We start from the raw sequence: 46,559 nt of genomic DNA, 5'->3' as shown, positions 1-46,559 counted from the left end.
AAGTATTTTTTTAAACTCTTTATTTATTTTGGTTGTGTTATGCCTGGTTTCTTTCCCTCATTTTTCCGGGGTTGGGGGGGCCCCACCTGGTGGGTGGGGGGCCACCGCCATGCGCAAATACCCTATCCGCGAACTACGTCAACAACATCGAGTGCACTTCGGGCACCGCGACCATACAGCAACGTAATTGCAATGAGACCCGCAGCACCCATTAGGGCCGTGATCGCCGGGTCCGGTATGTCGAAAAAGGCAACCGCTATAGCAGCCCCTGCAATTACCACCGCTGCCACTATGAGGCGAAAAGGCTCCCAGTCCCTGACAGGGTCAATACCTTCGATCTCCTCACTGGAGAGCAGCGCCCCGTACAGCCCTTTAGCGTAACGCTCGGCTATCTCTATTGAGAACTCTGCCAGCTTACGCGAAGCATCAATAGGGTTGCGATCTAGATCCTCTTCAACCTTGCCAAGCGCCGCAATGACAACACGTTGATGATTTCGCAAACGACGAGCCCTAGCCGACATGATAGGCACGTATACACTTTGATGCTGATGCGCTATTTGGCGCTTCAAGGATCCAACATCCCCAACCAGGCGGTTAACATTCTGAGGACGTTTCCTGAAACCCTCACGACGCATTCTATTCGCCGATATCACGACCACCGCAACCCTCCCCACGAGCACGGTCTGACGAGCAACAGCAGCCTTACTGCGCCTACTAGCGGTACCCAGTGACATTACACGCGAGACAAACGCGTAGGGGAACACGACCATCATGGCAGATATCAGATAGAGGGCATAGATGTAACACAGGAACAGGAAAACAATTAAGGCGAAGGCGAACGCGGGAACCTTGGAGAGTGATTCACCGAAACGGCTTAAACCAATCTCACCCGAGTTCACCTTTGGGTCAATTATGCTCTTTATCGCAGTAATATACCAAACCCAAATTTGCGCATACAGTCCAATCGCTGCCACGATAATTGCCACGTGGAAGAATCGAATGGGGATTTTATAGTTCTTCGCCCATGACCATCGCCTCAGAGCGATACAAACCCTTGCCGAAGTATGGGGCAGACCTAGACCTCGCAGGGCTACATGGAAATCGCGCAATACCTTGCGGTTTTCGCCGGTCGGCACAAACAACTCAAAGCGCAATGACCTACCCCCTATGCTTCAATCGCACGATATTAAAGACTCATCTTTTAGTTACGATCGAAGCGAACAACGCTGACAGCACGGTAAGGACTGCCGTCATTATTGCCACTACAATTTGAAGTTGAAAATAGACCCTATTTCGAAGCTCTGGGTCACGCGAGCGTTCCGCCTCACTTCGCGCCCTACGCTTGAGAATCCACGGAATAGTGAAGCTCACTCCACTAAATAGGAACGCGAAAATACTGACCAAAATCAATTCATTCATCAACATCACCCGCCTTCCCCTTGCATCGCCAAGCCATCCCGATCATGATCGTGACCACTCCTGCACCATAAAGCATCAACGAGACCGCCATGGTGGTACTAGAGTCGAATCCGACAAAAGGAATCGATTCCTTAGGACTAGCAGTGACGTTGACCGTGTGAGCGGATGTGAAATTTGCTGTAGTCACAGCAAAAGCAGCGACACAGAGAAAGACCTGAAGAAAGTAGAGAGCGAAAAAGAATTCTGCTACGTTTCCTTTTCTACCCTTTCCAGCCTTAAGTGCGGTTGGCATTTCGGCAGCCAAGAGCGCAGCAGTAACGATGAAGAAGTCACCGCGCTCCCCAATCGAATCCCAGTCACCACCGCGCGGCAAAGTAAAGAGTGTCAGCAGGATCGGCGCCGAGGAGATCACAAGATTGAAGCAGAGCCAGGAAAAAGCACTGACCAGAAATGTTTTGTTTAATCCACAAGCGCTAAGCATTTTAGGTATTTGCCGCTTTACCCAGCCTGTCACGCCACCCCTCGCCCACAAGTTCGATTCGTCCCCAAAGTCAGTAATTATTGAACCATCACTCAGCCAAGGCCATGAGGGTTTTGCTCTAAACACTCGGGCCCACCGGGTAAGAACCACGAGCGAGAGGCGTCGAACCTTAGTCTGCAGACGGGGAACCTAGGGCTCATCGCCCTCCGGAATTGGGGCATCCGTCTCGTTCGTCATCGTGTGCGACAGTTCAGAGGGGTTCGGCCAGAACGACGGTGACCAGCTCGCGAGCGTCGTAGGTGCTTCTGAGGCCCTCGCGGGCTAGAGGGGGCATCCGCCCGGCTCGCCTCTGTGCTGAGCCCTCCCCCCTGGGCCTGACCGTTGTTCTGGTCTTTGTCCAGTACACCGACGACCGCCCTCGTTCACCGTCGTACGCGTACCCCGCCCGACCTGCCCCGCGTACCCCCACGGACGCCCCTGGACGGCCACGCGGACAGTTGGAAAGCGTGTTGGGGGCAACCCCTCACGAGTTCGAATCTCGTATCCTCCGCCAGTGCCTCACCGGGCACTAACGTTGAAGGGCCCCACCGCTTGCGGTGGGGCCCTTCGCGTCGTCCGTCTCAGTTTCCGTCTCAGTCGGACTTTCCGTCGGCTTCGGAACCCTCGGAAACTCCGGGCAGCACCCAGAGCGCGTCTCCGACTTGCTGAGCGACCTTGCGGAGCATGGTCCCCGTCACATGCATGTACCGGGCGCGCATCCGGGCCGCTCCCCCGGGCTCCCATCCCATGATCGAGTCGATCACGACGTCCGGGACGCCGAGGATCAGGAGAACGGTCGCCGCGGTGTGGCGAGCGTCATGAAGACGGCCGTCCCGTACGCCCGCGTCCCGGAGAAGCCGCTTCCAGACGTGGAAGTCCGTGTTCGGACTCAGCAGCCCGCCAACAGGCGAGGCGAAGACGTACCCCTTGCCCTCCCAGTCGGCGCCGGCCGCGGCCCGCTCCCGTTCCTGGGCCTCCTGATGCTGCCGAAGAATCTTGATCAGCGGATCGGGCAGGCCGATGGTGCGCCGTCCGGCTCGCGACTTCGTGGACTTGTGCTCACGGCGGGTCTGCTCCCGCTTGGGGCAGTACCCCGCCTTACGACCACACGGATCGGCAGCACCGCAGCCGTGCGCGTACTTGGGGCGCAGACGGTTCTTACGGATACGGACGTACCCGGCGGTGAGGTCGACATCTTCCCAATGAAGCCCAAGCGCTTCGCCCTGCCGAAGGCCGAGCGCCAAGGCGACGACCCAACGGGCACTGTTGCGGAGCTTGGCCGCTTCGACGAGGAGGCTCTGTACCTCCTCGATCGTGTAGGGCTCGATGTCCTCCTCTTCGAGGCGAGGCGCCTTGGCGATCTCGGCCGCGTTGGTGACGACGTGCCCCCGCCGTACGGCTTCACCGAGGGCGACCCGGATCGTCCGATGAACATGGTGCGCAGTGCCGGCGGAGCTCCCGGCGGTCTGCATCTTCCGGTAGAAGCGTTCGAGGTGCTCCGGCTCCAGGCGGTCGAGCTTGTGAGCACCCAAGCCGGGGACGAGGTGAACGCGTACGTCTACCTCGTATCCGTCGTACGTGTTCTCCGAGACGTACGGCTTGGCGATGTTCTCGACCCAGTGCTCAAGCCAGGCTCGGACCGTCCAGGTCTGTCCCGGCTTCCTGAGTTTCTTGTCATCGCGCGCCCGCTCCATCTCGCGGACAGCCTTGGTCACTTCGGCTTTTGTCTTCCGCTCGACGTGACGGCGGTCAGGCTTGCCGTCATCGCGGACGCCGACCGTCACCCGGCCGTGCCATTTGCCATCCTTGCCGAGGTAGATGGACGAGGCCCCGTTGGGCTGACGAGTGCGCTTCTGCTCTCCCATGTCCGCCTCCTCAGGCCGCTTCGCTCGAACGGTGGCGCAGCTTGGCCACGTAGACGGGCAGGGCGTCGGTCGGTACCCGGCGCAGACGGCCGACCGTCACCGACTCGATCTCTCCGGTCAGGACGAGCCGGAAGCACGTCGTACGGCCGATACGGAGCCGCCGAGCCGCTTCTTCGACGGTCAGCAACACCAAGGAGGGATCGGCCGTCTCCAGGAAGGTGACAGTTTCGGTGGTGCTGGACTCAGCCACGGGTGGGTTCTCCTTCTGTTCCGGGCGCGGGTGTGAGGGTTTCGGCTAGCCACGCTTCGGTGTTGGTAAGGCCGGTTCCGGCGTAGACCCAGTGCGAGAGGACGAGGGCCGTCTCAACCACCTCCGAATTTTCGGAAGTGGCCAGGTCGCCAGTGGCCAATGCGGCTTGCGCTGCGCGCCATTCGGCGCGTGCCGTGCGCAGTGCGCCGAGGGTGGTGGAGTACCGGCGTGACTTGGTGGAGAAGTGGCCGCGGAAGCCGAGCATGTGGGCCCAGGCTCGAAGCCGGAGTTCTTCGAGGTCCCTACGCGCGCCGAGGGTCCAGGCGGTACGCACCAGGCGTCGGGCGTGGTCGCTGATGTCGAGTTGGGCCAGTTCGGCGAGGAACTTCAGCGGGCGGTCGAGAGCTCCCGTGGCGGTCTCGGCGCCCTTGGTGGCGTACTTGGCGATGTACGCGGCGACGGCCCGGTCGGTCAGTTCCTCGCGGCCGTTGAAGTCGGCGCCGCGGATGATGCGTACGTCGAGCTGGCGGCCAAAGGTGAAGACGTGAGCGCGGCCGTCGATGACCGGACCGTCCACGCGGGCGGCGGTGGCGGCGGCCCGTAGGGCGTCGGCCAGCAGTTCGGCGGTTGCCCAGGCCGGAGGCGGGGTGTTGCCGCCCTCTGGACCGTCGATGCGGATGACGGCGTGGAAGTGGACGGCCCCGCGCTTTTGGTACTCGGCGACCTTGGCGAAGGACACCCGGGCGTGTTCGCGGAACTCCCGCTGTGAGAGTCCGGCCCTCTTGGCGGCCTCGCGCCGCAGGTAGGTCGAGAAGCGGCGCCACAGCGGACCGGCGTGCGCGTTCCAGAGCACGGCCGCTTCGTAGTCGTAGGTGTCAGGGTCGAGCGGGGTGCCGAGTACGTCGTCGTCCTGGTCGTGGAGGACGCCGCACCGGCAGCGGCGGACCGAACCGGCCGGGCCGGTGGGGCGGTTGTGGACGGGTCCGAAGCCCGGGGCGGTGAAGGTGGCGAAGACGCGCGGGTGTGCGGCGACCTGTTCGGCGACGCCTTTGCCGCCGCGCAGGCCGGAGGTGATCAGGTGGAAGGTGTCGCGCCGGTAGACCTCCGAGCAGGCGGCGCAGCGGGTCGTGCGGCGGTTGTTGCAGCGGACCAGGAGGTGACCGGCGGGCAGGCTGGTGGAGTCGAGGCGGTGGAGGAGGTTGCCGATCTCGCCGGTTCGGGTGTTGACGTCGTACTCGGCGCGGTGGCCGTCGAGGCGGATCGGTTGGGTGCAGCCGCCGAGGCCGGAGAGCTGACGCAGGAGCGCGGGCATGGTGCCGAGGGAGGCCAGCTCGCCGAGTTCGGCCAGCGGGGGCGGGGTGGGGCGGGTGATGATGGCTTCTCCTTCTGGCTTCGGTCAGGAGGGGTAGGGCCCCCGGGGCGGCGGATGCTTGGCGGTGTCGGTCCGCCCCGGGGGTCTGGTGTCGTTGGCTGGTCTGGTTGGCCGGTGTCAGCGGCGGCGCTGGTCGCGGAGCATCGAGCGCAGGACCACGGCGGCGACGGCCACAGAGATGGCTGTGACGGCGACGGCGGCCAGGAGCGCGGTCAGCACGACGCCACCGACGAGAACGGCCGCGACCGCTCCGGCGCTGACGGATATCTGCGGAGCCGGACGGCGCACGGGAGCCGGACCGGTCGGCGCGTACGTGTGTGCGGGCGGCGGTGTCGGGCTGTCGGGGTACTTGGGCAGGAACACGGCGAAGTTCTCCTTGCCTACTCGTCTAGTTATGTGAGCCATTGATGACATCCACGCCGGAGCGCGTGCCGGATTCGATGGCCGGAGCCATGAAGGTGTCGGAGAGCCAGAAGCCGAAGAGGGCGATCAGGACGACGATCCAGATGCGGACGCCGAGGAACTTGACCGCTCCCCAGGCGAAGAAGCCGAGGACGGCGACGAGCGGCAGGCTGACGGTCACGGGTACGGAGTCCTTTCAGCGGACGGGGCAGCGGTGAGTGCGGGCGGCGAGTTCGGCGGCGGCCCGGCTGTCGTAGTCGACGGAGAAGCCGCAGCGCGGGGCGGTGCACGCGGCGGTGTCCTTCTCATGGCCCCGGCCGTCGTAGAAGGTGCCGACCTGGACGGGGCCGATGCGGGTGACGGAGCGGAAGCGGCGATTGGCGGTCACGCGGATCTCCTTTCAGGGCTGGTCAGACTTGTCAGATCTGGGCGGCGATGGCTTCGGCCATGGGTGCGGGGACGCCGAGGCGAGCGCGCAGCGTCGGGGTGTCGATGGCCCCTCCGGTACGGGTCCGATGCTCGGCAGCGACCTTGCGGGCGTGCTCGACCAGGGCGGCCGGGACAGATACCGCAGGAGCAGGGGCAGGTGGAGTGAGTGCGGCCGTCGGCACGGGCGCCGGATCTGTGGCCGGTAGCGCGGGCGGTTCGGGGGCGGCTTCGGCGTGCTCCTCCTGGTCCACGTCGTCCTCAGCGGTCTCCCCCGCGCCCCCTACCGTTTTCGGCACCGAGTGTGCGAGGAGCGTTCCGCCGAGGAAGGCGACCGCGGGCCAGCCCGCGACGAGGATGCGCAGCCAGGCCGGCACTTGGTCGAGGTCGAGCAGTCCGGCGGTGGCGATGTTCGCTCCGAGGGAGGCGGCCAGGGCGATGACGAACCAGCACCACCCGGACGCTTTTGCCTCGCCGGTCCGCAATTGGCGCCAAGCGGCGACGAGCAGCAGGTCGACCGAGACGGGATACGCCCACGCCTTCCACCCGTCCTGACCGGCCGCAAGGGCGATGTCGTGCAGGTGGGCGAAGGACAGCGCGGCGGCGATGACCGCTTGGACGAGTACCGCGTCGACGCGGGCCAGTAGGGCGCGCATGCTGGGGCTCCTTCCTGTTCGAGGCATGGGAGGGGTAGGGACGTGGCGCGAGGCGGTCACGCCGACCGGGGTGGAGCGGGGTGCGGCTAGCGGCTCAGCCGGAAACGGCGCACGGCTGCACGACTCGGTGCAGGTGCCTTGACCGTCCGCACCGGCACAGCGGGCCGTAAGGGCTTGAGCGCGGGCAGGTCGGGGACCAGGTGGGCCGACTCGTGGCAGATCTCGGCGGCGTCGCCGAGGGAGAGATACGGAGTGCGGATGCGGGACCAGCCGCCGGATGTGTCACCGGCCACGGCGAGGCCGGGCAGTTCCGGGGCGATGGCACAGGCGGCGGAGACCGCTTCGGGGGCGATGTCGCCAAGCGCCATCTTGGCGGAGGCTTCGTCGTTGACGCGGTGACAGACCCGGCTGGAGAGCTGGGCCCGCAGCATGGTCGCGCCCTTTCCCAGCTCGGCGCCGAAGCGCTGCCCGCAGACCTCCAGATAGATCCCGGCGGCACGGCCGAGCTGGGCGAGGCGGATGAGCTGGGTGACCATCTCGTCCCGTCGGTCCTCGTCCTTCCGCGTGGCGACGAGGAAGAGTTCCGCGACCTCGTCCACGAACAGCACGACGGGTACGGGCCGTTCGTGCTCGGGCAAGCCCCAGATGTCAGAGGTGATCTCCTCATCCGGCGTGCCCGACGCAATGCCCTGCCGAGCCTTGATCAGGTCGTAACGGTCCTCCATCTCATTGATGAGCACGGGCAGCAGTTGGGCAGCCTGCGCGGGATCGGTGGCCAGGGCCGAGAGCCGGGCGGCGAAGGGCGCCAGCTCCACACCGCGCTTGCAGTCGATGCCGACCAGGGCGACGGGCTGTCGGGCGAGTCCGGCGACGAGGTGGCGCAGGTACATGGACTTGCCCGACAGCGTGGCGCCGAGGGTCAGTTGGTGGGGAACGGTCCGGTAGTCGCGTACGAAGGGCGTGGCGTCCTCGCGCAGAGCCACCGGTATCTTCAGCGTCCCGGCCGGGGACTTGCGCGGCATGCGGACCTTGCGCAGCACGTCGAAGCCGACGAGCCGTAGTTCGACGACACCAGGTTTGACCGTCGTGACGTACACGGCGTGGACGCCCCAGGCGTGCCGGAGTCGTTCGGCCGAGGCGGCGACGTCGGCGGGTTCCTGTCCCGGGGCGAGCCGCAGACGGAGCCGCAGCCCGGTCGAGGTGGGCCGGATGATGCCGCGACGCGGCGGAACGGGCCGGACCTCGCGCCGGGTGGTGGCCTTGACCGCCAGGACCCGCAGCCGAGAGGGGGCGACGGTCAGGCCGCAGGCTTCCATGACCGAGCTGTACGAGCTGAGCAGGCGGGCCGTGGAAAGCGGCAGGCCGACCGTGGACCAGTAGACGCCGGGGTGTTGGGCCCGGGCGTAGGCGGCCCCACCGCCGAGTGCGGCGACGGGACCACCCACCTCCAGAAGCGTTGCCAGATCGGTCATCAGGCCGAGGCCCCCATGGCAGCGGGGAAGGCGGCCGGAGTGACGGCGGCGGCGCGGTAGGCGATGCCGTGACGCTGCTGCCCGTTGAACACGCTCTCCCACGGCCGGGCCACCAGGCCGGGCAGCGAGATCGGAGCACCGAGCGCCAGCCCCTCGGAAACTCCGCTCTCCGGGATGGTGACCTTGATCAGTGCCGACTCCCCCTCCTCGATGTAGACGACGCCGATCGTCATCAGTGCCTCGCCGCTGTTGACGTCCTTGGCGATCTCGCCGGTCTGTCGGTCGCGAACCTTGGGTTCGGGTGCCTCGGTCAGCAGGATCGTCGCGGCCGAGGTCTCCACACGGATGGTGCGCAAGGTTTCTTCCTATCTACTCGTCTAGATGAGTGGCAGTCTGCGAACCCGGTGGATCCGGGAACGTCGGCCACTCTGGCACACAACTTGCCCACTCGTCTATACGAGTATGCGTGTCGGTGTGTACGAGTCCGAAGAAATGGCCTCGCGCACCGCCGCTTACGTCGCCGGAAGCTGGTACGACAGCACGTATGCGTCCGCTGCCATGACGGTGTCGCAGACCTCCACGGGCCGCTTCTCGGTGTCGTACGCGGTACGGATCAGGTGGATCACCGGCACACCGGACGCGAGATGCAGCGTCTTGACCTCGGACGGCGAGGGCATCCGGGCCCGGATCTCTTCCTCGAAGTGGTCGAGGTGGTGGCCGAGTTCTTCGAGCCGGGCGTAGATGCCGCCGGGGCCGGGATTGGGTTCGGCGATCTGCGTGCCGCGGGCGATGTCGAGGGGGAGGTAGGAGGTGGCGAACTCGACCGGGCGGCCGTCGAGCAGATACCGGCGCCGCCGAGCGAGCACACGCCGTACAGACCCGAGCCGGGCGGAGATGTCCTGCGTGGCCTTCTCTTCCTTGACCTCCAGGCTGTCCACCTTCGGGTGACTGCCGGCGGCGTCCGCTTCCACGATGAACGCGGACTTCCCCTGCTCGCGGTGGCGCCGGGCGAACCGGTCAGAGGCGAGCCGTCGCACAGGTGGTCGCGGCCGAACGAACACGCCCTTCCCGTGCTCGGCATGCACCAGGCCCTCACCCTGGAGCACCGAGAAGGAGTTCCGAACGGTCATCCGGGATACGCCGTAGTGCTCGACAAGCTCAGCTTCCGAAGGCAGCTTCTCCCCTTCCTTGAAGCGCCCACGGTCGATGGCCTCGCGCAGCTGGTCGGCAATCTGCCGGAACACCGCACGATCGCTCGTGGGATCCAGGCCACCGAGCAGGGACGGAAGAGAGGTCACGAGTACTCCTTTAGGTATCTAGACGAGTGGGCGAGTGTTGTTGCTACGGTTGAGAGCCTAGCCATCTGAGAGGGCCGAGGAACGTGACCACTGACCGTCCGCACTCCGTGAGCGTTGCCGGAGTCATCGTCGACGACCAGGGCCGCGCCCTCTTGATCAAGCGCCGCGACAACGGCCACTGGGAGCCCCCAGGTGGCATCGTCGAACGAGAGGAAACCCTCCCCGAAGCGCTTCAGCGGGAAGTCCTCGAAGAAACCGGCATCAAGATCGCACTCCCCGCGACCCTCACCGGCGTCTACAAGAACATGACGGGCCTGATCGTCTCCCTGGTCTTCCGCTGCGAGGCCGCCGACGGCACGCCCACCACCGGGGACGAGACCCGCGCACTGCGGTGGGCCAGTCGCGAAGAAGTCACCGACCTTGCCGACGAGGCATACGCGATCCGTGTCCTGGACGCTCTGGACGCGTTGTCTCCACCGGCCGTCCGCGCACACGACGGCGTGAAACTCGTCTAGCCCGAACCCGCTGCACATGGCGGCCTACCAGCATAAAGGAACTTGTATGCACGAGTATACGAGCACCGCGCGGGTCTGGGGACTCACTTGCCCAGGTTTCCCGGAAGAGGTCAGCAGGGCCCGCCGCTGGACGAGAGACATCCTGCGTGGCTCACCCCTGGCCGACGACGCCGAACTGATCGTGAGCGAACTGAGCGCGAACGCGATCCTGCACACCGCCAGCGGCCGGCACTCGGGCAGCTTCCATCTGGCACTGGCCATCTCCCCGCAGATGGTCGCCCTGTCGGTCACGGACGACGGAGGCACCGGCCGGGCCCCGAAGGTTGAGCACCAGGACCAGGAGGCGGAACACGGCCGGGGACTGAGCATGGTCAGCGCGATCGCCCACCGGGTCGTGGTCCACGACAGCGACGGCGGCCACACGGTCACCGCGGAACTCTTCACAGGGGTCCACCAAGGAGGCCACCCATGCTGAAGAACGAACCGCAGTGGGGCTACTGGTGCGAGTGCTGGACGGAAGACCTCACGGAGGAAGGAACGCCGGAGCTCCGAGCATCCTTCGACGCGCACTCGGCACCGCAGGCAGACAGGTGGGTAGCGGTGGCACTTCGCACGATCTCACCGGCACTCGACGCCGACGCTTCCGACGAGGCTTGGGGGTGGCTGTACGAAGGACGCGTAGAGACCCGACGAGCCCTCTTACACATGCAGCCGTGCACAGTCTCAGTGACGCACGCCCGCACCCGCATCACCTGGACCATCCGCCCCGTCCTCTTCCTGCCACTCGCACACCGACAAGGCATCGAACTTCCCGCCTGCGCATACGACTTCAAGCCCCAGCAGCCCGACTGAGTTACAACTTTCTCTACTGGTTCAAGTCCGGCTGCGCTCCGCTCCGCCGGGCGCGCTTTCCGGCTCCACTGCCCTCCGCGCTCCTGCCTTCGGCCCGCGCTGCGGGCGCTGCGCCGACGCGCGCCCACGGGTGAATAGCCCGTCTGATGAGTGGCGAGCGCTGCACAGCGCGGTCTCGGTCAAAGCAGTGCCTCCGGCGGGGGCGCTCCGACTCCGGGATGGATGGGGCGCCGCTTGCGGGTACCGGCCGAGTGGGGCGTGCGTGGGGGAGCTCCCATCCCGTCCACCGCCGACCCAGGCAGAGCCGAGCAGACGCGGCCCAGGGGCGTCAAGGTCGTTCGTACAGTGGCGCGCTCCACCTTGACGCCCCTGAACCACGCCTGCTCCACGGTGTGTGGGTCGACGGCGGACGGGATGGGAGCAGGGGAGAGTGGTGGGTTGAGATGGCAACCGACGTGCGCCTACTGCCGTTGGCTTGCATGCCGATCTCCCACGAAGGACGTCGTGAGTTCGTAGCGCATAGCTTGTACCAAGCGTCCACGCTGCTCATAGGCTGCTTGGAGTTGATCCTCTCCCTCAAAAGCAGCGGAGGCGGCGGCGTAAAGAGCGCTACGGAGGTCATCCAGAACTGACAACACAGGGGAACCCGCGAGCACTGTCATCTCAGCGTTTCCCTTGGCAAACGCAGCTGAAGCATCCAAGTGAGCGGAAGCCAACGGTGAGGCTCGGCGCGCTTCCTCGGTTGTGCGAATCGGATGCTCCGGGTTCGACCTGACCCCGCCATGGTCACGCGCATCCTTCAGTACAGCGGCCCAGTCATCGATGATCACGAGGAAGCGGATATAGAGGGAGCGTCGTTCCTGCCACAGGAGTGCTTCACGCTCGTTGAAAGTGGCAGCCGACGAATCGACCATCGTCAGAGTCTCGTGTCTCCGCAGGTCAGCCTCTTGCCAAGCGCGTTGTTCTCGCGCTTGGCGTCTCTGCAAAAGGTAGCCGACCAATGCGCCCATGAGAGTGCCTGCCACTGCAATAGCAGCTATGCCGTACTGCTCCACCATTCTCCCCCGAAGCGAAGTTGCTCACCGGAAACCATGATGCAGGCAGCCCAGCAGCAATGCGGGCCTCTTGTAGCCCCTCCTCTGTAAGCCTAGCGACCAGCCCGGACCGGCCTCAGCTGGTGACCGCAGTTGCTCGCGCGTACACCACGCCCATTGAGGCTTTGCCAATCCTTTTCGCTCTGGCTACTTGGATTTCGGCTTAAGGGAGCCGGACTCGACGGCGAGAAATCCATCCTTTAGGCCCTTCATGTAAACGAAGGGACGCATTAGCGGATTTCTGAACCTGTAACGCGTTTTCCGCCCATCCCCTCGAACTTCAAGAATCCAGGACGGCTCGTCTGAAAATTTCTTCAAATGGTGCAGGAAGTGTTGTGTTTCGCGGGTCTTTCCCGCAATCTCGCTCAGAGGGTCTCTGACATCCGCAGGAGCGAAGAATCCAAGCTCATCCACTTTTGCCATCGCGCAAGCGAGGATAGTTGCAGAGAACTGCGCGTCGGTGCGAGCTGATGAAACTGCCTCAGTGTACGAGGAGCGAATGCTTTGTTGGGCTTCTTCCAGGGCGTGTTTCAGTGCCAGCGCCAGGACATCTATGTCGGCATTTTCGATGCCTCTAACCAAGGCAATCTCGCCCACCGATCCTGCCAACAAGTGCGCATAGTTGGGGAAACCTTGCGCGAGCTGGACGATGGTCGACTGGACTTGGGGGTCTAGGGTGATCTTAACGCCAGCGCGTTCGTAAAGTGCGGCGAAGCCGCCGACGATAATTTCCCGCAGTTCATCCTGCGACATTCTGGGCATAGCGATCTGACGCAGTGCCCGCTCAACGCTACGGTGACCTGTGATCAGACCGTCAACGTCATCTGCTACGCCGACAATTAGTAGCGTGCAAGGAATCAGGTCATCCGACAGCGTTTTGATGAGATCAGCGAAAAGAGTGGGAGAGCCGAGATCGCCAATTCGATCGAACTCGTCCAAGACGACCAGCAAAGGGACTCGACTGGAAATAAGGTGCAAGGCTCGGGAAATTACATCAGGCGTAATTTCCTCGATGTCGAGTACGGACTTCGCTCGCTCAACCGTCGGGCTAAGCTCCTCGGCGTATTCAGGCTCCAAGAGGTCTAGCTCGGAAACTAGCCGCGGGGGAAGCTTTCGCCATACGCTTGCGAAATCGTCATCTGCGCTGCAAGGAATTCTGACTGCAAGGCTGGGGCCCACGGATGCTAGGCGGAAAGAGTCTCGGGCCATATAAGCCAGGGATGTCTTACCGATGCCCCTCTCTCCGTAAACGACAGCATGCTGACCCAACTCTTGTACCGCCCCGATCACCTTTACCAGCTCCCGCGTGCGACCCCGAAAGAGTTCACGGTCATCGATAGGGGAAGCTGGGCGGAAGATCTTCTTGAGGGCAGCTAGTTTGACTGCCAGTACTGGATCACCTGGCGTGGCCATGTCGTACCCCTCGCTAGTCGGGCTTCGGTGGGTGGATCTTATGTGTGACGAGGTAACTTCTTCAACTGTATGCAGGACTTCTTCTACTGATCCCACCCGGACTCTAGTTGAGCGGGGGTATAGATCTTCAACTAGTCGCGCTACTTCGTCAACTCTAAGGTCGTGGGGGTGGCGTCTCTCATTCCCGGAGGGATAACTTCAACTAATTTTGATACTTCTTCAACTGTGACCACCCCTCTGTGTGGCCGTCCTACTTGGGGCCGTGGGCCTTCAACTGGCCGCGGCACTTCTTCAACTGTGGGGTTGCGTGACGCTCTACCTTGTTGCACCTGCGTGGATCTTCAACTAAGCATCGGACTTCTTCTACTGTGCCCCCCGTAGTGGCTGAACTCCTTGGTCAATGCGGGTCGCTCCCAAGCTGCTTGCCTGATCTACGAGACATCGCACCTGCTGCAGGCTGACCATGAGTCGCTCGATTCTTGGGCCATCCCTGGGCCGTCCGCCCCCCCCCGGAGGTCCCTCATCGGTGACCGGCAGTGACCGTAGAGCTACAGTCGCCACTGCCGGACTCCCAGGTCACAGCCTCCAGCCCGGCAGGTTGCCGCCCAAGAGTGGGCGTCAAGCAATGGGTGTCGCTTGCCGTCCGGTGCGGCGGTACAGCAGCGAAGTACCGCAACCACAGCAACCGCCCATGGGCGCCAGGCCCTCTCAGGGACCTCACGAGGGCTTCTATGACCCCAGGTGACCGATCTCTGTAGAACTACGGATCAGAAGGGCACCACGGGAGGGAGGCGGTCCGGTCTCGCAGCGGACGCCTCCCTTCGGCGGTGGTCCCTCCTAATGGGACGCCAGCACCATGGCCGTCACCGTCCGGCCTTCCAATCCGCGTCAAGGATGGCTGCGTGTACAGCAGCAACGATCACCGAGATGACCAGGACGCCACCCACCCAGTTCTTCGGGTTGCCGAGCACCGACCCCAGGATGGCCGAGCCGTAAATGACCGCTGCGTAGATGGCTGGCACGATCATGCTGACGACACGCTTCTTGGCCGCAATGAAGAACAACGGCGGCGCCAAAAGACCGGCCGACAGCACAACCACGGCAATCCAGATCACCTTGTGCCATGTGTTCGCGTACATGCGGGCTCGGATGGGCGCGTTGACATACGGGTTACTCATGATCCCCCCTTACTCAAACAGGAACCCAGTGTGACCCAGCCCACTCTGGAGCACGAGTATCCCGCAAGGGTGTTAGGGCCAGCCGTTCGTCACCGTCTCAGTTCCCGTCTCATTCAGCGCCGTTCACGGACGTTCAGACAGGACCGGAAGCGGTAACCGCCCAGATGACCAACCTCCCATGAACGCAGGTGAACGGCCCCGTCCGAGCCGCTCAAGACCGCCACCACAGTTGGAAAGCGTGTTGGGGGCAACCCCTCACGAGTTCGAATCTCGTATCCTCCGCCAGTGCCTCACCGGGCACGATGTCGAAGGGCCCCACCGTTCGCGGTGGGGCCCTTCTTCGTTGTTCTCGGGCCTCGTTGTTCTTGTTTTCGCAGTGAGCCCGGGTGTTCGGCGGGTTCAGGCAGGCCGTGTCGCGATCGTTCCCTGTGCCACCGCGCACAGCGTCTGTGTTCCCTCCGCGTCCACCGTCGACAGGTCGCAGCGGGAGACGACTCGGGTGCGGCCGGCTCGTACGACGTGGGCGTGGGCCCGTAGGAGGGTGCCGTCGGCCGGGCGCAGGTAGTCGATCGTGAAGCCCGAGGTGAGTACGTGCGCTCCGGCGGCGCTGCCCGCGGCGAAGGTCAGCGCGTTGTCGGCCGCGTAGCCGAGTACGCCGCCGTGCACGAAGCCGTTCTGCTGGCGCAGGTCGTCGCGGATGTCCAGTTCCAGCACCGCCTCGCCCTTGCCGAAGGCCACCAGGCGGGCGCCCAGCAGGGTGCTGAAAGGCTGCGCCGCCAGGGCCTCCTGGGCTGCGGCCAGGTCCAAAGAGTCCTTCACACCTGCACCTGCCTCGTTTCGCCGACTCTCACTTCACTAGTGAAGTGAGAGTCCCGTACGGCCGTCCCGTCTGTCAACATCGGGCCATGTCCGAACCCGAAGGTGCATGCGAACCCGAGGCCGATCAGCGGTTGTTCTTTCTTCTGCAGCGGGCCGCTCATCGGCTGCGTACCGTCGCGGACCGGCGCTGTGTGGCCGCCGCCGGGGTCACCACCGCTCAGCTCGGTGCGTTGTTCGCCGTGCGGGACCAGTCGGGCGGGACCCAGCGGGAGCTCGCCCGCACTCTGGGGCTGCGCGAGTCCGCCGTCACCGCGCTCGTCGCGCGGCTCACCGCGGCCGGGTTCGTCGTCCGGCGGGCCCATCCGCGCGAGCACCGGGCCGTAACCCTGGAGCTCACCGACGAGGGCCGCGCCGCCCTGCGCGCCGCCCAGCCGGAGATTGACCGTTTCAACGGTGAGCTGCGTGCCCTTCTCGGCGACCAGGGTTTCGCGCGGACCTCCGCCGCCCTGCACCTCCTCGCCCACTGGGATTCCCCGTGAGGAGAGGGAGGTAGGAGGGAGCGGGAACCGCTCATGCCGTCCGGGCGCCCGCGTCCGCCAGTCGGTCGCGCAGGCGGGCCGTGTCCTGGCCCGGCGGGAGGCCGTACGTCCGCCGGTACTCGCGGTTGAACTGGGTCGCGGACACGTAACCGACCTTCTCCGCGACCAGCGCCGCCGTGGTGTCGCCGGCGAGGAGGAGCCGGCGGGCCTCCTGGAGGCGCAGGTGCTTCTGGAAGCGCAGGGGGCTCATCCCCGTCGCCGCCTTGAAGTTGCGGTGCAGGCTGGCGGTGCTCATGTGCGCCGTCGCCGCGATCTCCTCGATGGCGAGCGGCTCGGCGAACCGTGCGCAGATCCACCGGGCCGCCGTACGGACCCTGGCCGCGGACGAGTCGACCAGGGTGTAGTGCCGCAGGGTCGGGCCGAGTGCGGTGCCGAGCAGCCGGTAGAGGATCTCCATCTCGAAACGGCCCGCCAGGGCGCGGATGTCCCCCGGGGTGTCGAGCAGCCGTACCCAGCGGGTGACCGCGTCGGTGATCTCGGGAGTCATCGGTGCCGTGACCGGGCCGGCCGGCCCCGGGCCGGAAAGAGCGGGCTGGTCCGTGCCGTCCGGTTCCAGTTCCAGCAGGAGTTCGGCGAGCCGGGCGCCGTCCAGGCGCATGACCGCAGAGCGGTACGGCACCTCCTCGAACGTGGCCGTGACCGGCAGGACCAGCGAGTTGAGGAACACCTGACCACGGCCCGCCGTCCAGCTCCGCTCGCCCGCCACGCTGTTCTTGGAGCCCTGGACGACGAAGCAGATCATCGGCTCGTAGAGCAGGTCGAGCGGCGCCTCCGCCTCGTCGAGTGTCACCAGTCGCTGGCGTGGCACCGCGGTGTCGGCCCACATGTCACTGCCGTGCCGGGTGATGGCCGCGGCGAGTTCGTCCAGCATGTGCGCTCCTTGTCTGTGTGTGTCCGGAAGCCGGTGGCTCTGAGAGGATCAGGCAATCTTATGCGGCCGACGCCCCATGCCTCGCAGCGTGCGCGCTCCTAGCGTTGACGGCATGACACAGCAAGGCGACGAACAGCAGAACCAGCAGAACCAGGGCCCGCAGGACAAGAGCGGTGCGCTGTCCGTGCGCGCTCTCGGCGGGCAGGGGCTGACCGTCGGCGCGATCGGTCTCGGCACCATGGGCATGACCATGGCGTACGGCGCCGGCGACGAACCCGGCGGCATCGCGACCATCCGCCGGGCGTACGAACTCGGCGTCACCCTCTTCGACACCGCCGAGCTGTACGGCATGGGCACCGGGAGCAACGAGCAGCTGCTCGGCCGTGCCCTGCGCGGCATCCGCGACGACGTCGTGATCGCCACCAAGTTCGGCTTCGACATGGACGCGCCGCAGAACAGCGAGGGATACGCCCTCAACAGCCGTCCCGAGCACATCCGCGAGGTCACCGAGAACAGCCTCCGCCATCTCGGCACCGACCACATCGACGTGCTGTACCAGCACCGCGTCGACCCGGACGTACCCATCGAGGACGTGGCGGGCACGATCGGCGAACTGATCGCCGAAGGCAAGGTGCGTTACCTCGGGCTGAGCGAGGCCGGGCCCGACATCCTCCGGCGCGCCCACGCCGTCCACCCGGTGTCCGTGCTGCAGACCGAGTACTCCGTGTTCGAGCGGGCCGTGGAGGCCGACGTGCTGCCGGTCGTGCGCGAGCTCGGCATCGGATTCGTACCGTATTCGCCGCTCGGGCGGGGGTTCCTGACCGGCACCGTGAAGCCCGCCGACGAGTATCCCGCCGACGACATGCGCAGCTGGGACGACCGCTGGCAGCCCGGCAACTACGAGCGGAACCTGACCGCCATCGGCGAACTGACCGCCCTCGCGGCGGCCAAGGGGATCTCCGTGACGCAGCTGGCCCTCGCCTGGCTGCTGGCCCAGGGCGACGACGTCGTCCCGATCCCGGGCACCCGCAGCCCGGAGCGCCTCGCCGAGAACGTGGCCGCCGCGGACGTGACGCTCACCCCGCAGGACCTGGCCCGCGTCCAGGAGATCCTGCCCAAGGGGGCCGCCGGGTCCCGGTACCCCGAAGCGATCATGCCGGCCTGGTAGCGACGCCCTGGATACATCGGATAACCCGTATACCTCGGACAACCCCGGACGGCCCGGACGGCCCGGACGGCCCGGACGGCCCGGACGGCCCGGCAGCCGTATCCGCAGGTCGGCGCAGCCGTATCCGCAGGTCGGCGCATCGGTCTCCGCAGGTCAGCGGGCGATCTTCACCTGCCGGGTCTCCGACACCTGGTCGATGTCCGACGTACGGATGGTGACCTTCATCGTCCAGGTGCCGGCCAGGGGCAGGTTGAGGGAGCGGGTCCCCCAGTAGCCGCCCTGGTCGGTGAGCCGGGCGTCGATGGGGCCGATCTTCTGGGCCTTGAGGGTGAAGGAGAGCTTGATCTCGGGGACGGTGGCGATACCTCCGTCGGGGCCGATGATGACCGCCTCGACCGTGTTCTCGCCGACGCGGCCCGGCTCCAGGACGATCTGGACCTTGCCGTGGCCGCCCGGGGTGCCGACGTCGAAGGGGATCAGGGTGGTGGACGCGGTCGGGCCGTTCCCGGCGGCGTTCGCGGTGGACTCGGCCGCGGCGGCCGTCTCCAGTTCGGCACGGCCGGGCTGGGTGCCGGTCAGTACCGTCGTGATCACCAGCACCGCCACCCCCACGACGACCTCGGCGAGAACCGAGCGGCGCAGGGCGCGGTGACCTGCACCGCCCTCCGCCCCGGACGTCGACGACGAGGATGAGGACGACGAAGACGAAGACGTCTGCGATGAGGGCGAGGGGTCGTCGGCCACCGGGCCCGATGTCGAGCCCGCCGTCGGATCGGACGCCGGGCCGGACGCGGCCCCGGACACAGACACAGACACGGGCCCAGACACGGCCATCTCCGGCACCCGCGTCTTCGACGACGGTCGGGCCGCCTCCGTCAGCCGGGCCGTCCAGCGGCGCGAGAAGGCCGCCGCGGCCAGCAGCGCCACCACCGCGCAGACCTTCGCGACCAGGATCCGGCCGTACGAGGTGCCGAACACCGCGTCGAAGGAGCCGAGTCCGCGCCAGGACTGGTAGACGCCGGTCAGCACCAGGACCGTGACCGAGGCGAACGCCAGCCGCGAGAAGCGGTGCACGGACGCGGCCGGGAGCGGAATCTCCGAACGGTGCAGCGCGGTGAGCAGGGCGCCGAGACCGCCGAGCCAGACCGCCATCGCCAGCAGATGCAGCATGGTGGACGTCATCGCCAGGGGCACCTGGATGCCCGCGGACGCGTGCTCGGCGACGGCCCATGTGCCCGCGAGGGACAGCGCCAGGAACCCGCCGACCACCAGAACGGCCGGCGCCGGCGCCGATGCGAGTCCCGCGGACCCGAACCCCGCCCCAGACCCAGACCCCGACCCGGACCGCCGCAGTGCCGCCTCCGTCCGTACGAGGAAGACCGCCACGCCCGCCAGCAGCACGAGCCGGGCGAGCAGTGCCCAGCCGGGCCTGCTCGTCAGGGTGTTCTCGATGAGGGCCGGGTCCAGGAGGGTCGACGGGCCGGTGCCGCGTTCGTACGGGCCGCGCAGGAGGACGAGGACGACCGTGGTGCCGAGGAGGGTCCACCAGCCGCCGCGCACGAGCCCGCGGAGCGGCTGAGTGCTCGGCGGGCGGCAGGCCAGGACGAAGACGGCCACGCCGATGAGCAGGGCGACGGCGGCGTACGCGGCATAGCGGGCGATGTCGTAGAGGGCGCCGGAGGCGGGGTTCACGGCCGGCTCGGCGGAGATGGCGGCGGTCGTCGCGGAGGGCTCGCCGATGGAGAAGGTGAAGGCTCCGGAGATGGGGTGGCTGTCCGCCGAGACCACCCGCCACGCGACCGTGAACGTACCGTCGGGCAGGTTGTCGCGGAGCCGCACGCGGACCTGGTCGGAGCTGCCGCGGACGTGTTCCGTGTCGCCGGCGTTGACCCGGCGGTTCTCGGGGCTGAGGACGCGCAGCGAGTCGTCGGTGATGCCGACCGACTCGGTGAAGGTCATGGTGACCTCGCGCGGCGCGGTCTTCAGGACGGACCCCTCACGGGGGTCGGTGTTCCGCACGGCCGAGTGGGCGGACGCGGAGGTCGCGCCGCCCAGCAGGAGCAGGAACAGCGTGCCCAGCAGGGTGACGAGGGCCGCGGCCCGGTGTGTACGGCTCACTCGGACCACGTCGGCTCTCCCTGCTTCTCGTGCTCGTCGCGCGTACGTCCGCGGCCTCTGTGGAGGTACGGATGTACGCGGCACGCTGTTCAACCCGCTCACCATGTCGGCCGCGCCGAGATCCCCCCGTCCACGACCAGGTCGTGCCCGGTGATCCAGGACGCCAGCGGCGAGGCGAGGAACACGCAGGCGTCGCCCACGTCCTCCGGGCGCCCCAGCCTCCCGGTGGGCACCGCCTGTCGCCAGCGCCGTACGCCCTCCGGCCAGGCCTGCGCGAGGCCTTCGCGGTCGATCAGCCCCGGGGAGACGGTGTTCACGCGGATTCCGTAGGGACCGTACTCCAGGGCCGCCGAGCGCGCGTGCATGACGACGGCGGCCTTCGACGCGGAGTAGTGCGCGTGGTGCGGGGCGGGGTGCGTGGCCTCGACGGACGCGATGTGGGTGATGCTGCGCACACGCCCACCGGGTTCGCCCCCTGCGCCTCTCGCGTCTCCTGCACCTCTCACGTCTCCAGCACCTCTCACATCTCCTGCGTCTCCTGCGTCCCGCATCAGTTCGGCGGCGGCCTGCGTGCACGCGAAGACGCTCGACACGTTGGCGTCGGCCACCGCGCGCCAGTCCGCCAGCGTCATGCCGGGAAGTTCCTGGACCGGTTGGACGCCCGCGTTGTTGACCAGGGCCGTCAGTACGCCGCCTCCCCAGTCCGCGGCCTCGCGCACCACCCGGTGGCACTCGGACTCCACGGTCAGATCGGCGTTCAGGGCCACCGCGCGACCGCCCGAGTCCGCGATGCGGGCGACGACTTCGTCCGCCGCCTGCGCGTTCGTACGGAAGTGGACGGCCACGGCCGCGCCCGCCGCCGCGAACCGGAGCGCGATCCCCCGCCCGAGGCCGCCCGAGGCGCCGGTGATCAGCGCCACCTGGCCTTCGAGCAGCCCGCCGCTCGCACCACTGTCACCACTGTCACCACTCACGCCACTGTCACCGCTCGCGCCCGTCACGGGCGGCTCAGCGCGGTGATCCGCGCCGCCTCCGCCGGGTAGCGGACGGCGAGTTCGGTGCCGTCCCCGTGCTCGTACCCCTCGAAGGTGAAGCCGGGTGCCATCGTGCAGCCGAAGAACGACCAGGCGCCGTCCGCGGCGACCCGCGCGCCCATCCAGGTGCGTGCGGGCACGGTGAACTGGATGTGCTGGCCGCCGAGGACGTCCGGGCCGAGCAGGACCGTACGGGACGTGCCGTCGGGGGCGAGGAGCAGCATTTCCAGCGGGTCCCCCAGATAGAAGTGCCAGGTCTCGTCGGCCGGAAGGCGGTGCAGGGCGGAGAAGTCGCCGGGCCGCGCGGTCAGGAGGGCCACTATCGCGGAGCCCTCGGGCCGTCCGTCGGGGCGTTCGGGGCCCGCCCAGGTACGGCGGAAGAGGCCGCCCTCCTTGGGGATGGGCTCCAGTCGGTAGTGAGCGGCTAGGGCTTCGGGAGTGATGTCATCGGCCACTCCCCGACCATGCCCCACCGGCGGGCGCGGATGCGCCGTCCCTCACCAGGAAAGCCAGCCGTGCCTTCTTCTCCGGCAGGTGGACCTCCGGGAGGTCGATCTCCGGCAGCACGATCGGCGGGCCGAGCACGAAGCCTTGGCGGACCAGCCGGGCGATCGCCTTGTCGTTGCGGAGATCGGGCTCGACCACGACCCGCGGCCGGTCGAGAACCCGCAGGACGTACGTGGTGAAGGCCCTCAGCAGGGCCGCGCTGTGACCGGGCCGGCCGACACCCCCGGGTGGCGGACCGATCAACAGGTGGACGCCGATGTCGCCGGGCCGCACCTCATAGCACTCGCTGACCCGGTCGGCCTCCGGTTCGTACGTCTGGAAGAGCGCGGCCGGTTCGCCGTCCAGGACGGCGAGGAACGCGTGGTGCGTGTCGAGCGAGCCGAGATGCCGGTAGGTCTCCAGCACCTGCTCCCTGGTGAAACCGCCCATGCCCCAGAAACGGGCCCGTTCGGCCGTCACCCAGGGATGCAGCACGTCCAGGTCGGCCTCAGCGTCCACGGGCACGATACGGACGGTGCCGAGACCTTCGACGGCCTCCTCGTGGACGGCCGCGCGGTCATGAAGGGGCGTGGTCGCGCTCGTGGTCGTGGTCGTGTACGACGTCATGCGTTGTCCTCGTTCTCGCTGTGGAACCGGTCCGGGCGGAGCTGGTTCCAGTCGGTGGTCACGGGGGCCAGTTCTCCGCCGAGCCACAGGGGGAGTTGGTCGCGGTGGTGCGGTGAACCCGGTACGCCCGACGTGCCGAACGGCACCACCCAGAGACTGTCCTCACGTCGTGCCAGGTCCCAGACGTAGCGGGCGGCGGGGCCGCGTGCCGACCGGTCGGTGAGACCCGGCACGGCCGAGGTGCACAGCACGCAGTCGTGATCGCCGGAGAGCCCCGGCTCACTCGCGTCGTACGCGGGGTCCGGCAGCGCACGCCAGGGAGCGAGGCGGTGGGTGTCGCCCCAGACGCCCTCCGGCGGGGCCCCGGCCACCTCCTCCAGGGCCGCCCTGACGACTTCGGCGCGGTCGATCCCGTACAACTCCTTCGCTGTGAGGAGGTTTTCGAGGGCGAAGGCGATGCGGGGGAGGAGTGCGAGCCAGGGGCGGAACACCTCGGGGCAGGGCGGGGGTTCGGTCAGCGGGGCCAGGGCGGGGTGGGCGGCGAGGCGGCGTACGACGGCGCTGCGGACCGCCGCGTAGCCGGCCGCCTCCGTGCTGTCGGTGGCCATGTGGCGGTCCCAGCGCAGGAGTTGGCCGCGCAGAGCTGCGGCTTGGGGGCCGAGGTCTTCGAGGGCGGCGAGGCGGTTCAGCAGCGGGGCCGCGGAGGCGAGATGGGTGTCCATGTGGAGGGCGGCCATGTCGGCGGCCTTCCAGTCGCTCCGCGCGTCGAGGAGGGCGCGCAGGCGGGCGGCCCGGTGCGGCGGCGCGAACTCGACGCCGAGGGGGGTGGCGGGGCCGCGCTGGTTGGCCATGACCGCGATGCCGTCGTCGACCGTGCCGCGCGGCATGGGGGCGTACCAGCCCTGCCACTCGTGGCCGGGCTCCCAGGCCGGGACGATCCGGGTGCCGTTCAGCGGGTCGCGTACCGGCACCCGGCCCGCGACCCGGTGGAGCAGGCCTCCCTCGGTGTCGGCCGCCTGGACGACGTTGACGGGCTCGGCCCAGTCGTCGAGGGCGCGGTCCACGTCGGCGACCCGGCGGGCGCGGAGGAGCGGGAGGAGTGCGCTGAAGCCGAGGTCTTCGGAGACGCGGGGCGGGTGGCGGAGGCTGATGGGGTCACCGCTGGGGTCACCGGTCGGGTTTTCACGCTCGCGACCGACACCGACACCGACACCGACACCGTCGGCATCGGCATCGGCATCGGCATCGGCATCGGCATCGGCATCGGCGTTGATGATGACCGGGCCGCGGGCGGTCTCGATCACCTCGACCTCCACCGGGTCGGCGCCGGCCACTTCGATCAGCTCTGTGTGACGGGCGGCGGGGTGCCACTTCCCGTCCGGGCCCAGCGCCTCGACCAGTTGCCCCGCTCCCGGCCGCCCGTCACCGTCACCGTTTCCGTCTCCGCCTCCGCCTCCGTCTTCGTCGTCGTCTCCGGACCGCCGGAGCCGCTCCCGGTACAGGTCCTGGTAGTCGGCCATCGCGTTGGTGATCGCCCAGGCCACCGTGCCGGTGTGGCCGAAGTGGGCGATGCCGGGGACTCCGGGTACGGCCAGGCCCACGACGTCGAACTCCGGGCAGGCGAGCCGGACTTGCTGGTAGACACCCGGCGCCTCGATGAACCGGTGGGGGTCACCCCCGATGACCGGCAGCCCGGTGGCGGTGCGCTCGCCGGTGACGAGCCAGCCGTTGCTGCCGGAGGTGCCGGGTCCGTCGGTGGCGAACAGACCGACGGCGTCCGGACCGAGACGGCGTACGGCCTCCTCGCGCCACAGCTTGGCCGGGAACCCGGCGAACAGGATGTGCGTGGCCAGCCAGACGCCCAGCGGTGTCCACGGCTCCCACCGGCCCGCCGCGAGCCCGACCGCCCCGAACTCGGGTGCGCGGCGGGCCCCTTCGGGCAGGCCCTGATTGACCCCGTCGACGTACGCCCGGACCCAGGCGGCCGTCTCGGGGTCCCGTCTCTCCAGGGCCGTGAAGCAGCGTCTCGCCGTGTCGTCGAGCAGGGCCTGTCTCGCGAACCGGTCCCAGGGGAGCGCGTCCGCGCCGAGGAACGCGGCCGAGGTACCGCGCGCCCTGTGCCGCTCGACCTCGATCTGCCAGGCGCGGTCGTGGGCCGTGACGAGGCCCTGGACGCGGGCCAGTTCGAAGGCGTCGCCTGCGCGCAGGTGCGGGACGCCCCAGGCATCGCGGTAGATCTCGGCAGTCACCCTGCATTCTCCCATCGAATTTAGGTTAGGCTCACCTAAGTAAGGTGTGTCGGAATCGTACGCGAAGGGTGAAAACGTCATGGGGCAGGGGCACGGCTGGGAGGGCGCGGTCCTCAAACTGTTCCGGGGCAAGGACTTCGCGTTCACGGTCCTGGGCACGGAGGACGTCACCGAGCACTACCGCCGGCTGCACCTCTCCGACGGCGGCATGCTCGCGGCGACCGGGGTGCATCCGACGATGTGGGTACGGCTGTGGTTCGACAACGCGGGCAAGCCGCACCAGCGGGCGTACACCCTCGTGGACCCCGATCCGGCCGCGGGCACCTTCAGTCTGGAGTTCGCGCTGCACGAGGGGTGCGCGAGCGACTGGGCGCGGTCCGCGAAGCCCGGGGACACCATCGAGGCCACGGTCCAGGGCACCGGCTTCACCGAGCCGGACCCGGCCCCGTCCCGGGTGCTGGCGATCGCCGACACCGCCTCGCTCCCCGCCCTCAACTCCCTGCTGGGCGCGGTGGGTACGACACCCGCGACGATCTGGTTCGAGACCGCCGGGAGCGGCGGGAGCAGCGGGAGCAGCGAGAACGGCACGGGCAGGGGTGCCCGGGGCACGGACGGTCTGCCCCTGCGGGTGGACCCGGCGCGCCACGACCTGCGTACGGTCCCCCGGCTCGACCGGGGTGCCCACCTGGTGGCGCAGGTGCGGGCGGCCGTGCCGGAGCTGCTGAAGGAGACCGCCGACCCGTACGTCTGGATCGCCTGCGACACGGCGACGACCCGCTCGCTGGCCGCGTACTTCCGCAAGGAACTGGCCCTGCCGAAGCAGCGGGTGAACGCGCTGGGGTACTGGCGAGCGGCCTGAACCCGTAGGCGCGATGATCGGGGCATGGACGTCACCCTGCATCTCGCCCAGCAGCCCGAGGCCGACGAACTCCTCGGGCGCAGCCCGCTCGCCGCACTCGTCGGCATGCTGCTCGACCAACAGGTCCCGATGGAATGGGCGTTCGCGGGCCCGTACACGATCGCGCGGCGGCTCGGCGGGGACGATCTCGACGCGCACGAGATCGCGGTGTACGAGCCGGAGGCCTTCGCGGCCCTGCTGTCCACGAAACCGGCCGTGCACCGCTACCCGGGCTCGATGGCCAAGCGGATCCAGCAGCTGTGCCAGTACCTCGTGGAGCACTACGACGGGGACGCGGCGAAGGTCTGGGAGAGCGCGGACCCCGGTACGGGCTCGGACGCGGGGGCCGGCGCGCCGACGGGGGCGGAGCTGTTGCGGCGGCTCAAGGAGCTGCCCGGCTTCGGCACCCAGAAGGCGCAGATCTTCCTCGCCCTGCTGGGCAAGCAACTGGGGGTACGCCCGAAGGGCTGGCGCGAGGCCGCGGGTGCGTACGGCGAGGCCAGGTCCTTCCGCTCGGTCGCCGACATCACCGGCCCGGAGTCGCTGACGAAGGTGCGGGCGCACAAGCAGGAGATGAAGGCGGCGGCGAAGGCCGCGGCAGAGACGACCGCGAAGGCGGCGACGACGGCGACGACGAAAACTGTGAAGAGCGCGAAGAACGCGAAGAACGCGAAGGCTGCGAAGACCTCCGGTGAGTGAGGTTGAGGGTCCGTGAGGGTCCGTGAGGGTCCGTAGGGGGCCGGCCGCCGCGTTCAGTCGTTCGGGTGTCACGAGTGGCAGGGGCAGCGGTGCCGACTGAGCATGAGGCATGGCCGAGGTACCGAGTGGCGGCCCCTGGGGGCCTGAATACGACGACAGACGGGCCCACGCGGCCCGCGACCCGCGCCGGACCGGTGATCTCCACGAACCGGACCGGCTCGAAGGTCCCCTCTTCCTGCTCTCCCGCACCGCCTGGCAGGCCGTACTGGCCGCCGGGATCGCCGCGCTCGCGCTCGGCATCATGATGCTGGCGTGGCCGAAGGCGACGCTGCTCGCGGCGGGCGTGCTCTTCGGGCTCTATCTGCTCTTCAGCGGCATGCTCCAGCTGGCCTCCGCCTTCGGCACGCACAAGGCGACCTCCCTGCGGGTGATGGCGTTCATCAGCGGCGCGCTGTCGATCCTGCTGGGCCTGTTCTGCTTCCGCGGCGCGATGCAGTCGATCCTGCTGCTCGGGCTGTGGATCGGCATCGGCTGGCTGTTCCGCGGTGTCACGCACACGCTGGCCGCCGCGTCCGACCCGACCGTGCCCGCCCGGGGCTGGCAGATCCTCCTCGGGATCCTCAGCTTCCTCGCCGGTGTCGTCCTGATCGTCTCCCCCTTCGAGTCGGTGGCCGTGCTCACCGTCGTCGGCGGCGCCTGGCTGCTGGCCCTCGGCGTCACGGAGATCATCACGTCGTTCCAGATGCGCAAGCGGGCCCGAGCCGTACCGCGCACGCTCTGAGCGCGATGGCGTCGTACGCGGCCGGGCCGACCCGGGCCCCGGCACGGCGCCCTAGGTCCTGTCGTCAAATTCCCGGCGTCCGCCCGGAGGGCGGGCCGGGCGGCGTCTGGTGCGTGCTCTCGGTGTGCCGGGCGGAAGTCCGCGTACTGGACGTACTTGGGCTTTCGCCCGGTGCAGCGAGTGGGGGTCCCCCCGGCCGGAGGCTGGGGGAGCGTGCCAGGCGTCGCCCGGCAGGCGGGAATTTGACAACAGGGCCTAGGGCCTGTCTGACCATTCCCGTCTGGCGTCGCCCGGCAGGCGGGAATGGTCAGACAGGCCCTACGCCAAGCGGGCGGTTCTGGTGGTGCGGCCGATGCACCGGGCCCTCCGACCGGGGACATGACTTCTCATGAGCCCCGACCGGAGCCTGAGCCTCGACCGGAGTCCTGACCACAGCCCTGGCCGGAGTCCTGGCCGGAGTGCTGGTCGGACTTCTGGCCGGACTTCTGGCCGACGTCCTGGTCGGTTCGTCGCGCACAGTGCGCGCCGGTCTGCCCGGCAGCGGTTCCTCGTGCTGTTCGCCTCGCTGCTGTGCGCGCTGTGCGCAGTGTGCGCGGCCGGTTCGGCGAGCGGGCACAGCGGGATCCGTACGGCCCCGCCCGCCGCCGTCTCCACCGAGTCCGGGCTCGAACATCCGCACGACATCCTGGACACCGCCTTCCGGTCGGCCGCCCGACAGAGCCACCGCCCCCTGGCGCCCCGGCGCCCGGCGGGACGGTCCGCGCACCGCCCGGCCGCCGTCACCGAACGCCCCCGCTCGCGAGGCCGCGCGCTCCATCACGCCCCCGCCCCGCGCGCCCTGCGCTGCATGGTCCTCCGCTGCTGAGGAGCCCGGCTCCGACCGGACCGCTCCCCCTCCCCAGCAGCACGAGAGGACTCTCTCCATGCCGATGGACCCGTACGCGATCCTGCGCGCCCTGGTGCGCGCCGAATCCCTCCGCAACGCGCCGAAGACGCCCCCTGAAACGGGCCGGGCCGCAGCGAACCCGAACCCGAACCCGAGCCCCAGCCCCAGCCCGAGCTCGAGCCCGAGCCCGAAAGTGAAGCCGACGCCGTCGTCTGCTTCGGCTTCGGCTTCGGCTTCGGCTTCGGCTTCGGCTTCGGAGCAGGTTCCGTTCCGGAATCGCGAGCGCGACTGAATCGACGGGGTCGGCTGAACCGACCGCGGGGGCGGGCCACGACCGGCCCGCCCCCGTTTTCGCCGCCAGGGAAGCGATTCCGGCAGCAGATTCCGGTTAAGGGTTCCGGCTACCGCCTGCGCCGGGCCGTGCCGAAGACCGACCGGGTGATCTCGCGCCCGATCTGCGTCCCCAGGCTGCGGGCCAGCGACTTGAAGACCCCGCTGCCGACGACCTGCTGGACGACGGAGGGGTCCTCCTCGGCCTTCCGGGTGCCACCACGGCCACCACGGCCACCACCCGCACCCTTCTCCGGCTTCGCGCCTGTCTCCGCCTGCGCAGGCGGAGACACAGGCTGAGCCGCCTTCTCGGACGCTCCCGCCTCACCGGCCCGCAGCTTCTCGTACGCCGATTCGCGGTCGACCGCGAGGGCGTAGCGCGCGTGCAGCGGCGACTGTTCGACCGCCCGGTCGAGGACCGTCGGGTCCACCGGGCCCATCAGGGACTCCGGCGCCCGCAGCCGCGTCGCCGCGACCGGCGTCGGGGCGCCCTTCTCGCTGAGGACGGTGACGACGGCCTCCCCGGTGCCGAGGGCGGTGAGGACCTCCTCCAGGTCGTACGGGGAGTCGGGGAAGGTCTTCACCGTGGCCTTGAGCGCCTTCTGGTCGTCGGGGGTGAAGGCGCGCAGCGCGTGCTGGACGCGGTTGCCCAGTTGGGCGAGGACGTCTCCGGGCACGTCCTTGGGGGTCTGCGTGACGAAGAAGATGCCGACCCCTTTCGAGCGAATCAGCCGGACGGTCTGCGTGATGGAGTCAAGGAAGGCTCTGGACGCGTCGTTGAAGAGCAGATGTGCCTCGTCGAAGAAGAAGACGAGTTTCGGCTTGTCGAGGTCACCGACCTCGGGGAGGTCGTGGAAGAGATCGGCGAGGAGCCACATCAGGAACGTCGAGAAGAGCTGCGGTTTGTCCTGCACGGCGGGCAGTTCCAGGACGGAGACCGTGCCCCGGCCGTCCGCCGCCACCTTCAGCAGCTCGTTCGTGTCGAACTCCGGCTCCCCGAAGAACGGGCTCATCCCCTGCGCCTCGAACGCGGTCAGCGAGCGCAGGATCACTCCGGCCGTGGCCGTGGAGAGCCCGCCGATGCCCTTCAGCTCGGGTTTTCCCTCGTCGGAGGTGAGGAAGGTGACGACGGCCCGCAGGTCCTTCAGGTCGACCAGTTCCAGGCCCTTCTGGTCGGCGTAGTGGAAGATCAGGCCGAGCGACTGCTCCTGCGTCTGGTTCAGCCGGAGCACCTTGGAGAGCAGGACCGGGCCGAAACTCGTGACGGTCGCGCGTACGGGGATGCCGTGGCCCATGCCTCCGAGGGCGTAGAACTCGCACGGGTAACCGGCCGGCGTCCACTCCTGGCGTACCTCCGAGGCCCGTGTCCGTACCTTGTCGTTCTCCTGGCCCGGCGCCGAGATCCCGGAGACGTCACCCTTCACATCCGCAAGGAACACCGGCACGCCCTGCGCCGACAGCTGCTCGGCGATGAGCTGCAGGGTCTTGGTCTTGCCGGTGCCGGTGGCTCCGGCCACCAGGCCGTGCCGGTTGAGCATCCCCAGCGGGATCCGGATCTGCGCGTCCGGCAGACACCGTCCGTCCCACAGCAGGGCCCCCAGATCGAGCGCGGCCCCCGGGAAGGCGTACCCGGCGGCGATCTCCTGGGCCTGCGGCGGCAAGGAGGGAGTGTCGGAGGGGGCGGCGGGTACCCCCTCCGTACCGGGCTCAGAGGTTCCGGGCTGAGAAGTCCCGGCCGTACCGGGCTGAGAAGTCCCGGATGTACTGGGCTCGGCCGTACCGGGCTCGGGCGTCCCGGAGCCGGGCGTCCCCGCCCGCCGCGCTTCACTGTCAGTCATTTAAGGCCCCTGTTCCCGGGTTTCCCGAGACCGTTGGACCGTTCTCGGGCCGTTTCCTAACGGATCATGAACGGGTGATCTGGGAGAATTACCGGTTTGCCCATATTTACGACGTCATTTCCAGCGTCGCACTCCGGCGCCATGGCTGCGCCCGGAAGCTCTTGGCCGGTAGGCTTTCCGTGTGATCTTCAAGCGCATCGGAAACGGACGGCCGTACCCCGACCACGGCCGGGAAAGCACCCGGCAGTGGGCGGATGTCGCGCCGCGCCCGGTCCGCCTCGATCAGCTGGTGACGACCAAGGGCCAGCTCGACCTGGAAACGCTGCTCGCCGAGGACTCCACGTTCTACGGCGACCTCTTCGCACACGTCGTGAAGTGGCAGGGCGACCTGTACCTGGAGGACGGCCTGCACCGCGCCGTCCGCGCCGCACTCCAACAGCGCCAGGTGCTCCACGCCCGCGTCCTCGAACTGGACTGAGTCCCTCCCTCGCCCGGCCCGGCTCACCCCTGGGTGGCCGACGGCTGCCCGGGGAGCCCTCTCGGCCCGCGTGTGCACCGACCCGTCCGGGGTCGGTCCCTGCCTGGCCACCCCCTGCCCGGGTTGGCCCTTTTGGGTTGGACTGAACCCCGGTCAATGATCATCTAGTAGGCATCGTCGCTTCGGCGCACTACGCTGCGCCCATGAGCATGCTCACTCCCCCTGGCATGGGCGGCCAGTACCGGATCACGGGGGACAAGTACCCACGGATGCGCAGAAACCGGGGGCGCCGCAGGATCGTGCTCGCGGTCGCCGCCTCCGTCACCGCACTCGGACTGGCCGGCTGGGGGACCCTGCAGCTCATCGACGTCTTCACGGGCGGCGGCGACAAGGCGTCCGCGGCGGGGTCGGCACCGGGCTGCAAGACGTCGCCCTCGCCCTCCGCGAGCCCCTTCAAGGCCCCGCCCGAGCCCGGCAGGATCACCGTGAACGTCCTCAACGCCACGGACCGCAAGGGCCTCGCCAAGGACACCGCGGACGCGCTGAAGAAGCGCGGCTTCAAGATCGGCGAGGTGGGCAACGCGACGAAGGCGTACGACAAGAAGGTCGACGGGACCGGGATCGTGCTCGGTGCGAAGGCGGCCACCGACGCGGCGCTTCCCGTCGTCGCGACCCAGCTCGCCGGTGCCGAGCTGAAGACCGACACCCGGGCCAGGGCCGTGGAGGTCGACCTGATCCTCGGCAAGGCCTACAAGGCCCTGACGACGAAAGAGGACGCCGACAAGGCGCTGACCGCTCTGGCCAGGCCCGAACCGGCGCCCTCGACGAAGAAGGACTGCTGAAGCAGGACTGCTGAGGAAGAGCTGCTGAAGAAGGACCGGTGAGGACCGCCGAAGACGGCGGTCCGGTCGGTCCGGTCGGTACGGTTGTACGGCCGCTATTCGGCCGCGCCGTACATACGGTCGCCCGCGTCGCCCAGGCCCGGGACGATGTAGCCGTGCTCGTTCAGGCGCTCGTCGACCGACGCGGTCACGACCGTCACCGGGGCGCCCGCGAGGTCGCGCTCCATGACCTCGACGCCCTCGGGGGCGGCGAGCAGGACCACGGCCGTCACGTCGTCGGCGCCGCGCTTGATCAGCTCCTGGATCGCCGCGACGAGGGTGCCACCGGTGGCCAGCATCGGGTCCAGGACGTACACCTGGCGCCCGGAGAGGTCCTCGGGCATACGGGTCGCGTACGTGGACGCCTGGAGCGTCTCCTCGTCGCGGATCATGCCGAGGAAACCCACCTCGGCGGTCGGCAGCAGGCGCACCATCCCGTCGAGCATGCCGAGGCCGGCGCGCAGGATCGGTACGACGAGGGGGCGCGGGTAGGACAGCTTGACGCCCGTGGTGGCGGACACCGGGGTCTCGATGTCGACCTGCTCGGTGCGCACGTCCCGCGTGGCCTCGTAGGCGAGCAGGGTGACCAGCTCGTCGGCGAGCCGACGGAAGGTCGGGGAGTCGGTGCGGCGGTCGCGCAGCGTGGTGAGCTTATGAGCGACCAGGGGGTGGTCGACGACGTGGAGACGCATGTCCACCAGGGTATCCGGGCCCGTCCAGGGCGCCCGTCGCCCGTCGCCACCTGCTTCGAGAACACTTCGCCGATGCCACCGCGCAAACCTCCGCTGGCATCAAACCGCCCGTCGGGGGGAAAGTGGGAGTGACCGACTGGGGGTGTTGCGGATGCCGGACCCGGAGCGACAGAACCGGGAAGACCTGGAGAGCGACGCCCAGCGCCGCAGGCGCAGGGCCCAGTTCCTGCGGGAACTCACGGAGGCCCGCGAACTGCGCGACAGGGTGCAGCCACGCCGCGCGAAAACGGCCCGCCTGCGCCACGCCATGCGCATGCGCACGTTCCGCTGGTAGCGACACCAGGACCAGCCCGCGGCCTGCGGTGACGGGCCGGGCACCCCACCGCGGTGCGGCCACGGCCGGGGCACCAGCACGGCCCGCCATCGCGGGCAGCCGGGGGCCTGACACCGGCGGGGCTGGCAGCCGCAGGCCCCCGGGGGCCCACCGCTGACACCTTGGGCCGAGAGCCGGCACGGCCGCCAACCGTGAGCCGATCGCCGCGCCGAACAACAGCGTGCGGGCGCCCGCTCTCCCGCCCGGAAAGCGCAGGAGTGCGGGCGCCCACTCTCCCGCCCGGAAAGCGCAGGCCGGGAGCGTCACGGCCGGCTGCCGCCCGGTCGGTGCCGGCGCTTCTGGCAACCGCAAGCCAGTGCCGGCACGGACGGACGGCAGCCGAGACCTGGGGCCCGACCGGCGGGCAGCCGCCGGCCATACGCCACTCGGCCGACGACCATGGGCAGGAAGCCCAACCGCCGACCGCCAGGCTGCTGCTGCCGAGCACAGCCGATAGCCGCAGGCAGGATGCCCCGGCGTCGAGCGACAGCCGCGGGAGGTGCCCACATCGCCGTGCAGTCGCAAGCCGGCAGCCGACACGGTCGAGCGGCCACAGGCTGCGGTCGAGCACCGCAGCCCCCGTGGCCGGGTGCGCCGCCACAGGCATCCCCGCACGGATGCACCACCGCCATGCAGCCGCAGGCCGGACGCCGACACCGCCACGCAGCCGCAGGCCGCACGCCGGACGCCGACGCGGCCGTGCTGCCGCAGTGCAGCCGCCGACCACGGGCCAACCCCGGCCGGTGGCCGCAGGACGAGTGCCGCGCTGGCGGTAGTCGTGGCCCGGTGCCTCGGCCGCATGTGGCCCTGGGCGGTTGCCCAGCGCCGGGCAACCGCAGCCTCCCTGGCCCCAGGCCCCTTGACCCACTGCCCCCAGAGGCCGGCCCGCCCGGCGAAGTGCGTCCGACCGGCCCCCTGTCAGCCCCCCCGACCCGCCCGTTGGGGCATCGTGGTGCGACCCGCCGGGCAGTGCTCGGGGCAGGCGCGTATGTAGTCGGGGGTCGGCGGCGTACGATCCCGCTGTCGGTGGGCGCCGGGCGCCCAGGTGAGGCCATGCGGTGGCGTGACGCACGCGCCACGCGACCGGGCGTGGGAACGCGACCGGGACACAGCGAGCCGAAGACCTCTCCTGAACGCTCTGTTTCTGCCACGATTCCGAGTGGGCGGGGCTCGGAGCACGTATCCCCCGCCCACAACCTCCGCCGGGGGGACCCCCAACCGGCACGCCTAGGACCAGTGGGAGAGTCACGGTGTACTTCGCCGCACTGCTCGCGCGCACCGAAGACGGGTGGGAAGCGAGCGACACAGAGCTCGACGATGTGGAGACCCTGTCGGATCTAGCCGACCTGGCCCGCGAAGCCTCGGTCGACGACGACACGGTGCTCGTCTTCATCGAGCAGGAGGACGCGTGGTTCGGAGTCGTCCGCGTGGACGGCGAGGAGGACCCTCGCATCTACGTCTCGGACGGCGCGGCCGCGGCCCGCAGTTCGTACGGCGAGATCCTGCTCACGGACGAACTGCTCGGACGGGAGCCCGGCGACGACGATGTCGCCGACCTGGACTCCCTCGACCTCGACGGCACGGAGGACGGTGAACCCGAGGACGAGGCCGACGACAACGAAGAGGACGACGTCGGCACCACCTCCAAGGGGGAGACCGTGCCGTCCGGACCCATCGGAGACCGCGAGGTCCTCACCGATCTCGGTGTGAACGAGAAGGAGTTGCTGGCCCTGGACAGCACCGACGCACTCGGCGAGATCGCCGAGGTCCTCGGGGCGGCAGAGGTCCTGGAGACCGTCCGCTGACTCCGTCGAACACGCAAGAGGAACAGGACCCCGCCGACGGTCCCGTTCCCGTTCCCGTACAAGATCCGGCACAAGATCCCGTACGCGACCGCTGGCGGCCCGCGATGCGGCTCGCCCTGGAGCAGGCCGGACTCGCGGGCCGCGGCGAGGACGTACCCGTCGGCGCCGTGGTGCTGGCCCCGGACGGCACGACGGTGCTCGCCACCGGGCACAACGAGCGTGAGGCGGCCGGTGACCCGACCGCCCACGCCGAGGTGCTGGCGATCCGCCGGGCCGCCGCGAGGACCGGGGAGTGGCGGCTCACCGGCTGCACGCTCGTCGTCACCCTCGAACCCTGCACGATGTGCGCCGGCGCGCTCGTCCAGTCCCGCGTGGACCGGGTCGTCTACGGCGCCCGGGACGAGAAGGCGGGCGCGGCCGGCTCCCTCTGGGACGTCGTACGCGACCGCCGGCTCAACCACCGGCCCGAAGTGATCGCCGGAGTGCTCGACGAGGAGTGCGCCCGGCTGCTCACGGAGTTCTTCAGGAGCCGCTGAACCGATTTCCGAGCACGGCCCATCGTGGGCTAGGATCTCTCTCGGTAGCGTGTCCGAGCGGCCGAAGGAGCTCGCCTCGAAAGCGAGTGTGGCGCAAGTCACCGAGGGTTCAAATCCCTCCGCTACCGCAGATAGATGAAGGGCCCGGTCCAGTGGACCGGGCCCTTCGTGCTGCCCTGCCCCGCCCCATTGAAAGATCGTCAGATCAACTGCCCGGGGTTACACTCGCCGCCGACACCAGGGGTCCCGCCAGGCACAACGGCCGCAGGGACACAGGCGGCAGGTAGCGGGCACAGACAGCAGGCACACGGGGAGGCCGCGATGGCGGTGAATTCGAAGAAGATCGCCGTCTACGTAGTCGTGGTCTTCGCGCTGTACGTGATCATCACCGACCCTGAAGGAGCGGCGGACTACGTCCAGATAGGCTTCGAGGGCATCTCGAACGCCGCTCAGTCCGTCGGTGACTTCATGACCTGGATCGCCGACGGGGCCAAGGACTAGGCGGGGCCAAGGACTGGCGGCCACACCATCGCCGCCCCCCACCCTCCACTTCGTATCCCCGTATCCCCGTATCCCCGTATCCCTGTTCCCTGTTCCCTGTTCCCTGTTCCCTGTTCGTCCTGGGAGTGCATGTGATCCGCCACCTGGTCCTCTTCAAGCTCAACGAAGGTGTCGAGCGGGACGAGCCCCGTGTCGTCGAGGGCGTCGCCGCCTTCCGTGCGCTCGGCGGGTCGATTCCCGAACTGCAGTTCTGGGAGTGCGACTGGAACATCACCGACCGGCCCATCGCGTACGACTTCGCGATCAACTCGGCGGTCGAGGACATGGACGCCCTCAAGCGGTACCTGGAGCACCCCGCTCACCAGGCCGGCGTCGCGCTGTGGCGCGAGTTCGCCACGTGGGTGATCGCCGACTACGCGTTCTGAGCCGCGACACCGCTCGGCACAGCACAGCACAACACAGCACGACATCGGCCGGGCACCGGCTCGGCACAGCGCGGTCCGCACGGAACACCGGCCCCTCGCCCGAACGGCGGGGGGTTCTTTCATGCCTTTTTCAGACCGCCGGACCCGGAGCCGGGCTCAACACGGAGTGATGAGGTGCTTGCACACAGTGCACATGTCTTGTGATGCTATGACCGCTTTTGACCGATGAGTTGACGCATGTGTCTGACGGACGTCGTTCGGACTTGTGTTTTCACGGGTTGACGGACCCAGAGGTGGAGTTGACCGTGCCGGCCAGTACCGCGCCTCAAGCACCAGCACCTCCCCAGCAGAAGCCGCAGGCCCTCGAACGGCTCGACGAGCCGGGCGATTCCCCGGACCAGAGCCCGCAGCGGCGCCGCGGGGCCGACACCCGGGCCCTCACCCAGGTCCTCTTCGGAGAGCTCAAGAACCTGGAGCCCGGCACCCCCGAGCACGGCCGCGTGCGGGCCGCGCTGATCGAGGCGAACCTCCCGCTCGTGCGGTACGCCGCCGCCCGCTTCCGGTCCCGCAACGAGCCCATGGAGGACGTCGTCCAGGTCGGGACCATCGGGCTGATCAACGCCATCGACCGCTTCGACCCCGACCGGGGCGTGCAGTTCCCGACGTTCGCGATGCCCACCGTCATCGGCGAGATCAAGCGGTACTTCCGCGACAACGTCCGCACGGTCCACGTACCGCGCCGGCTGCACGAGCTGTGGGTGCAGGTGAACAGCGCCACCGAGGACCTCACGACGGGCTTCGGGCGCACGCCCACGACCGCCGAGATCGCCGAGCGGCTGCGCATCACCGAGGACGAGGTGCTGGCCTGCATCGAGGCCGGCCGCTCGTACCACGCGACCTCCCTGGAGGCCGCCCAGGAGGGCGACGGGCTGCCGGGGCTGCTCGACCGGCTCGGTTTCGAGGACCCCGCACTGGACGGTGTGGAGCACCGCGACCTCGTACGGCACCTGCTCGTCCAACTGCCCGAGCGCGAACAGCGCATCCTTCTGCTGCGTTACTACAGCAATCTGACGCAGTCACAGATCAGCGCCGAACTGGGTGTCTCGCAGATGCATGTGTCAAGACTCCTCGCCCGTAGCTTCGCTCGGCTTCGATCCGCAAACAGGATCGAGGCGTAGCTCCGGGGAGCGAATCGCTTCCAAGGCCTTTTCCCGTCATTTCTGCGGTGAAAAACCGTCAGACCCCCCTTTTCCAGGGCCTATTCACCCCTCTTGTGTCGACATGTCACTACAGCGTGTTGCCGACATGTGACATTCTTCCGGTGACGCGTTTGCCGCAGCCCCGCCTCCGGTATTCAGGTGGAGGCTGCGTTCCTTCGACGGGAGCGTTCCGCCGCGACCGTCCGCGACCCAAAGGGGGTGGCATGTCCGCAGACCAGGGCAGCTCGAAGGTGCTCACGCTCACGAAGAGCGAATCCGCGCCAGACGTGCTTCACAGTGTCGTTGTCGAGGTTCCGGCCATCCCGGCCGCGGAAGCCCCGGCCTTCCCCCCGACCCCGGAAGTGATCGACACCCGCACTCTGTCCCGCTCCCTGTTCCTGCGGCTCGCCGCGCTGGACGAGAACAGCCCCGAGCGCGGCTACGTGCGGGACACCCTCATCGAACTCAACCTCCCGCTGGTGCGTTACGCGGCCGCCCGGTTCCGGTCGCGCAACGAACCGATGGAGGACATCGTCCAGGTCGGCACGATCGGCCTGATCAAGGCGATCGACCGCTTCGACTGCGAACGGGGCGTGGAGTTCCCGACGTTCGCGATGCCGACGGTCGTGGGTGAGATCAAGCGCTTCTTCCGGGACACCTCGTGGTCGGTGCGCGTCCCGCGTCGGCTCCAGGAGCTGCGGCTCGCGCTGACCAAGGCCAGCGACGAGCTGTCGCAGAAGCTGGACCGCTCGCCGACCGTCGCCGAACTCGCCGTCGTACTGGGCGTGTCCGAGGAGGACGTGGTCGACGGCCTGGCGGTGGGCAACGCCTACACGGCGTCGTCCCTCGACTCCCCGGCCCCCGAGGACGACGGCGGCGAGGGCTCGCTCGCGGACCGCCTCGGCTACGAGGACACGGCCCTTGAGGGCGTCGAGTACCGCGAGTCCCTGAAGCCCCTGCTGGCCAAACTCCCGCCCCGCGAACGGCGGATCATCATGCTCCGCTTCTTCGCCAACATGACGCAGTCGCAGATCGGCGAGGAGGTCGGCATCTCACAGATGCACGTCTCCCGGCTGCTCACGCGGACGCTGTCCCAGCTGCGGGAAGGCCTCATCTCCGACTGAGCCACCGCCCAGGACCCCGCCGAGGGGTTCATAATTGACGGGTCGTCAGCCACACTGGCGCGATGCGTCGACGGGTGGGACAGCAGTCGATACGTGGTCGCCGAGGGGCCCTTGGGGGTGCCTCGGCGGCTGTGGTCTGTCTGGGAGCGGTGACGCTGGTCGCCTGCGGCAGCGGCATCGGTATCGGTGGTGGCGGAGGCGACGGTGACGGGTACGTCGCCGTGCAGCGCCCCTCGTCGCCCGCGAAGGCCGTCGCGCCCACGGGAGACGTGGAGTTGGTGCCGCTGGAGAGCGGATCCGCGGCCAAGGGCGGTGCGGGGCAACCGGGTTCGGAGTCGGGCGGTGGCAGCAGCCGGTCGGGCGCGGACACGGGCGCCGGCACGGACACGGGCACCGGCTCGGGCGGGAGCGGCGCGGGCTCGTCCTCGGCCGGCACGTCCGGCTCGTCCGGCGCACACGACAGCGGTCGTACGGGCCCGGCCTCGGGCGGCGGGGACGGCTCGGGCGATACGGGTGGTACGGCCGACGCGGGTGGTACCGGTGGTGCCGGTGGTGCCGGTGGTGCCGGTGGTACGAGCAACGCCGGGGGCGGTGACGGGAGTTCGGGGGCCGGGGCCACGTCCGGTGCGGGCGCGCCCGCCGGGCCCGCCGTGCTGGTCGTCGGTGAGCCCGAGCGGGAGCCCGCCGACAAGCGATGGTGCGAGAAGGTCACCGTCGGGTTCCGCAACACCGGGGGCACCGCGGTGCGTTCGGGCACCGTGACCTTCGGGACGCACGTCATCGGCGCACTCGGGATCGACTGGGCGACCGTCGAGTCGGCCGAACGACTGCCCGTGCCGATCGCTCCGGGCAGCCGGACGGAGAAGACCTGGACGGTGTGCGTCGACGCCTGGCGCGTACCTCTCGGCATGCATGTCGAGACGCGGGACGTGTCCGTCCGGTGGGAGTAGGGCGCCCTGCGGCGCCCCCCGCCCTCTTGAAGTGCGGTTACTTGAGTGCGAGCCAGGCGACCACGGCGACGACCGCGACGGCCACGATCACACCGACGATCAGGCCGACCCGGGGACCCCGGGTGGTGGCCACCTGCTGCTGCTGGCGGCTCTGCGGGTCGTCGACGAACGCTCGGAACATCTGGGTGCTACCCGCGGGGTCGTAGTTGCCCTCGGGGCCCTGGGTGTTTGCCATGCGCGTGACCCTATCGGGTGCGTTCGGTGGCCCCAAGTTTTGGGGCCGTCTATCTGGTGCGCACCGCCCCAGGTGCTTCGCCCCCCGGACCCCCGGACCCCCGTAGCGGCCTGGCGGCCTCTATCGGCCTCGCGGCCTCGTCCTCAAACGCCGGACGGGCTGAAGAGGGCGGCCCGCCCCGGCCACCGAGCAGCGGACCGGCCGATGGCCGCCGCCTCGGACGCCGAGCGGGCCGGGCTGCGACCGAGCGACCGACCGCCCCGGACATCGAGCCTGCCGAGTGAGGGCCGCCACCTCAGGCATCGGGCGGGCCGGGTGAGGGCCGCCACTCAGGCGTCGAGCAGGCCCACCGGCCACCGGAGGCGGCCCCGGGGCCCCAGGGCCCCGGAAAACCGCCTGAGCTGCGAGTTTACGTTCGCCAATACTTGCCTTTGCCAAGGTTTTAGGCCGCGGGGTGCCATTTCGTTTGCCTGCAGCAACCAACAGTATTTATGGTTGCCTCAAGCAACAAAAGAACATGAGGGAGGTGCGATGGCCGCTCGACGGCAGTACGAGGAGCTGGCCCAGCAGCTGAGCGCCATCGGTGCCGTGAAGCGGGGGCTGGGGCGGATCCTCCCGCACGAGTGCCCGGCGGGCTCCGCCGCGGTGCTCACACTGCTCGACCGGCACGGCGAGATGCGGATGAGCCGTCTCGCCGAGCTGATGGCCATCGACATGTCGGTGACCAGCCGGCATGTCGCACACGTCGCCGAGCACGGCTGGATCGACCGGTCCCCCGACCCCGCCGACAAGCGCTCCCGCATCCTGCGGCTCACCCCCGCCGGACGCGACATGCTCGCCGATCTCTCCGAGCGCTACATGAACGCGCTCGCCCACTACCTGGCGGACTGGTCCGACGACGAGGTCGACCAGCTCAACACCCTGCTCGGCCGACTGCGCGCCAGCTTCGGTGACTGCCGGGCCCTGCCGCCCGTACCGGCCTCCTCGGCCGTACCGGCCGTGCCCGCCGCAGCGCCCGCCGAGCGGACCACCCGTACACCCGTATGACGCAACACAAGAAAAGGAAGCCCATGGCAACGACCACACCAGCCGGTGTGCGGGGCTCACACGCCAAGCACGGAGGCGCCCCCGACGGCGCTCCGATGACGCACCGGCAGATCATGGAAGCCCTCTCCGGGCTCCTGCTCGGCATGTTCGTCGCGATCCTGTCGTCGACGATCGTCTCCAACGCACTGCCCGAGATCATCGGTGACCTGGGCGGCGGCCAGTCCGCGTACACCTGGGTCGTCACCGCCGCCCTGCTGTCGATGACCGCGACCACGCCCCTGTGGGGCAAGCTCGCGGACCTGTACAGCAAGAAGGCGCTCGTCCAGATAGCCCTCGTCGTCTACGTCCTGGGATCGGCCGCCGCCGGTCTGTCGCAGAACGCGGGCATGCTGATCGCCTGCCGCGTGGTCCAGGGCATCGGCGTGGGCGGTCTGTCCGCCCTCGCGCAGATCGTCATGGCCGCGATGATCTCCCCGCGTGAGCGCGGCCGGTACTCCGGCTACCTCGGAGCCACGTTCGCCGTCGCGACCGTCGGCGGCCCGCTGCTCGGCGGTGTCATCACCGACACCAGCTGGCTCGGCTGGCGCTGGTGCTTCTACGTCGGTGTCCCCTTCGCGATCATCGCGCTGATCGTCCTCCAGAAGACCCTGCACCTGCCCGTCGTGAAGCGGGACGTGAAGGTCGACTGGGCCGGCGCGTTCTTCATCTCCGCCGCGGTCTCGCTGCTGCTCCTGTGGGTCACCTTCGCGGGCGACAAGTACGAGTGGGTGTCGTGGCAGACGTACGCGATGGTCGGTGGTTCGATCGCGCTCGGACTGCTCTTCGTGTTCATCGAGTCGAAGGCCAAGGAACCGATCATCCCGCTGCGGCTCTTCCGCAACCGGACCATCGCGCTCTCCTCCCTCGCCTCGCTCTTCGTCGGTGTCGCGATGTTCTCCGGCACCGTGTTCTTCAGCCAGTACTTCCAGCTGGCGCGGGACGAGTCGCCCACCATGTCCGGTGTGCTGACGATCCCGATGATCGGTGGTCTGTTCGTCTCCTCCACCGTCTCCGGTCAGATCATCACCAAGACCGGCAAGTGGAAGGCGTGGCTGGTCGGCGGTGGCGTGCTCATCACGGCGGGCCTCGGTCTGCTGGGCACCATCCGCTACGACACGGACTACTGGAAGACCGCGATCTTCATGGCGCTGCTGGGTCTCGGCATCGGCATGATGATGCAGAACCTGGTGCTCTCCACGCAGAACCAGGTGGCGCCCCAGGACCTCGGCGCGGCCAGCTCCACGGTGACCTTCTTCCGTTCCCTCGGTGGCGCGATGGGCGTCTCGGCGCTCGGCGCGGTGATGGCCAACCGCATCACCGACTACGTCAAGGACGGCCTCACCGGCATCGACCCCAAGTACGCCGCCGCGGCGAGCCATTCGACCGGCAGCATCCCGGACATGGACTCGCTGCCCGCGCCGCTGCGCACGGTCATGGAGAGCGCGTACGGGCACGGCATCGCGGACGTCTTCCTGATCGCGGCCGTTCTGGCCCTGCTGGCCTTCCTCGTCACGCTGTTCATCAAGGAGGTCCCGCTGCGCACCTCGGGCGGGCTGGCGCAGGCCGCCGAGGCCCAGGCGGAGGTCACGGCGGTCGCCGAGGCCGCCCCGGCCACGGGCTCCCCGGCCGACTCCCCCGCGGGGGCCGGCCCGGCCGGCGTCCTCCCGGACGGGACCGACGAGCGTGTACCGAGCTGGGCCGTCGCGGACACCGGCACCGGTCAGGGCCCTGAGCAGGAGGGGCCCGCGGGCACCCAGCGGCTCTCGGCCGTCGCCACCCTGGCGGCCGGTACCGACTCCGCCGCGAGTGCCGGTTCCGGCTCCGGTTCCGGCGGGGTGCCGGTCCACGGGTTCGTACGCGGCGCCGAGAGCGCGCCCGTGCCCCGGGCCGCCGTCACGCTGATCTCCCTCGCGGGCCGTCAGCTGGGCCGCTCGGTCGCCCAGGCCGACGGCGGATACGCCGTGGACGCGCCCGGCACGGGTTCGTACGTGCTGATCGCCTCCGCGGACGGCTTCCAGCCGCAGGCCTCCACGGTCGTCGTGAACGGTGAGCCGCTCGCGTACGACATCCTGCTGAGCGGCACGAGCGGGCTCGCCGGTGCGGTGAAGGCCGCCGGGACCGGGCAGCCGGTCGTGGGCGCGATGGTCATCGTGACCGATGTGCGCGGTGACGTGCTGGCCACCGGGACCACCGGTGAGCAGGGCGAGTTCACCTTCGCCGAGCTGGTGCCCGGTGCCGTGACCGTCGCGGTGAACGCCGCCGGACACCGCCCCCGTGCCCTGCCCGTCGAGGTCGGCGGCACCGGGGTCACCCGGGTCGAGGTCGAACTGACCGCCGGAGCGCAGCTCCAGGGCGTGGTGCACGCACCCGCCGGTCCGCTGGGCGACGCGCGGGTCACGCTCGTCGACGCGGCGGGCAACGTGGTCGGCACCGCCACCACCGGGGTGGACGGGGCGTACGCCTTCGCCGACCTGGACGGCGGCGAGTACACCGTCATCGCGACCGGCTACCCGCCGGTGGCCACGGCCCTGACCGTGAGCGGCGGCGGCGTGGACGGCCACGACATCAAGCTCGCCCACCCCGGCGAGTAGTCACAGGACCACCCGAAGAAGCAGTGGTTGAAGACCCCGGCCCGTGGGGCGCGTCCCGAGCGGAGGCGCGCCCCGCGGGCCGGATCCACGAGATGAGGTTGTGAGCAATGGGACTGACCGCGCGGATCCGTACGCGGGACGGCTGGGCCGTGTCGCACGCGGTCGTCACCGTGACCGACATGACGGGCGCCCAGGTGGTGCGTGCCGAGGCCGACGAGGAGGGCGCCGTGCGGGACGCGGTCGTGCTCGTGCCCGGCGCGTACACGGTGATCGTCACGGCCGTCGGGTACGCGCCCGTCGCGTCGAGCGCCATCGTCACGGCGAGCGGCCGGGCCGAGATCGGCACCGTGACGCTCGCCCGCCAGGGCGGCACCGAGCTGCCGCCGCCCGGCCCGTGGACGGTGGACCCGGCCCACTCCTCCGTGGGCGCCGTCGCCCAGCACCTGGGGATCTCCAGCGTGCACGGCCGGTTCACGCAGTTCGCCGGGGCGATCGAGATCGCCCCGGACGAGGTCGCCAAGTCCCGGGTGGAGGCGGTGATCCGGGCCGACTCGATCGACACGGGCAACGCCATGCGCGACGGGCATCTGAAGTCGCCGGACTTCCTGGACGTGGAGCGCCACCCGGAGATCAGGTTCGTCTCGACGGGTCTGACCCCGGCCACCGGCAGCGACCGCTGGACGGTCCACGGCGACCTGACCCTGCACGGGGTCGTACGCCCGGTCGACCTCGACCTCGCCTACCTCGGCACCGGCGCCGACCCCTGGGGCGGCACCCGTGCGGCCTTCCGCGCCACCACGGAACTGCGCCGCGAGGACTTCGCGATGAACTACAACCAGGTCGTCCAGGCGGGCATCGCGGCGATCGGCACCACGCTGAAGGTGGAACTGGACATCCAGGCCGTACAGGGCGAGACGCTCCCGCAGGTATAGCCCGCAGACACAGCCAGAGACCTGGACGTAGGCACGGCAGGGTCAGCCTGGGCGGGCGGTTGTACGCCTAGGCTGCCCCCATGGCACCGAACATCGCTACGAACACCTCCGTATCGTCGGCCGAGCTGCTCGACTTCGTACGTCCCCGTCATCGCGCCATCCTGCTGACCCGCAGGGCCGACGGGAGCCCGCAGGGGTCGCCCCTGACCTGCGGAGTCGACGACTCGGGCCGCATCGTCGTCTCCACCTACCCGGAGCGCGCCAAGACCCGCAACGCCAAGCGCGACGAGCGGGTCAGCCTGATCGTCCTGAGCGACGAGTGGAACGGCCCCTGGGTCCAGATCGACGGCACGGCCGAGGTGATCGACTCCCCCGACTCGGTGGAACCCCTGGTCGAGTACTTCCGCAACATCTCGGGCGAACACCCGGACTGGGCGGAATACCGGGAGGCCATGCTCAAGCAGGGCAAGTCGATCATCCGCATCACCCCGGAGAAGTGGGGCCCGGTAGCAACAGGCGGTTTCCCGGCAAGACTGGCCTAGCCCGACCATTTCAGGGGCGCGGGGAACGGCGCAATCTTTTGCTTTTGCCCTTAGGGGCGCGGGGAACGGCGCAATCTTTGACCTCCCCCCAGGGCCGCGGGGAACGGCGCAGCCTTTTGCTCTTAGGGGCGCGGGGAACGGCGCAGTCTTTTCGTCGTGAGGGGGTCGCGGGCAACAAACCCGCACCCCTACCCCTCACCCCCGCGGAGCACCACCGTCTCGATCCCCACGATCACCAGATCCAGCGCGAACCCGAAGTCCCGCTCATACATCTCCTCCACCGTGCTCCCCCCACGCGCCCGCATGATCTCCGTGCTCTCCTCCAGCACGTCATCGAGCTCGGGCGCCCCCCGCAACGTACTCAGCGCCTGTTGGAAGTACGCGTCGGGACTCATCCCCGCCTCCGCGGACCGCGCGGTGAAGTGCCCCTCGATCGTGCCGAACCCGTACACGAACTGGAAGACGGCCGAGATGGCCCCGGCCAGCCGGTGCGTGGGCAGCCCGGTCCTGCGGATCACCCGCTGCACGGTCCGCGAGAAGGCGACCGACCTGGGCCCGATGTTGAGGAACGTCCCGGCGAGCGGCGAGGCCCAGGGATGCCGTACGAGCAGCGCCCGGTAGCCGGAGGCGATCGCGCGGAGCTGGTCCCGCCAGTCCTCGTCCGCCTCGGGATCGGGCAGTTCCAGTTCCCCGTAGATCGCGTCGAGCGCGAGCTCAAGAAGGTCGTCCTTCGTGTCCACGTACCAGTAGACGGACATCGCGGTCACATTCAGCTCGGCGGCCAGCCGTCGCATGGAGAACTTGGCCAGCCCGTCCGCGTCGAGCAGCCGTACCGTCGCCCCGGTGATCCGGTCCCGGTCGAGCGACGCCGGCTGGCCGCCCCGGGCGCCACCGCCTCGCGGGGCCTTGCCCTCCAACCACACGCTGGTCCGTGCCGGGCGCTCGGCCCGGTCGACTGCCCTCACCATGGCGCACCTTCCTCGACACTTCCGCACCGGGACGCCTCGGACCGTCGAGGTCCGCCCCAGTCCTGATTTCTACCGGGCGGCCCTCACATCGGTACCGCCGCCACCGCGGAGTCTGCCCTCTCGGCCCGCCGAAGCAACGCGGCGGCCAGCAGTCCGCCGAGGAGCACGGCCACCGCGCCCACCAGCTGGCTGGTCTCCAGGCCCGACGCGAACCCGTCCGTGATCCGCGCGCGCTCGTCCGCCGAGTCCGCGGCGGCGAGCGTCGCCGGGAGGGAGGCCGCGGCGAACGGGATCAGCGCGGCGAAGCGGGCGTTGAGGACCGCGCCGAGGACGGCGACGCCGAGGCCGTTGCCGAACTCGGCCAGCGTGCCGTTGATCCCCGCGCCCACGCCCGCCTTCTCCGGCGGGATCGCGCTCATGATGGCGTGTGCCATGGCGGGGTTGGCGACCGCGCAGCCCGCGCCGATGAGCAGCAGGCCGAGCAGGGTGCCGGTGTACCCGATCGACGCGAGGGTCGCGATCGACACCAGGCCGCCGGACATCAGCACCATGCCGAGGGCGATGGAGACGGGTGTGCCGAGTCTCGCGGTGAACTTCGCCGACAGGCCGGTGAAGTTGAGGGCCACCACGGTCAGGGCGAGCGGCGCCGTCCGCAGACCGGCTTCCAGGGGCCCGTATCCGAGGACGAACTGGAGGTGCTGGGTCAGCAGGAAGAGCGCGCCGCCCATGCCGAAGGTGATCAGCACGGCACCGGCGACGGCCCCCGTGAAGCGCCGGTTCCGGAAGAAGTGCAGGTCCAGCATGGGGTACGGGATGCGGCTCTCCCAGTGGGCGAAGAGGGCCAGTACGAGCAGTGCCAGGGCCGCCGTGGTGAGGACGCGGGCGGAGGTCCAGCCGTGTTCCGGGCCCGAGATGATCGCGTACACGAGGGCGGTCATGCCGATCGTGGAGAGCAGGGCGCCGAGGAGGTCGGGGCGGTCGCCGCGCGGGTTCTTCGACTCCGGTACGAGGCTGATCACGGCGGCGAGTGCCAGGGCCACCACCGGCAGGTTGATCAGGAAGATCGCGCCCCACCAGTAGTGGTCGAGCATGAACCCGCCGAGCAG

At 68.9% G+C, this 46,559-nt stretch carries 50 protein-coding genes and 1 tRNA gene (1 of these 51 running past the window's edge); 24 read left to right on the top strand and 27 right to left on the bottom strand.

Translation table 11 applies throughout. From position 1 onward, the window contains the following. Nucleotides 1-122: 122 nt before the first annotated feature. The 12 genes from ACFVH5_RS03865 to ACFVH5_RS03810 form a co-directional block, all read right to left on the bottom strand. Nucleotides 123-986 carry a hypothetical protein gene (locus tag ACFVH5_RS03865; protein ID WP_385831829.1) on the bottom strand — a complete coding sequence of 288 codons (864 nt, stop codon included), beginning with the start codon at nucleotides 984-986 and terminating at the stop codon, nucleotides 123-125. A gap of 425 nt (nucleotides 987-1,411) precedes the next feature. Then, nucleotides 1,412-1,933 (bottom strand): hypothetical protein, encoded by a 522-nt coding sequence (locus tag ACFVH5_RS03860; RefSeq protein WP_385831827.1) that lies wholly within the window; start codon nucleotides 1,931-1,933, stop codon nucleotides 1,412-1,414. A 599-nt stretch (nucleotides 1,934-2,532) separates the two neighbouring features. After that, nucleotides 2,533-3,804 carry a tyrosine-type recombinase/integrase gene (locus ACFVH5_RS03855; protein ID WP_385831825.1) on the bottom strand — a complete coding sequence of 424 codons (1,272 nt, stop codon included), beginning with the start codon at nucleotides 3,802-3,804 and terminating at the stop codon, nucleotides 2,533-2,535. A gap of 10 nt (nucleotides 3,805-3,814) precedes the next feature. Continuing rightward, a complete protein-coding gene (locus tag ACFVH5_RS03850; RefSeq protein WP_385831823.1) occupies nucleotides 3,815-4,054 on the bottom strand; it encodes an excisionase family DNA-binding protein in 240 nt (79 codons plus the stop codon). Beyond that, on the bottom strand, nucleotides 4,047-5,366 hold the full coding sequence (locus ACFVH5_RS03845; RefSeq protein ID WP_385831822.1) for a replication initiator: 1,320 nt from the start codon (nucleotides 5,364-5,366) through the stop codon (nucleotides 4,047-4,049). Before ACFVH5_RS03845 ends, ACFVH5_RS03850 begins: the two co-directional genes overlap by 8 nt. A 177-nt stretch (nucleotides 5,367-5,543) precedes the next feature. Further along, nucleotides 5,544-5,789, bottom strand: coding sequence for a SpdD protein (locus ACFVH5_RS03840; protein ID WP_385831820.1), 246 nt, complete (start codon nucleotides 5,787-5,789; stop codon nucleotides 5,544-5,546). Between the two features lie 25 nt (nucleotides 5,790-5,814). After that, complete coding sequence (locus ACFVH5_RS03835; RefSeq protein WP_385831818.1) at nucleotides 5,815-6,009, bottom strand: hypothetical protein; 195 nt, start codon at nucleotides 6,007-6,009, stop codon at nucleotides 5,815-5,817. A gap of 15 nt (nucleotides 6,010-6,024) precedes the next feature. After that, a complete protein-coding gene (locus tag ACFVH5_RS03830; protein ID WP_385831817.1) occupies nucleotides 6,025-6,216 on the bottom strand; it encodes a mobile element transfer protein in 192 nt (63 codons plus the stop codon). A 31-nt stretch (nucleotides 6,217-6,247) separates the two neighbouring features. Then, on the bottom strand, nucleotides 6,248-6,910 hold the full coding sequence (locus ACFVH5_RS03825; protein ID WP_385831816.1) for a DUF2637 domain-containing protein: 663 nt from the start codon (nucleotides 6,908-6,910) through the stop codon (nucleotides 6,248-6,250). Nucleotides 6,911-6,996: 86 nt separating this feature from the next. Next, nucleotides 6,997-8,382, bottom strand: a complete 1,386-nt coding sequence (locus tag ACFVH5_RS03820) for an FtsK/SpoIIIE domain-containing protein (protein WP_385831814.1) — start codon at nucleotides 8,380-8,382, stop codon at nucleotides 6,997-6,999. After that, nucleotides 8,382-8,738 carry a hypothetical protein gene (locus ACFVH5_RS03815; protein ID WP_385831812.1) on the bottom strand — a complete coding sequence of 119 codons (357 nt, stop codon included), beginning with the start codon at nucleotides 8,736-8,738 and terminating at the stop codon, nucleotides 8,382-8,384. The genes ACFVH5_RS03820 and ACFVH5_RS03815 overlap by 1 nt, the downstream gene beginning before the upstream one ends. Nucleotides 8,739-8,894: 156 nt before the next feature. Continuing rightward, nucleotides 8,895-9,680, bottom strand: coding sequence for a GntR family transcriptional regulator (locus ACFVH5_RS03810; RefSeq protein ID WP_275317495.1), 786 nt, complete (start codon nucleotides 9,678-9,680; stop codon nucleotides 8,895-8,897). 107 nt (nucleotides 9,681-9,787) lie between these two features. Between ACFVH5_RS03810 and ACFVH5_RS03805 the strand changes: the two genes are divergently transcribed. From ACFVH5_RS03805 to ACFVH5_RS03795, 3 genes are read left to right on the top strand one after another with little or no spacing between them, the layout of a single operon-like run. Then, on the top strand, nucleotides 9,788-10,195 hold the full coding sequence (locus tag ACFVH5_RS03805; protein WP_385831838.1) for an NUDIX hydrolase: 408 nt from the start codon (nucleotides 9,788-9,790) through the stop codon (nucleotides 10,193-10,195). A gap of 46 nt (nucleotides 10,196-10,241) precedes the next feature. Then, on the top strand, nucleotides 10,242-10,670 hold the full coding sequence (locus ACFVH5_RS03800) for an ATP-binding protein (protein WP_385831810.1): 429 nt from the start codon (nucleotides 10,242-10,244) through the stop codon (nucleotides 10,668-10,670). Next, nucleotides 10,664-11,047, top strand: a complete 384-nt coding sequence (locus ACFVH5_RS03795; protein ID WP_385831808.1) for a hypothetical protein — start codon at nucleotides 10,664-10,666, stop codon at nucleotides 11,045-11,047. The genes ACFVH5_RS03800 and ACFVH5_RS03795 overlap by 7 nt, the downstream gene beginning before the upstream one ends. Nucleotides 11,048-11,508: 461 nt before the next feature. Here ACFVH5_RS03795 and ACFVH5_RS03790 read toward each other — a convergent pair whose 3' ends face one another. From ACFVH5_RS03790 to ACFVH5_RS03775, 4 genes are all read right to left on the bottom strand, one after another. Next, nucleotides 11,509-11,961 carry a hypothetical protein gene (locus ACFVH5_RS03790; RefSeq protein ID WP_385831806.1) on the bottom strand — a complete coding sequence of 151 codons (453 nt, stop codon included), beginning with the start codon at nucleotides 11,959-11,961 and terminating at the stop codon, nucleotides 11,509-11,511. A gap of 327 nt (nucleotides 11,962-12,288) precedes the next feature. Continuing rightward, nucleotides 12,289-13,554, bottom strand: coding sequence for an ATP-binding protein (locus ACFVH5_RS03785; RefSeq protein ID WP_385831804.1), 1,266 nt, complete (start codon nucleotides 13,552-13,554; stop codon nucleotides 12,289-12,291). A gap of 863 nt (nucleotides 13,555-14,417) precedes the next feature. Continuing rightward, on the bottom strand, nucleotides 14,418-14,732 hold the full coding sequence (locus ACFVH5_RS03780; RefSeq protein ID WP_385831802.1) for a hypothetical protein: 315 nt from the start codon (nucleotides 14,730-14,732) through the stop codon (nucleotides 14,418-14,420). A 399-nt stretch (nucleotides 14,733-15,131) separates the two neighbouring features. Then, nucleotides 15,132-15,551, bottom strand: coding sequence for a PaaI family thioesterase (locus ACFVH5_RS03775; protein ID WP_385831801.1), 420 nt, complete (start codon nucleotides 15,549-15,551; stop codon nucleotides 15,132-15,134). Nucleotides 15,552-15,637: 86 nt separating this feature from the next. Here ACFVH5_RS03775 and ACFVH5_RS03770 point away from each other — a divergent pair, with 86 nt between their 5' ends. Continuing rightward, entirely contained in the window at nucleotides 15,638-16,090 is a 453-nt protein-coding gene (locus ACFVH5_RS03770; RefSeq protein ID WP_385831799.1) for a MarR family winged helix-turn-helix transcriptional regulator, read from the top strand. Nucleotides 16,091-16,121: 31 nt separating this feature from the next. Here the strand turns inward: ACFVH5_RS03770 and ACFVH5_RS03765 are convergent, their stop codons facing one another. Beyond that, complete coding sequence (locus ACFVH5_RS03765) at nucleotides 16,122-17,021, bottom strand: AraC family transcriptional regulator N-terminal domain-containing protein (RefSeq protein WP_385831798.1); 900 nt, start codon at nucleotides 17,019-17,021, stop codon at nucleotides 16,122-16,124. Between the two features lie 178 nt (nucleotides 17,022-17,199). Here ACFVH5_RS03765 and ACFVH5_RS03760 point away from each other — a divergent pair, with 178 nt between their 5' ends. Further along, nucleotides 17,200-18,189, top strand: a complete 990-nt coding sequence (locus tag ACFVH5_RS03760; RefSeq protein WP_385831837.1) for an aldo/keto reductase — start codon at nucleotides 17,200-17,202, stop codon at nucleotides 18,187-18,189. Nucleotides 18,190-18,342: 153 nt separating this feature from the next. Here ACFVH5_RS03760 and ACFVH5_RS03755 read toward each other — a convergent pair whose 3' ends face one another. The 5 genes from ACFVH5_RS03755 to ACFVH5_RS03735 form a co-directional block, all read right to left on the bottom strand. Beyond that, nucleotides 18,343-20,316 carry a copper resistance CopC/CopD family protein gene (locus tag ACFVH5_RS03755; protein WP_385831796.1) on the bottom strand — a complete coding sequence of 658 codons (1,974 nt, stop codon included), beginning with the start codon at nucleotides 20,314-20,316 and terminating at the stop codon, nucleotides 18,343-18,345. Between the two features lie 89 nt (nucleotides 20,317-20,405). Then, nucleotides 20,406-21,281, bottom strand: coding sequence for an SDR family NAD(P)-dependent oxidoreductase (locus ACFVH5_RS03750; protein WP_385831794.1), 876 nt, complete (start codon nucleotides 21,279-21,281; stop codon nucleotides 20,406-20,408). A 23-nt stretch (nucleotides 21,282-21,304) separates the two neighbouring features. Then, nucleotides 21,305-21,784, bottom strand: a complete 480-nt coding sequence (locus ACFVH5_RS03745; RefSeq protein WP_384806667.1) for a cupin domain-containing protein — start codon at nucleotides 21,782-21,784, stop codon at nucleotides 21,305-21,307. Nucleotide 21,785: 1 nt separating this feature from the next. After that, complete coding sequence (locus tag ACFVH5_RS03740) at nucleotides 21,786-22,454, bottom strand: GNAT family N-acetyltransferase (protein WP_385831792.1); 669 nt, start codon at nucleotides 22,452-22,454, stop codon at nucleotides 21,786-21,788. Further along, nucleotides 22,451-24,703 (bottom strand): penicillin acylase family protein, encoded by a 2,253-nt coding sequence (locus tag ACFVH5_RS03735; protein WP_385831791.1) that lies wholly within the window; start codon nucleotides 24,701-24,703, stop codon nucleotides 22,451-22,453. The genes ACFVH5_RS03740 and ACFVH5_RS03735 overlap by 4 nt, the downstream gene beginning before the upstream one ends. Before the next feature lie 79 nt (nucleotides 24,704-24,782). On the opposite strand from ACFVH5_RS03735, the gene ACFVH5_RS03730 reads away from it, so the two are divergent. The 4 genes from ACFVH5_RS03730 to ACFVH5_RS03715 all read left to right on the top strand — a co-directional run bounded on the left by ACFVH5_RS03730 (nucleotide 24,783) and on the right by ACFVH5_RS03715 (nucleotide 27,946). Next, nucleotides 24,783-25,562, top strand: coding sequence for a siderophore-interacting protein (locus tag ACFVH5_RS03730; protein ID WP_385831789.1), 780 nt, complete (start codon nucleotides 24,783-24,785; stop codon nucleotides 25,560-25,562). A 24-nt stretch (nucleotides 25,563-25,586) separates the two neighbouring features. Next, the gene (locus tag ACFVH5_RS03725) at nucleotides 25,587-26,300 is read left to right on the top strand and encodes an HhH-GPD-type base excision DNA repair protein (RefSeq protein WP_385831787.1); all 714 of its coding nucleotides are present in this window, start codon (nucleotides 25,587-25,589) and stop codon (nucleotides 26,298-26,300) included. Between the two features lie 109 nt (nucleotides 26,301-26,409). Continuing rightward, the gene (locus ACFVH5_RS03720) at nucleotides 26,410-27,081 is read left to right on the top strand and encodes an HdeD family acid-resistance protein (RefSeq protein ID WP_385831785.1); all 672 of its coding nucleotides are present in this window, start codon (nucleotides 26,410-26,412) and stop codon (nucleotides 27,079-27,081) included. Nucleotides 27,082-27,631: 550 nt separating this feature from the next. After that, on the top strand, nucleotides 27,632-27,946 hold the full coding sequence (locus tag ACFVH5_RS03715; RefSeq protein ID WP_385831783.1) for a hypothetical protein: 315 nt from the start codon (nucleotides 27,632-27,634) through the stop codon (nucleotides 27,944-27,946). A gap of 422 nt (nucleotides 27,947-28,368) precedes the next feature. Here the strand turns inward: ACFVH5_RS03715 and ACFVH5_RS03710 are convergent, their stop codons facing one another. Continuing rightward, entirely contained in the window at nucleotides 28,369-30,135 is a 1,767-nt protein-coding gene (locus tag ACFVH5_RS03710; protein ID WP_385831781.1) for a helicase HerA-like domain-containing protein, read from the bottom strand. A 181-nt stretch (nucleotides 30,136-30,316) separates the two neighbouring features. Here ACFVH5_RS03710 and ACFVH5_RS03705 point away from each other — a divergent pair, with 181 nt between their 5' ends. Both ACFVH5_RS03705 and ACFVH5_RS03700 read left to right on the top strand, forming a co-directional pair. Further along, a complete protein-coding gene (locus ACFVH5_RS03705) occupies nucleotides 30,317-30,613 on the top strand; it encodes a type II toxin-antitoxin system VapB family antitoxin (RefSeq protein WP_003999914.1) in 297 nt (98 codons plus the stop codon). A gap of 203 nt (nucleotides 30,614-30,816) precedes the next feature. After that, nucleotides 30,817-31,455: a LytR C-terminal domain-containing protein gene (locus ACFVH5_RS03700; RefSeq protein WP_384806591.1), complete on the top strand. Its 639-nt coding sequence runs from the start codon at nucleotides 30,817-30,819 to the stop codon at nucleotides 31,453-31,455. Nucleotides 31,456-31,550: 95 nt separating this feature from the next. Here ACFVH5_RS03700 and upp read toward each other — a convergent pair whose 3' ends face one another. Further along, nucleotides 31,551-32,186, bottom strand: a complete 636-nt coding sequence (gene upp, locus ACFVH5_RS03695; protein WP_107020537.1) for a uracil phosphoribosyltransferase — start codon at nucleotides 32,184-32,186, stop codon at nucleotides 31,551-31,553. A 151-nt stretch (nucleotides 32,187-32,337) separates the two neighbouring features. Between upp and ACFVH5_RS03690 the strand changes: the two genes are divergently transcribed. From ACFVH5_RS03690 to ACFVH5_RS03650, 9 genes are all read left to right on the top strand, one after another. Next, on the top strand, nucleotides 32,338-32,520 hold the full coding sequence (locus ACFVH5_RS03690; RefSeq protein ID WP_107020608.1) for a hypothetical protein: 183 nt from the start codon (nucleotides 32,338-32,340) through the stop codon (nucleotides 32,518-32,520). A gap of 1,289 nt (nucleotides 32,521-33,809) precedes the next feature. Continuing rightward, the gene (locus ACFVH5_RS03685; RefSeq protein WP_385831779.1) at nucleotides 33,810-34,364 is read left to right on the top strand and encodes a hypothetical protein; all 555 of its coding nucleotides are present in this window, start codon (nucleotides 33,810-33,812) and stop codon (nucleotides 34,362-34,364) included. Nucleotides 34,365-34,468: 104 nt separating this feature from the next. Next, nucleotides 34,469-34,900 carry a tRNA adenosine(34) deaminase TadA gene (tadA, locus tag ACFVH5_RS03680; RefSeq protein WP_385831777.1) on the top strand — a complete coding sequence of 144 codons (432 nt, stop codon included), beginning with the start codon at nucleotides 34,469-34,471 and terminating at the stop codon, nucleotides 34,898-34,900. A gap of 43 nt (nucleotides 34,901-34,943) precedes the next feature. After that, nucleotides 34,944-35,028 (top strand) — tRNA-Ser (locus ACFVH5_RS03675). Between the two features lie 193 nt (nucleotides 35,029-35,221). Then, nucleotides 35,222-35,401 (top strand): hypothetical protein, encoded by a 180-nt coding sequence (locus tag ACFVH5_RS03670; protein ID WP_384806597.1) that lies wholly within the window; start codon nucleotides 35,222-35,224, stop codon nucleotides 35,399-35,401. 131 nt (nucleotides 35,402-35,532) lie between these two features. Further along, the gene (locus ACFVH5_RS03665) at nucleotides 35,533-35,826 is read left to right on the top strand and encodes a Dabb family protein (protein WP_385831775.1); all 294 of its coding nucleotides are present in this window, start codon (nucleotides 35,533-35,535) and stop codon (nucleotides 35,824-35,826) included. 305 nt (nucleotides 35,827-36,131) lie between these two features. Continuing rightward, on the top strand, nucleotides 36,132-37,004 hold the full coding sequence (locus ACFVH5_RS03660; RefSeq protein ID WP_384806599.1) for an RNA polymerase sigma factor SigF: 873 nt from the start codon (nucleotides 36,132-36,134) through the stop codon (nucleotides 37,002-37,004). Nucleotides 37,005-37,249: 245 nt separating this feature from the next. Beyond that, nucleotides 37,250-38,149, top strand: a complete 900-nt coding sequence (locus ACFVH5_RS03655) for an RNA polymerase sigma factor SigF (protein WP_210881343.1) — start codon at nucleotides 37,250-37,252, stop codon at nucleotides 38,147-38,149. A gap of 131 nt (nucleotides 38,150-38,280) precedes the next feature. Next, nucleotides 38,281-39,099, top strand: a complete 819-nt coding sequence (locus tag ACFVH5_RS03650) for a hypothetical protein (protein WP_385831773.1) — start codon at nucleotides 38,281-38,283, stop codon at nucleotides 39,097-39,099. 37 nt (nucleotides 39,100-39,136) lie between these two features. Here ACFVH5_RS03650 and ACFVH5_RS03645 read toward each other — a convergent pair whose 3' ends face one another. Then, a complete protein-coding gene (locus ACFVH5_RS03645; protein WP_385831771.1) occupies nucleotides 39,137-39,334 on the bottom strand; it encodes a hypothetical protein in 198 nt (65 codons plus the stop codon). A 531-nt stretch (nucleotides 39,335-39,865) separates the two neighbouring features. On the opposite strand from ACFVH5_RS03645, the gene ACFVH5_RS03640 reads away from it, so the two are divergent. From ACFVH5_RS03640 to ACFVH5_RS03625, 4 genes are all read left to right on the top strand, one after another. Next, entirely contained in the window at nucleotides 39,866-40,381 is a 516-nt protein-coding gene (locus tag ACFVH5_RS03640) for a MarR family winged helix-turn-helix transcriptional regulator (RefSeq protein WP_385831769.1), read from the top strand. A gap of 23 nt (nucleotides 40,382-40,404) precedes the next feature. Next, entirely contained in the window at nucleotides 40,405-43,011 is a 2,607-nt protein-coding gene (locus ACFVH5_RS03635) for an MFS transporter (protein WP_385831767.1), read from the top strand. A gap of 107 nt (nucleotides 43,012-43,118) precedes the next feature. After that, nucleotides 43,119-43,943 (top strand): YceI family protein, encoded by an 825-nt coding sequence (locus ACFVH5_RS03630; RefSeq protein WP_385831765.1) that lies wholly within the window; start codon nucleotides 43,119-43,121, stop codon nucleotides 43,941-43,943. An 80-nt stretch (nucleotides 43,944-44,023) separates the two neighbouring features. After that, a complete protein-coding gene (locus ACFVH5_RS03625; protein WP_385831763.1) occupies nucleotides 44,024-44,485 on the top strand; it encodes a PPOX class F420-dependent oxidoreductase in 462 nt (153 codons plus the stop codon). A gap of 188 nt (nucleotides 44,486-44,673) precedes the next feature. Here ACFVH5_RS03625 and ACFVH5_RS03620 read toward each other — a convergent pair whose 3' ends face one another. Together ACFVH5_RS03620 and ACFVH5_RS03615 are read right to left on the bottom strand one after the other, a co-directional pair. Next, nucleotides 44,674-45,453, bottom strand: coding sequence for a TetR/AcrR family transcriptional regulator (locus tag ACFVH5_RS03620; RefSeq protein ID WP_385831760.1), 780 nt, complete (start codon nucleotides 45,451-45,453; stop codon nucleotides 44,674-44,676). Between the two features lie 83 nt (nucleotides 45,454-45,536). Then, nucleotides 45,537-46,559, bottom strand: the 3' portion of a protein-coding gene (locus ACFVH5_RS03615) for an MFS transporter (protein WP_385831759.1). The gene runs 471 nt beyond the window's last position; 1,023 of the gene's 1,494 nt are visible here — the last part of the coding sequence; its start codon lies beyond the right edge, outside the window — the gene reads right to left on this strand; the stop codon is at nucleotides 45,537-45,539.

The sequence above is a fragment of the Streptomyces sp. NPDC127119 genome (assembly GCF_042677425.1).
In the GTDB taxonomy this organism is placed as follows: domain Bacteria; phylum Actinomycetota; class Actinomycetes; order Streptomycetales; family Streptomycetaceae; genus Streptomyces.
This window is presented reverse-complemented; position numbering and strand designations above follow the sequence as displayed.

Coding starts and splice junctions, on each gene's coding strand:
- ACFVH5_RS03855 (WP_385831825.1), bottom strand. CDS start 3,804: ATGGGAGAGCAGAAGCGCACTCGTCAGCCCAACGGGGCCTCGTCCATC.
- ACFVH5_RS03845 (WP_385831822.1), bottom strand. CDS start 5,366: ATGCCCGCGCTCCTGCGTCAGCTCTCCGGCCTCGGCGGCTGCACCCAA.
- ACFVH5_RS03825 (WP_385831816.1), bottom strand. CDS start 6,910: ATGCGCGCCCTACTGGCCCGCGTCGACGCGGTACTCGTCCAAGCGGTC.
- ACFVH5_RS03820 (WP_385831814.1), bottom strand. CDS start 8,382: ATGACCGATCTGGCAACGCTTCTGGAGGTGGGTGGTCCCGTCGCCGCA.
- ACFVH5_RS03800 (WP_385831810.1), top strand. CDS start 10,242: ATGCACGAGTATACGAGCACCGCGCGGGTCTGGGGACTCACTTGCCCA.
- ACFVH5_RS03795 (WP_385831808.1), top strand. CDS start 10,664: ATGCTGAAGAACGAACCGCAGTGGGGCTACTGGTGCGAGTGCTGGACG.
- ACFVH5_RS03790 (WP_385831806.1), bottom strand. CDS start 11,961: ATGGTCGATTCGTCGGCTGCCACTTTCAACGAGCGTGAAGCACTCCTG.
- ACFVH5_RS03785 (WP_385831804.1), bottom strand. CDS start 13,554: ATGGCCACGCCAGGTGATCCAGTACTGGCAGTCAAACTAGCTGCCCTC.
- ACFVH5_RS03780 (WP_385831802.1), bottom strand. CDS start 14,732: ATGAGTAACCCGTATGTCAACGCGCCCATCCGAGCCCGCATGTACGCG.
- ACFVH5_RS03770 (WP_385831799.1), top strand. CDS start 15,638: ATGTCCGAACCCGAAGGTGCATGCGAACCCGAGGCCGATCAGCGGTTG.
- ACFVH5_RS03765 (WP_385831798.1), bottom strand. CDS start 17,021: ATGCTGGACGAACTCGCCGCGGCCATCACCCGGCACGGCAGTGACATG.
- ACFVH5_RS03740 (WP_385831792.1), bottom strand. CDS start 22,454: ATGACGTCGTACACGACCACGACCACGAGCGCGACCACGCCCCTTCAT.
- ACFVH5_RS03730 (WP_385831789.1), top strand. CDS start 24,783: ATGGGGCAGGGGCACGGCTGGGAGGGCGCGGTCCTCAAACTGTTCCGG.
- ACFVH5_RS03725 (WP_385831787.1), top strand. CDS start 25,587: ATGGACGTCACCCTGCATCTCGCCCAGCAGCCCGAGGCCGACGAACTC.
- ACFVH5_RS03720 (WP_385831785.1), top strand. CDS start 26,410: ATGGCCGAGGTACCGAGTGGCGGCCCCTGGGGGCCTGAATACGACGAC.
- ACFVH5_RS03710 (WP_385831781.1), bottom strand. CDS start 30,135: ATGACTGACAGTGAAGCGCGGCGGGCGGGGACGCCCGGCTCCGGGACG.
- ACFVH5_RS03700 (WP_384806591.1), top strand. CDS start 30,817: ATGAGCATGCTCACTCCCCCTGGCATGGGCGGCCAGTACCGGATCACG.
- upp (WP_107020537.1), bottom strand. CDS start 32,186: ATGCGTCTCCACGTCGTCGACCACCCCCTGGTCGCTCATAAGCTCACC.
- ACFVH5_RS03690 (WP_107020608.1), top strand. CDS start 32,338: ATGCCGGACCCGGAGCGACAGAACCGGGAAGACCTGGAGAGCGACGCC.
- tadA (WP_385831777.1), top strand. CDS start 34,469: ATGCGGCTCGCCCTGGAGCAGGCCGGACTCGCGGGCCGCGGCGAGGAC.
- ACFVH5_RS03670 (WP_384806597.1), top strand. CDS start 35,222: ATGGCGGTGAATTCGAAGAAGATCGCCGTCTACGTAGTCGTGGTCTTC.
- ACFVH5_RS03655 (WP_210881343.1), top strand. CDS start 37,250: ATGTCCGCAGACCAGGGCAGCTCGAAGGTGCTCACGCTCACGAAGAGC.
- ACFVH5_RS03645 (WP_385831771.1), bottom strand. CDS start 39,334: ATGGCAAACACCCAGGGCCCCGAGGGCAACTACGACCCCGCGGGTAGC.
- ACFVH5_RS03640 (WP_385831769.1), top strand. CDS start 39,866: ATGGCCGCTCGACGGCAGTACGAGGAGCTGGCCCAGCAGCTGAGCGCC.
- ACFVH5_RS03635 (WP_385831767.1), top strand. CDS start 40,405: ATGGCAACGACCACACCAGCCGGTGTGCGGGGCTCACACGCCAAGCAC.
- ACFVH5_RS03630 (WP_385831765.1), top strand. CDS start 43,119: ATGGGACTGACCGCGCGGATCCGTACGCGGGACGGCTGGGCCGTGTCG.
- ACFVH5_RS03625 (WP_385831763.1), top strand. CDS start 44,024: ATGGCACCGAACATCGCTACGAACACCTCCGTATCGTCGGCCGAGCTG.
- ACFVH5_RS03620 (WP_385831760.1), bottom strand. CDS start 45,453: ATGGTGAGGGCAGTCGACCGGGCCGAGCGCCCGGCACGGACCAGCGTG.